We start from the raw sequence: 50849 nt of genomic DNA, 5'->3' as shown, positions 1-50849 counted from the left end.
GTCGAGCGCCGCGCCCAGCCGCGTGACGGCCGCGGGGTCCTCCACCCGGCCGAGGTCCCGGCGGCCCTGCGCGACCAGCGCCTCGGCGTCGTCGAGCCGGCCGGCGTCCAGGGCCGCCCGGGCGCGGTCCACGGTGTCCTCGATGCCGCGCACCTCGGCCTGCTGCGGGTGCAGCAGCCGGGTCAGCGACCAGAGCGGGCTGCCCGGTCCGGCGTCCCGGCTGCCGATGCCGAGCCCGGAGACCAGGGCCAGCAGCGCCACGGCGGCGGCCGCCAGCCGCAGCGTCCAGGGGCGGGGGCGGCGGGCCGCCCGCCGCACGGGCGCCTCCTCGGCGGGCGCCGGCGCGCCGGGGCGTACCGCGGTGGGCGGCTCGTCGGCGAGCTCGGCCCGCCAGAGGGCGAGCACCCCGGCGAGCGCATCGCCCTCGGGCGCGGCCTCGCCGCGACCGAGCGCGTCGAGCAGCGCGTCGTCGCGGGCGATGGTCCCCAGGTCCATCGCCTCGTCGCCGTCGCCCGGCGTCCGCCCGGTCATGCCGCCACCTCGTCCAGTGAGCCCCCGGCCAGGGTACGGAGCCGGGCCAGGGCCCGGGACTGGGCCATCCGGACCGCGGCCGCGGACATGCCGACGATGCCGCCGACCTCCTCGGCGGACAGCCCCGCCGCGACCCGCAGCAGGATGATCTCCCGCTGCACGTCGGGGAGCCGGTCGAGCAACGCGGAGAGCCGCCGGGCCAGGTCGCTCGCCACGGCCTGCTGCTCCGGGCCGGGCGCGGCGTCCGGCCGGTCGACCGGGGCGTCGGTGGGGGTGACCGCGGCGTCGCGGACGGCGGAGCGCTGCGCGTCGGCCACCTTGTGTGCGGCGATGCCGTAGACGAACGCGGCGAACGGCACGCCCTGCTCGCGGTAGCGGGGGAGGGCGCGCAGCACGGCCACGCACACCTCCTGGGCCACGTCGTCGGCCGTGGTGTACGCGCCGCCCACCCGGCCCAGCCGGGCCCGGCAGTAGCGGACCAGCCCCGGCCGTACGCCGACGAGCAGCTCCTCGACCGCCGCCGGGTCGCCCGCGGCGGCCCGGCGGACGAGCTCGGACTCGATCACTGTCGTCATGGCGTTCGTGGAACATCCTCATCGCCGGCCGGTTTCCGGCACGTTATCCACACCTCCGGGGTTTTGCATAGCTCGCCGGTCGTCCCCGGCCCGTGACGGAAAGTAGTTGTTGCGTCCGGTCGACCCCACCCGATGTCCCAGGTGAGACACGAAGGGAGGGGAACGATGGGCGTCGAGGTCGCGGTACGCGGACTGACCAAGTCCTTCGGCGGGCACCCGGTCTGGTCGGACCTCACCCTGACCCTGCCCGCCGGGGAGATCTCCGTCCTGTTGGGACCCTCCGGCACCGGCAAGTCCGTGTTCCTCAAGACGCTGGTCGGCCTGCTGAAGCCCGACCGGGGGTCCGTCCTCATCGAGGGCCGGGACCTGCCGAAGCTCTCCGAGCGCGAGCTGTACGAGGTCCGCAAGCTGTTCGGCGTGCTGTTCCAGGACGGCGCGCTGTTCGGCTCGATGACCATCTACGACAACGTGGCGTTCCCGCTGCGCGAGCACACCCGCCGGTCGGAGTCGGAGATCCGGGCCGTGGTCACCGAGAAGCTGGAGATGGTCGGCCTGGTCGGGGCCGAGCACAAGCTGCCCGGCGAGATCTCCGGCGGGATGCGCAAGCGGGCCGGCCTGGCCCGGGCGCTCGTCCTCGACCCGCAGATCATCCTCTTCGACGAGCCGGACTCCGGGCTGGACCCGGTGCGCACCGCCTACCTCAACCAGCTCATCGTCGACCTCAACCAGCGCACCGGCGCGACCTTCCTGATCGTCACCCACGACATCAACACGGCCCGGACCGTGCCGGACAACATCGGGCTCATCTACCACGGGCACCTGGCCATGTTCGGGCCGCGGGAGATGCTGCTGTCCAGCACCGAGCCGGTGGTCCGGCAGTTCCTCAACGCCCAGCGGATCGGCCCGATCGGGATGGCCGAGGAGAAGGACGCCGAGGAGCTCGCGGCCGAGGCGCAGGCCGGGGTGGAACTCCCGCCGCTGCCGCCGATCCCGCTGCAACTGCCCGCGTCGGACGGGCGGCCGCGCCAGGCCGAGCGCCCGCCGGGCCAGTGGTGCCGTGAGCACGGCGTCACGCCGCCGCCCGGGTCGTTCGAGGGCCGCTGGGCGGCCGACCCGAGCGAGGAGGTGGCCGTGTGAACGCGCCCGCCGCCGCGCTCCGGAACACCGGTGAGTTCTTCGCGTTCTGCCTGGACACGCTGCGCGGGCTGGGCCGCCGGCCGGTGCAGGTCCGCGAGTTCGTGCAGCAGGCCTGGTTCATCAGCTCGGTGTCCATCCTGCCCGCCGCGCTGGTCTCCATCCCGTTCGGCGCGGTCATCGCCCTTCAACTCGGCTCGCTGGTCCGCCAGCTCGGCGCGCAGTCGTTCACCGGCGCCGCCTCCGTGCTCGCCGTCGTCCGCGAGGCCGGCCCCATCGTCACCGCGCTGATCATCGCCGGGGCCGGCGGCTCGGCCATCTGCGCCGACCTCGGCGCCCGGAAGATCCGCGAGGAGCTGGACGCCATGCAGGTGCTCGGGATCGACCCGATCCACCGCCTCGTGGTGCCCCGGGTGCTCGCCTCGATGCTGGTCGCGGTGCTGCTCAACGGCCTGGTCAGCGTGGTCGGGGTGACCGGCGGCTACGCGTTCAACGTGGTGCTCCAGGGCGGCACGCCCGGGGCGTACCTGGCCAGCTTCCAGGCCCTCGGCCAACTGCCCGACCTGGTGGTCGGCGAGGTGAAGGCGCTGCTGTTCGGCGCCGCCGCCGCGCTGGTCGCCAGCCACCAGGGGATGAACGCCAAGGGCGGGCCGAAGGGCGTCGGCGACGCGGTCAACCGCAGCGTGGTGATCACCTTCATGCTGCTGTTCGCGCTGAACTTCGTGGTCACGGCCGTGTACTTCCAGGTCGTCCCGCAGAAGGGGAGCTGACGTGGCGGTTCTCCGGTATCTCGACGACCTGGGCGGGCAACTCGCCTTCCACCTGCGCGCCCTCGCCTGGGCGCCGCGCACCCTGCGCCGCTACCGGCGCGAGGTGGTCCGGCTGCTGGCCGAGGTCAGCTTCGGCACCGGCGCGCTCGCCGTGCTCGGCGGCACCGTCGGGGTGATCTGCTTCCTCACCTTCTTCACCGGCACCGAGGTGGGGCTCCAGGGCTACCAGGCGCTCGACCAGATCGGCAGCAGCGCCTTCACCGGCTTCGTCTCCGCGTACTTCAACACCCGGGAGATCTCGCCGCTGGTGGCCGCCCTGGCCCTGTCGGCCACCGTCGGCTGCGGGTTCACCGCCCAGCTCGGCGCCATGCGGATCTCCGAGGAGGTCGACGCGCTGGAGGTCATGGGTGTGCCCTCGCTGCCCTTCCTGGTCACCACCCGCATGATCGCCGGCTTCATCTCGGTCATCCCGCTGTACGTGGTGGGGCTGCTCGCCAGCTACCTGGCCACCCGCACCATCGCGGTCGGCTACTTCGGGCAGTCCGCCGGCACCTACGACTACTACTTCCACCTGTTCCTGCCGCCCGAGGACGTGCTCTGGTCCTTCGGCAAGGTGCTGGTGTTCAGCGTGATCGTGGTGCTCGTGCACTGCTGGTACGGCTACACCGCCCAGGGCGGGCCGGCCGCGGTCGGTGTCGCCGTCGGCCGGGCCGTGCGGACCGCGATCGTCGCGGTCAACGTCGTCGACTTCTTCCTGTCCCTGGCCATCTGGGGCGCCACCACCACCGTCCGGATCGCGGGGTGACCATGCGACACCGTCTGCTCGGCCTCGTCTTCGTCGCCCTGCTCACCGCGGCGCTGACCGCCGCCGTGCTCCAGTACCGCGGGGCGTTCACAACGGTCGACCGGGTCACCCTCCGCGCCGACCGCGCCGGCCTGCACCTCCTGGAAGGCGCCGACGTAAAGGTACGCGGGGTGGTGGTCGGCGCGGTGCGCTCGGTGCGCAGCGACGGGCACGGCGCGGAGATCGGGCTGGCTCTCGACCCGGCCACCACCGGCCGGATCCCCTCCGACGTGACCGCCCGGCTGCTGCCCAAGACCCTGTTCGGCGAGCGCTACGTGGAACTCGTCCCGCCCGCGGGCAGCACCGCCGGGCCCATCCGCGACGGCGCGGTGATCACCCAGGACCGCAGCCGCACGGCCGTCGAGCTGGAACGGGTGCTCGACGAGGCGTTGCCGCTGCTCCAGTCCGTCCGCCCCGACCAACTGGCCACGACCCTCGGCGCGATCACCACCGCCCTGGAGGGGCGCGGCGACCGGCTCGGCGCGAACCTGGCCCGGCTCGGCGCGTACCTGCGGCAACTCAACCCGCAGCTGCCGACCCTCACCGAGGACCTGCGCCAGCTCGCCACCGTGCTGGACAGCTACGACGCGGCGCTGCCCGACCTGCTCGCCCTGCTGCGCGACGTGACCGTCACGGCCCGGACCGTCAGCGACCAGCGCGACCAGCTCGCCGCGTTCCTCGCCGACACGACCGACACGGCCGACACCGCCCGCGGCTTCCTGGACCGGCACGGCGACCAGCTCATCCGGCTCGGCCAGGTCAGCCGCCCGGTGCTGGAGCTGCTCGCCGCGTACGCGCCGGAGTACCCGTGCCTCGTGCACGGGCTGGTCGACCTGCAACCCCGGGTCGAGGAGGTCTTCTCCGGCGGCCGGATGCACATCACGCTGGAGGTGACCCGCGACGGCGGCCCGTACGAGCGGGGCCGCGACGAGCCGGTCTACGCGGCCGGCGGGGGCCCGGACTGCCGCGGCCTGCCGAACCCGAAGGTGCCCGCGCCGGAAGTGGCCGTCGCCGACGGCTACGACTACGGCGGCACCCGTACCCCCAAGCCCCTGCCCGTGGGGGTGCCGGCCGGCGGGGCGCCCGCGGCGCCGCCCTCCACCGAGATGGGCCGGGCCGGCACCGGCGAGGAGCGCGCCCTCGTGAAGCCGCTCGTCGGCGGGCTCACCGGGACACCGCCCGCCGAGGTGCCGGACATCGCGGTGCTGCTGTGGGGCCCGCTGCTGCGCGGAGCGGTGGTGACCACCCGATGACCGGGAAGACGACCCCCGCGCTGGTCAAGCTGCTGGTGTTCGCGGCGATCACGCTGCTGGCCACCGGGCTGCTCGCGCAGACCCTCGGCGCGTTCCCGCCCGACGGCACCACCTACCGGGCCCGGTTCACCGACGTGACCGGCCTGCTCGCCGGCGACGACGTGCGGATCGCCGGGGTGCGGGTGGGCAAGGTGGCCGACATCCGGGTGGTCGACGACACGACCGCCGAGGTGGCCTTCACCGTCGACCGGACCGTGCCGGTGGCCGTCGGCGTGCGCGCGGCCGTCCGCTACCGCAACCTGGTCGGGCAGCGCTACCTGGCGCTGACCGAAGGCCCCGGCGACCCCCGCCCGCTGCGCCCCGACGGCCTCATCCCGCTCAGCCAGACCAAGGCGGCGCTGGACCTGACCGTGCTGTTCAACGGCTTCCGGCCGCTGTTCACCGCGCTCGACCCCGCCGAGGTCAACAAGTTGGCGTACGAGATCGTCCAGGTGCTCCAGGGCGAGGGCGGCACCGTGGCCAGCCTGCTGCGGCGCACCGCCTCGCTGACCAGCACCCTGGCCGACCGGGACGCGGTGATCGGCCGGGTGGTCACCAACCTCAACCAGGTGCTCGGCACCCTGGCCGGCCACGACCGCGAGCTGGACCAGACCGTCACCCAGCTCCAGCAGTTCGTCTCCGGGCTCTCCGCCGACCGCACCGCCATCGGCGAGGCGCTGGTCAGCCTCGGCGAGCTGACCGACACCACCGCCGGGCTGCTGCGCCAGACCCGGCCGCCGCTCGCCGCCGACGTCCGCGCCCTCGACGAGCTGGCCGGCACGCTGAACCGCAACTCCGCCGCCATCGACGCCACCCTGGGCCGGCTGCCGCAGCGCTACGAGGCGCTGACCCGGGTCGCCTCCTACGGCTCCTGGTTCAACTTCTACCTCTGCGACTTCGACGGCCGGCTCGCCGTCGACGGCCACGCGCCGCTCACCGTGCCCGGCGTCGACGCCACGGCCGCCCGCTGCGCCACCGGAGGTGCCCGGTGAGACCATTCCGCGAACGCAACCCGGTGATCGTCGGCGCGGTCGGGCTGACCGTGCTCGTCGCCGCCCTGCTCGGCGCGTTCCAGCTCGACCGGATCGCCGCGCTCACCGGCCGGTCGTACGCGGCCGCGTTCCACGACGCCAGCGGCCTGGCCACCGGCAACGAGGTCCGGGTGGCCGGCGTGCGGGTCGGGCAGGTGACCGCCGTCGAACTCGCCCGCGGGCCGCAGCCGCACGTGCGGGTCCGGTTCCGGGTCGACGACGACGGCGTACGCCTCGGCCGGGACACCGGCGCGACCATCCGGATCAAGACGGTGCTCGGGCAGAAGTACCTGGCGCTCGCCCCGGCCGGCCCGGGGAAGCTGCCCGAGCGCGGGCAGATCCCGCTGGAGCGCACGGCCGCCCCGTTCGACGTGGTGCAGGCCGTCACGGGCCTCGCCGACACCCTCGACAAGGTCGACACCGACCAGCTCGCCCGGGCGTTCACCACCCTGTCGGAGACCTTCGCCGACACCCCGCCCAGCGTGAACACCTCGCTGACCGGGCTGTCCCGGCTGTCCCGCACCGTCTCCTCCCGCGACGCCGAGCTGCGCACCCTGCTGTCCCGGGCCCGGGGCGTCACCGGCGTGCTCGCCGAACGCGACGAGGAGTTCCGCAAGCTGGTCACCGACGGGGAGAAGCTGCTCACCGAGGTCAGCCGGCGGCGGGACGCCATCCACCAGCTCCTGGTCGGCACCGACCAGCTCGCCACCCAGCTCTCCGGGCTGGTCGCCGACAACCGCACCCGGCTGGAACCGGCGCTGCGCAAGCTGCGCGACGTGGTCGCCGTGCTGCAACGCAACCGCGACGACCTGGAGCAGACCATCCGCCGGATGGGCCCGTTCGTCACGGCGTTCGCCAACGTCGTCGGCAACGGGCGCTGGTTCGACTCGTACGTGAACGGGCTGCTCCAGCCGTACCTGCCCGCCGCCACCGGAGGTCGCTGATGCCCGGTCGGATCCAGCGCTGGCGGCGACCGCTCGCCGCGGCCACCGTGCTGCTCACCGCCGTCGCCGCCGGGGCGGCCGTGTGGCGCCACCAACCACCCGACCGGCGGGTCGTCGCCTACTTCACCCGGGCCGTCGGCGTCTACGCCGGCTCCGACGTGCGGATCCTCGGCGTCCGCGTCGGCGAGGTCGAGAAGGTGGTCCCGCAGGGGCGGGTGGTCCGCGTCGAGATGCGCTACGACCCGGAGCTGCGGCTGCCGGCCGGCGCGCAGGCGCTCATCGTCCCGCCCAGCGTGGTCAGCGACCGGTACGTGCAGCTCACCCCCGCGTACACCGGCGGCGCCGAGCTCGGCGACGGCGCGCGGATCCCGGTCGACCGGACCGCCGCGCCCATGGAGATCGACGACATCTACGCCGCGCTCGACGAGTTCAACCGGACCCTCGGCCCGCGCGGCGCCAACGCCGACGGGGCCCTGTCCGACCTGGTCGCCACCGGCCGGGCCAATCTGGACGGCAACGGCGCCGACCTGCACGACACCCTCGACGGGGCCTCCCGCGCGCTGACCACCCTGTCCGCCGGGCGCGGCGACCTCTTCGGCACGGTGGCCAACCTGCAACGTTTCACCACCACCCTGGCCCGCAGCGACCAGCAGGTACGCCGCTTCCAGCAGCAGCTCGCCGACGTCGCCGAGCAGCTCGCGGGGGAGAAGGAGGAGCTGGCCCGGGCGCTGCGCAACCTGGCCGCCGCGCTCGGCGACGTGACCACCTTCGTCCGGCAGAACCGGACCGCGCTGACCTCGAACGTCACCGCGCTGACCGACATCACCCGGGTCCTGGTCCGCCAGCAGCGGGCCGTCATCCAGATCCTCGACGTGGCGCCGCTCGCCATCGGCAACCTCAACCTCGCCTACAACCCCCGCTCCGGCACCCTGGACACCCGGGACAACCCGCTCGGCCCGTACGACCCGGCCACCTTCGCCTGTTCGCTCATGGCCGACCAGCTTCCCGTCGCCGAGGTGCCGGCGATCTGCACCAAGCTCGCGCAGACCCTGCGCCAGCGCGGGCTGCCCCTCACCGACCAGCTGCGCAAGCTGCTCAAGCTGCCGCCCGGCGCCCCGGCGGGAGGCGGGTCCTCACCGGGATCCATCAGCTCCCCCGGTGCGCCGACCGCCGACGAGGCGCCGGGCGGCCCCTCCATCCCGAGCGACCCGACGCTCGGCGGCATCCTGCGAGGCCCGGCGTGAGCGCCCGGCGGACCGGCGGGCCCCTGCTGGCCGGCGTGCTGGCGGCGGCACTGCTGCCCGCGGGCTGCGGTCTGCCCGAGGTCGCCGACCTGCCGCTGCCCGGCGGCCGGCCCGCCGGACCCGGCTACACGGTCACCGCGGAGTTCGGCGACGTGCTGGACCTGGTGCCCCGGGCCGCCGTCAAGGTCGACGACGTCACGGTCGGCAGCGTCGAGAAGATCTCCCTGGACGGCTGGCACGCCCGCGTCCGGCTGCGCATCGACCGGTCCGTGCGGCTGCCGGCGAACGCTACCGCCGCCGTCCGCCAGAGCAGCCTGCTCGGCGAGAAGTACGTGGCCGTGGCCCCGCCACCGGCCGAGCCGGCCCGCGGTGACCTGGCCGACGGCGACCTCATCCCGCTGTCCCGGACCACCCGCGGCGCCGAGGTGGAGGAGGTCCTCGCCGCCCTGGGCCTGCTGCTCAACGGCGGCGGCCTGGCGCAGCTGCGCACCATCAACGCCGAGCTGAACCGGGCCCTCGCCGGCCGCGAGCCGGAGCTGCGGGACACCCTCACCCAGCTCGACACCTTCCTCGGCGGGCTGGACCGGCAGAAGGCCGACATCGTCCGCGCGATCGACGCCCTCGACCGGCTCAGCGGCCGGCTGGCCCGGCAGCGGCAGGTCGTCGGCGACGCGCTGGACTCCCTGGCCCCGGGCCTGACCGTGCTGGCCCGGCAACGAGCCCAGCTCACCAAGGCGCTCACCGCGCTGGGCCGGCTCGGCACCGTGGGCACCCGGGTGGTGGAGCGCAGCCGGGCGGACACGGTGGCCGCCGTGACCGCCCTGCAACCGATCCTGGAGCAGCTCGCCCGGGCCGGCGACGACCTGCCGAAGTCGCTGGACTTCATGCTGTCGTACCCGTTCCCGCCGAACGTCACCGGCGCGATCGTCGGGGACTTCGTGAACCTGTCGATCACCGCCGACCTGGACGCCGCCACCATCCTGGCCAACCTGGTGGCCGCCGCGCCGGCCCCGGCGCCGCGGACGTCCCGGCCGGCGACCCCGACCACGCCCCGGCCGCCCGCCGGCGGCGGCCCGAGCCGGCCCGGCACCAGGCCCGGCGGCGGCATCCTGCCCGACCTGCCCGACCTGCCGCTGCTCAAGTGCCTGCCGGACCTGAAGAACTTCCCGGCCATCTTCACCCCGCCGAAGGAGTGCGGCCTGCCGGAGGGCTGCAAGCTGCTCAAGCCGGGCTCCACCGTGCCGCTGGGTGGCCTGCTGCTGCCCAAGGGCCTCGTGCCGCGGGGCACGGCGCTCCCCGCCGGCACCGAACTGCCCGACGGCACGGTGCTCACCGCCCAGTGCGTGCTCCCGCTGACCGGCGCCGTCACCGGCCAGATCGGCGACCTGACCGACGTGCTCGGGGGAGGGCTGATCCCATGATCGGACGCACCGTGAAGCTCCAGGTGCTCGCCTTCGTACTGGTGAGCATCCTCGGCGTCGGCTACGTCGGCGTCCGCTACGTCGGCCTCGGCGAGCGGCTGTTCCACACCGGCTACGTCGTCCACGTCGACCTGGCCCGCGCCGGCGGGCTGTTCGCCAACGCCCCGGTCGCCTACCGCGGCGTGCCCGTCGGCCGGGTCACCGCGGTCGCCCTGCGCGGCGACGGGGTCCGCGCCGACCTGCGCCTCGACCGGGGCGTCCGGGTTCCCGACGCGCTGCGCGCCGTGGTGGCCCAGCGCTCCGCCGTCGGTGAGCAGTACCTCGACCTGCGGCCCGAGCGCGACGGCGGGCCGTACCTGGCCGACGGTGCGGTGATCCCGGCCGACCGGACCGGCCTCCCACTGGCCCCCGAAACCCTGCTGACCAACCTGGACGCGCTGGTCCGCTCGGTCGACCCGGAGGACCTGACCGTGCTCGTCACCGAGCTGGGCACCGCGTTCGACGGCAACGAGCAGGCCCTGGCCCGGATCCTCGACGCCGGGGACGCCCTGCTCACCGAGGCGGACCGGCGGCTGCCGGAGACCCTCGCGCTGATCCGCGACGCCCGGACCGTGCTGACCACCCAGGCCGAGTCCAGCGAGGCGCTGCGCCGCTGGTCGGCCGGGCTGGCGCAGCTCGCCGCCACCCTCCGCTCCGCCGACCCGGACCTGCGCCGGCTGCTGGCCGGCGGACCGCCCGCCGGGGTCGAGCTGCGAGCGCTGCTGCGCGGCCTGGAACCCGACGTCGGCGTGCTGCTCGGCAACCTGGTCACCGTCAACGGGATCGCCGCCCGGCGGCTGCCCGGCATCGAGCAGCTGCTGGTGGTGTACCCGATCGCGGTGGCCGGCGGGTACACCGTCACCCCCGGCGACGGCACCGCCCACCTCGGCCTGGTGGTCAACCTGGGCAACCCGCCGGCCTGCGTCTACTCCGGAGGCGCCACGGCGTGCGACGCCGGCGAGCGCGCCGCCGGGGCGAGCGTGCGCGGCGCCGGGAACGCGCCCCGGCCCGGCGGCGCCGACCCGGCACCCCCGCCCGAGGCCGACCGGGGCGGCGACCCGGGGTACGACCCGGCGACCGGCCTGGTGCTCGGCGCCGACGGCCGCCCGCTGCAGTTCGGCGGCACCGGCGGTCAGTACCGCACGGCCGGGGCCCAGTCCTGGAAACAGCTGTTGCTCGCCGGGGTGACCCCGTGACCGGCGTACCCGAGGAGGTGGCGGTGCCCAGCCGTAGGAACACCACGTTGAAGGTCATCAAGGGCGCGAAGGCCGGCGGCCCGACGGTGCCGCGCCGCCGCCTGGTCAACCGCGCGGTCCCCGCATCCGACGAGCCCATCGAGCGGGTGCTGGAACGGCTCGACCGGGAGCCGGTCGAGGACCCCGTCGAGGCCGGGGACCTCACCGTCGTCGGCGATCCGGCCGAGGTCGAGGACCTGCCCGGGCCCGATCCGGAGCCCGCCGACCCGGACGCCGACGCCGAGCCCGCCGGCACCGCCCCGCCCCGGCGGCGCCGGGCGCTCATCGCGCTGCTCGTGGTGCTGCTGGCCGCCGCCCTGGCCGGCGCCGGCGTGCAGGGCCACCGCTGGTACGTCGACCGGGCCACCGACCAGGCCCGCCGGGCGGCCGTTGCCGCCGCCCGGCAGGCCGCCGTCAACTTCGTCTCGGTCAGCGCATCCAGCGTCGACCGGGACCTGAGCCGGATCACGGCCGGCGCCACCGGGGACTTCAAGGACGAGTTCACGCGCGGCCAGGCCCAGGTCCGCGCCGCCGTGGTGGAGAACAAGGTCCAGTCGCAGGGCAGCGTGCTGCGCGCCGGGATCGTCTCCGGTGACCGGCGGCACGCGGTGGTGCTGGTGGCGGTCGACGCCACCGTCCGCAACGTCAAGTCGCCCGACGGGCGGCCGTCGCACTACCGGATCCAGCTCGACCTGGTCCGGGACCGGGACTCGGGGGACTGGCTCGTGACCAGGCTCCAGTTCGTCGGATGACCGACAGGAGGAGACCGATGCGCCTACCGACCGTCCTGCGTCGACCCCGGCTGCGGCCCGTGCCGCTGCTCGCCGTCGCGCTGCTGCTGGCCGCCGCCGTGGCGGTGGCCGGCTGGACCGCCGACCGCCGCGCCGGCCAGCGCGACCAGGCCGTACGCCAGGCCCTGGCCACCGCGCCGGCCGCCGCGAAGGCCCTCTTCTCCTACGACTACCGCACCTTCGACGACAGCGTCGCCAACGGCCGCACCTTCGCCACCGGGGCGTTCGCCGACGAGTACGCGCAGACCACCACGGCGCTCAAGGCGACCGCCACGAAACAGCAGGCCGTGGTGCTCGCCGAGGTGTCCGCCACCGGCGTGGTCGACGCCCGGCCGGATCGGGTGGAGCTGCTGCTCTACCTCAACCAGTACCGGCGCAACGTGACCACGGCGGGGGAGAAGGTGGACCAGAACCGGGTGGTGCTCACCCTGGTCCCGGTGCACGGCGAGTGGAAGGTCGTCCAGGCCACCGCCATCTGACCGGCGGGCTTGCCGGCGTCTGCTAGCAGTGGCGGTGTGTCCGTTCCCGACCATCCGCCTGCACAGGCGGAAGCACCCGTTGCGCCGATGGACTCCTGCGCCGGCGCGACCAGAATGACCAGCGAGGCGGAGGCCGACACCCGCCCCTGGAACGCCGTGGAGGCCGTCGCATGAGCGGCTGGCAGCTGTCCGGCTACACGCCGGTCCGTCGGCTCGGCGCCGGTGCGTCGGGCAGCGTCGTGCTCGCCACCCACGACGTCACCGGCACCCCGGTCGCCGTCAAGTACCTGGTGCGCGACCTCGGCGCGGACTCCTCCTTCCGGACCGCCTTCCGGGAGGAGGCCCGGCTCCTCAGCGAGATCGACGACCCGCACGTCAGCCGCCTCTACGAATACGTCGAGTCGCCGCACGGCGCCGCCATCGTCATGGAGCTGGTCGACGGGGTCTCGCTGCGCCAGATGCTGCGGGCGCACGGCCCCACCACCCCCGAGGCGGCGCTCTGCGTGCTGAAGGGCTCGCTCGCCGGCCTCGCCGCGGCCCACGCCCGCGGCGTGGTGCACCGCGACTACAAGCCGGAGAACGTGCTGGTCACCGGGGAGGGGCTGAGCAAGCTCGCCGACTTCGGCATCGCCATGCCGGTTGGCCAGGGCTCCGACACCACCGTCTCCGGCACACCCCGCTACATGGCGCCGGAGCAGTGGACGGGCGCGCCGGCCAGCCCGGCGTGCGACATCTACGCGGCCACCGCCACCTTCTTCGAGTGCCTCACCGGCCGGCCCCCGTACGAGGGGCCGGACCTGTTCTCCCTGCGGGAGCAGCACGCCTCCGCGCCGATCCCGACCGACCCGGCCCCCGCGCCGGTGCACGAGCTGCTCCGGCACGGCATGGCCAAGCGCCCCGACGAGCGGCCCCAGCCCGCCCAGGTGTTCCTGGAGATCCTCGACCGGGTGGCCGGCGCCGGATACGGCGGGGAATGGGAGGAGCGCGGGCTCCGCGAGCTGGCCCGCCGGGCCGCCCTGCTCGCCGCGCTCTGGCCGTTCCACGACGGCGCGGGCGGCGCCACCAGCCTCGCCAGCACCACGCTCGGCGCGGCGGTGCGGCGCGACGGCCGGTTCCGCCGGGGCCGCGCGCGGACCGCCCTGGCCGGCGGCGCCCTGGTCGCCGCCCTGGTCGCCGGCGGCGCCGGCTACAGCTACGCCGCCAACGACGGACCCGCCGCCGGCGACCCGACCGGCCCGGCCGTCGCCGGCCCCACGGTCACCGACCCGACCGGCACCACTCCGACCGGCACGCCGGCGCCGACCGCGACCGCCATCCCGTCCGCGTCGGCCACCCCGCCGGCGACGCCGACCGCCACCCCGAGCGGCTCCCGGTCCGCGACGCCCACCCGCTCACCGGTACGCACCAGCGCGCCCGCACCGACCCCGTCGACCAGCACCGCACCGGCGCCCCCGCCCGACGTCACGGCCCCCGCCGTCGGCGGCGTCACCGCCGACCCCGGGCAGCTCGAACCGAACGGCTGCCCGTACGGCGACAAGACCAGCACGGTCACCGCCACGGTCACCGACGACCGCAGCGGCCGGGCCGCCCTGAAGGTCACCTTCCGCTACACCCTGGAGGGCGCCACCCGCACCGGGTCGATGGCCCCCGCCGGGCGCGGCGTGTTCCGCGGCACCCTCGGCCCGCTGCCCGGGCCGAAGCAGAGCAGCCGCATCCCGATCCAGGTCACCGCCGTCGACGCCGCCGGCAACGCGACCACCTCGGCGTCCCCGGTGTACGTGACGCTCTACAACTACTGCACCCCCGGCTAGGAGTGGTGACCGTGCCCGCTGCCCAGACCCGCACCGTGACCCGGGGACGGCCGTCGTGACCCCGCCGGAGGAGCCGACCGAGGCGCTGCCCACCCGGGCGCTGCCCACCGACCCCGGCGCGACCGCCGACCTGGGCCACGGCGGCGGCCCGCACCCCACCGACGCGACCGTCCACCTCGGCGCACCCACGCGGCCCGCTCCACCCCTCAGCCCGGACGCGACCGTCCACCTCGGGCCACCCACGCGGCCCGCTCCACCCCTCAGCCCGGACGCAACCGTCCACCTCGGGCCACCACCGCCTGGCCCGCACAACAGCCCGGATGCGACAGTGCACTTCGGCTCCCCGGCCGCCGCCGCGACGGGTGCGGCCCAGCCGACCGTGCACTTCACCGCGCCGCCCCGGCAGCACCCGACAGGGCCGGCCACCGTGGCCGGGGGCGGGGCGACCTCGGGTGCGTACCGAGGGGCGACGGCGGACGCGCGGGCCGCGAGCGGCGTGCCGGCCCCCGGCGGCGTGCCGGCCCCCGGCGGGGAGCTGCGCTTCGGGCCCGGTGTCCCGGCCACCCCGCCGCCGGCCCCGGCCTGGCCGGCGATGCTTCCGGCGCGGCCGTCCCGCCCGGTCTGGCGCCGGGTCGTCTCGGTGCTGTCCACCCTGCTGACCGCGGCGCTGCTGGTGGTGGTCGGGCTCTACCTGTGGCAGCGGCTGCGCCCGCTGGAGGTCGAGGGCGTCACCGTGGCGGTGCCCCGGCCGCCCGGGGTGGCCTGCGACGTGACCGTCGACGTGGTGGCCACCGTGCGGACCAACGGGCGCGGCGGGGTCATCCGCTACCAGTGGTTCCGCTCGGACGGCCCGCCGGGCGGCCTGCTCACCGAGCGGGTCGGCCGCGGCCAGCGGACCGCGACCCTCACCCTCAAGTGGACGTTCAGCGGGGTCGGCACGACCACCGAGAGCGCCACCGTCAACCTCGTCGAACCGTCGCCGCTGCAGGCCGGCACGCAGGTCCGCTACCGCTGCCCCGGCGGCTGACCGCGTTTCCCCGCCGGCTGGTCAGGGTAGCTCCAGGCGAACCAACCCTGACCCTGTGCGTGGAGGCCCTTCGATGAGAGACAACTTCGGGGACGCGGTGGGCGACGCGTTCCGCTCGGTGATGCTGTTCCTGCCCAAGGCGGTCGCTTTCATCGCCATCCTGATCGTGGGCTGGCTGGTCGCCAAGGCCGTGCTGAAGATCGTGGACAAGGTCCTGGAGCGGGTCCACTTCGACCGGGCCGTCGAGCGCGGCGGCATCAAGACCGCCCTCGCGCGCTCGAAGTACGACGCCAGCGACATCGTCGCCAAGCTGGCCTACTACGCGGTGCTGCTGGTCACCCTTCAGCTCGCCTTCGGCATCTGGGGCCCGAACCCGATCTCCGACCTGATCGCCGGCGTCGTCGCCTGGCTGCCCCGGGCGTTCGTCGCCATCGTCATCGTGGTGGTCGCCGCGGCCATCGCCCGCGCGGTGAAGGACATCATCTCCAGCGCCCTCGGCGGCCTCTCCTACGGCCGGGTGCTCGCCAACATCGCCTCGGTGTTCATCCTGGGCCTCGGCGTCATCGCCGCGCTCAACCAGATCGGCGTCGCCACCACGGTGACCACCCCGGTGCTGATCGCCGTGCTCGCCACCGTCGGCGGCATCCTGGTCGTCGGCGTGGGCGGCGGCCTGGTCCGCCCGATGCAGAGCCGCTGGGAGAACTGGCTGGCCCGGGCCGAGGAGGAGTCGCGGACCATCGCCACCCACGCCCGGGCGTACCAGGCCGGGCGGCGGGACGTCGAGGCGCGGTTCGGCGGGACGGCCGGCCCGTACGCCGAGGCCGAGCTGACCCAGCCCGTGGCCAGCGAGACCGACGCCGACCGGACCCAGCCCGTCGCCCCGTACGGCGCGGCGGAGCCGACCCAGCCGGTGCCGGCGTACGCCGACCCGGACCGCACCCAGCCGACCACCCCGCGGCAGCCGACGGCCGAGCAGGCCGCGGACAGCGAGGCCACGATGGTCATCCCGCAGGCGGACGTGGACCGCTCCCGCCGCTGACCGACCGCGCGCCGACCGGGGTGGGGCCCTTCCGGGTCCCACCCCGGTCCGTTTGCGCGGGGCGGCGCGGGGGCCGGGCGCCCGGTTACGATCGGCGCATGCACTGGCGACATTGATGCCCTGCCGAGGGTCGAGCCCGCGGGCCACCGCGGACACCGCACGTCCGGTGTCCGTTCCGTCCCCGTGGGAAGGTCCTCATGCTCGTCGTCTCCGCGCGCGTGCCGTCCGAGCGCCGGCTCGCCGTCACGCTCTACGCCTACGCGTTCCTCACCGACCTGGTGCTGCTCTACCCGGTCTACACGCTGCTCTTCGCCGACACCGGGCTGTCGGTCGGGCAGATCTCCTCGCTGTTCGTGCTCTGGTCGGCCGCCGGCATCCTGCTGGAGGTGCCCTCGGGCGCCTGGGCCGACGCCGCCTCCCGGCGTCTCCTGCTCTGCCTCGCCCCGCTGCTGACCGCCGCGGGTTTCGCCCTCTGGGTGCTCGTGCCGTCCTACCCGGCGTTCGCCGTCGGCTTCCTGCTCTGGGGCGCGGGCGGCGCGCTGCGCTCCGGTGCTCAGGAAGCGCTGGTCTGGACCGAGCTCGACCGGCTCGGCGCGGCCGGCCTGTACGCCCGGCTGGCCGGCCGGGCCAGGACCGCGGAGCTGCTGGGGGTGGTCGGCGCCATGGGGCTGGCCGCTCCGGTGCTGGCTCTCGGCGGCTATCCGGCGGTGGGTGCGGCGAGCGTGGCGGCGTGCCTTGCGGCCGCGGCGGTCGCCACCCGGTTCCCCGAGCACCGGCCTGCGGAGCCGAGGGACCACCGCACGGACCAGCCCGGCGGGGACCAGGCCGAGACGGCCGAGCCCGGCTGGCTGGCCAGCCTGCGCGGCGGGCTGACCGAGGCGCGCGCCGACCGGTCGGTGCGGGGCGCGTTGCTGCTGGTGCCGGCGGTCGCCGCCGTGTGGGGCGGCCTGGACGAGTACACGCCGCTGCTGGCCCGGGACACCGGGATCCCGGCGGCCACCGTGCCGCTGCTGCTCCTGCTCGTCTGGGCCGGCACCACCGTGGGCGGGCTGCTGGCCCCGGCGGGGGAGCGGCTGACCGACCGCGGCTTCGCCGCGCTGCTGGCCGGCGCGGCGCTGGCCCTGGCCGCGGGCGCCCTGGTCCGCCACCCGGCCGGGTTCGTCCTGGTGGGCGTCGCGTTCGCGGCGTTCCAGCTCGCCACCGTGCTGGCCGACGTCCGGCTCCAGGCCCGGATCAGCGGGCCCGACCGGGCCACGGTCACCTCGGTGGCCGGGATGGCCACCGACCTGACGATCATCGCGGTCTACGCCGGGTACGGCGTCGTGGCGGGCGCCGCCGGCCATCCGGTCGCGTTCGCGGTGGCCGTGCTGCCGTACCTGCTGCTGGCCGGCCGGCTGGCCAGCCGCCGTCCCGCCCGCCAGATCCGGGCGAATAGGTCGTTGTCCGAAAATGCGGATGTTTCCTGACTACCGTATGGGCGGAAGTGGCCGGCGCCGGCCGTCCCCGGGGCGGCCCGGCGACCGGCGGTGGGCTGGTCGGGACGGAGGCGACGCGGCGTGACGATGGAAGCAGAGCGCACCCTGCGCGACGAGGAGCTGGCCGGGCTGGCCGACCTCGCCGCCCAGCTCCGGGTCGACTCGATCCGGTGCAGCACCCGGGCCGGCTCCGGCCACCCCACGTCGAGCCTGTCCGCGGCCGACCTGCTGGCCGTGCTGGTAGCCCGCCACCTGCGCTACGACTGGTCCTATCCGGGCAGCCGCGCCAACGACCACCTGATCTTCTCCAAGGGGCACGCCTCGCCGCTGCTGTACGCGGTCTTCCGCGCGACCGGGGCGATCAGCGAGCAGGAGCTGCTGGAGACCTACCGCCAGTTGAACTCCCGCCTCCAGGGCCACCCCACCCCGGTCCTGCCCTGGGTCGACACCGCCACCGGCTCGCTCGGCCAGGGGCTGCCGGTCGGCGTCGGCGTCGCCCTGGCCGGGCGGTACCTGGACAAGCTCCCGTTCCACGTGTGGGTGCTCTGCGGCGACAGCGAGACGGCCGAGGGCTCCATCTGGGAGGCCCTGGACAAGGCCGGCCACTACGGGCTGCGCAACCTCACCGCGATCGTGGACGTGAACCGGTTCGGCCAGCGGGGGCCGACCGAGCTGGAGTGGGACCTGGACACCTACCGCCGGCGCGTCGAGGCGTTCGGCTGCCACCCGATCGTCGTCGACGGCCACGACCTGGCCGCGATCGACGAGGCGTTCGGGCAGGCCCGGCAGGCGACCGGCCCGACGGTCGTGCTGGCCCGGACGGTCAAGGGCAAGGGCGTGCCGGAGATCGAGAACCGGCCCGACTGGCACGGCAAGGCGCTCGAAGCGGACCAGGCCGAGCGGGCCGTCCAGGCCCTCGGGGGCGTGCGGCAGATCCGGGTCACCGGGCCGCGGCCCGCCGCCGCGCCGGCGGCCCCCGCTCCCGCCGGGCCGCCACCGGAGCTGCCCCGGTACGACAAGGGGGCGAAGGTGGCCACCCGCAACGCGTACGGGGACGCGCTGCGCGCACTGGGCGTCCGGCCGGACGTGGTGGTCCTCGACGGCGAGGTCAGCGACTCGACCCGGGCGGACAAGTTCGGCGAGGCGTACCCGGACCGGTTCTTCGAGATGTTCATCGCCGAGCAGCAGCTCGTCGCCGCCGCGGTGGGCCTGCGGGTCCGCGGTTACCGGCCGTTCGCGGCCACCTTCGCCGCGTTCCTGTCCCGCGCCTACGACTTCATCCGGATGGCCGGCATCTCCCGGGCCGACATCGCCCTCGCGGGCTCGCACGCGGGCGTGGAGATCGGCCCGGACGGCCCCTCGCAGATGGGCCTGGAGGATCTCGCCGCCCTGCGCGCCGTGCACGGGTCGACCGTGCTCTACCCGAGCGACGCCGTCTCCTGCGCGGCCCTGGTCGCCGCCATGGTCGACCGGGAGGGCGTCAGCTACCTGCGCACCACGCGCGGCAAGTACCCGGTGCTCTACGACAACGGCGAGGACTTCCCGGTCGGCGGCAGCAAGCTGCTGCGCGACGGGACCGACGTGGCGCTCATCGGCGCCGGGGTGACCGTGCACAACTGCCTCGCGGCAGCCGACGAGCTGGCCCGCGAGGGGATCGACGCCCGGGTGATCGACCTCTACTCGGTGAAGCCGGTCGACCGGCAGCGGCTGCTCGACGCCGTGCGCGACACCGGTGGCCGGTTGGTGGTGGTCGAGGACCACTACCCGCAGGGCGGGCTGGGCTCCGCCGTGCTGGAGGAGCTGGCCGGCCTGGCCGAGCCGGTGCGGGTCAACCACCTGGCCGTACGCGGACTGCCCGGCTCGGGGACCCCGGCCCAGCAGATGGACCGGGCGGGCATCGGCGCGTACGCCATCGTCGGCGCGGCCCGCGCCCTCGCCTGAGGCCGCCCCGCCGCCACCCGCGTAGCCGGCGGCCCCGGGGTCAGCGCCGCAGCCGGATCTCCGCCGGATCCCGGTCGCTGCGCAGCCCCTTCCAGGAGGGGTGGCGCAGCCGGCGGTCCGGCGTCCAGGACCGGAAGGTGACGTCCCCGACCAGCACCGGGTCGACCCAGACGGCGTGCCGGGCGTGCTCGCGCGGCACCTCGGCGAAGGGCGGATCCGGCCGGGTCAGCGGCTCCAGGCGGCCCGCCAGGTCGCGCAGCACGGCCTGGGTGAAGCCGGTGCCCACCTGCCCGATGTAGTGCAGCCGGTCGTGCTCGTCGTACATGCCGAGCAGCAGGGACCCGATGGCGCCGGACCGCCGGCCGGAGCCCGGCTTCCAGCCGCCCACGATCACCTCGACGGTCTCGTTGAGCGGCACCTTGACCCACGCCGCGCCCCGGCGGCCCGGCTCGTACGGCGACCGGAGCTGCTTGGCGACCACCCCTTCCAGGCCGAGGTCGGCCGCCGCGGTGGCCAGGGCCCGGCCGGCCTCGCCGGTCCAGTAGGGCGGCGTCTCGACGGTCTCGCCGCTGAGCCCCAGCCCCTCCAGCGCCGCGCGCCGTTCCGTGTATGGCAGGGCCGTGGTGTCCCGCCCGTCGAGGTGCAGCAGGTCGAACAGGTAGTACCGGACCGGGGTGGCGGCGACCAGCGCGGCGGCCGGCGCCCGCACGTGCATCCGCCGTTGCAGCGCCGAGAAGCTGGGCCGGCCGCCGGGGTCGAGCGCCACGATCTCGCCGTCGAGCACCGCCCGCCGCCCGGCCAGGAGGTCGGCCAGCTCGCCCAGCTCCGGGTAGGCCCGGGTGACGTCCCGGTCGTTGCGGCTGAGCAGCCGCAGCCCCCGGTGGACGTACGCGACCGCGCGCACGCCGTCCCACTTGAACTCGTAGCCCCAGCCGGGCCCGGTGGGCAGCGCGCCGAGCCCGGCGAGCATCGGCGGCACGAGCGTCGGCATCCTGGCGGCCACGTCCCGATCCTGGCCGTCGCGACCTCGGCGGACGCCGGTTTCCGGTCTTTTGCCCGAACGGCGGTCGTTTGTGGTGGTCGTCGGCGGGTAGCCACCCGTCTCCGGGACGGAAGGACCGACGATGGCGGAGCTGGAGTTCGTGGCGAAGGTGGCCGAACGGGCGGGCGTCCCGGCCGACACCGCGCGATCCCTGACCGAGGCCACCCTGCGCACCCTCGCCGAGCGGATCAGCGGCGGCGAGGCGGCGGACCTGGCCGACCACGTGGCGCACGAGCTGCGCCCACTGCTGGCCCGGGCCCGCCCGGAGGAGCCGGAGGCCTTCGGGTACGACGAGTTCCTGCGCCGGGTGGCCGAGCGCGCCGGCACGGCGCCGGACGTCGCCGAGCGGGGCGCCCGGGCCGTGCTGCAGACCCTGCACCGGGTGGTGGGGCACGTCGAGTTCGAGCAGGCCCTCGCGCAGCTGCCCCGGGAGATCGGCGCGCTGGCCCAGCCGGTGCCCCGCACGCCCTGACCGCCCGGGGACGGGACGAAACGCCCACCGGCGGCTTCCCCCGGTGCCTCCGGCCGGCCACTACGGTGGGCTGATGGCCGCCCTGAGCTTCGACCGCCACCGCGCCGAGATCGTCGCCCAGAGCGACCTGCTCCGCACCCACCTCGACGGCGCCGACCTGACCACGCCCGTCTCCTCCTGTCCGGGGTGGAACGTCGGCCAGCTGGCCCGGCACCTCGGCGGCGGCCAGCGCTGGGCGGCCGAGGTGGTGCGCACGCGGGCCGAACGGCCGCCGTCGGACACCCACTTCCGGGACCTGTCGCCGTACGCGAACGAGGAGCCCGCGGTGGTCGGCCCCTGGCTGGTGGAGAGCGCCGCCGCGCTGGCCGGCGCGCTCGGTGCGGCGGGACCCGACGTGGCCACCTGGACGCCGCTGGAGGTGCCGGCCGCCGGCGTGTTCTGGGCGCGCCGGTTCGCCAACGAGACGCTGCTGCACCGGGCGGACGCCGCCCTCGCCCTGGGCGTGGACTTCGCCGTCGACCCGGCGGTGGCGGTCGACGCGCTGGACGAGTGGCTGGAGCTGGGCTCGCTGCCGCAGATGCTGGACATCTTTCCGCACCGGCGCGATCTGCTCGGTCCCGGCCGCACCCTGCACCTGCACGCCACCGACGTGCCCGCCGAGCTGGGTGCGGAGTGGCTCGTGGACCTCACCGGCGACACCCTCGCCTGGCGGCGGGCGCACGAGAAGGCGACCGTGGCGGTCCGCGGCCCGGTGAGCGAGCTGCTGCTGATGGTCTACCGGCGGCGACCGGTCGACACCACGGTCGTCGAGGTCCTCGGCGACGGGCAGCTGCTGGACTTCTGGCTGGAGCGGGTCGCGTTCGGCTGAGCGCGCGCCGGGGTCAGCTCACCGGGTCCGGCTCGGTGGTCTGCTCCCACATCGACTTCATCTCGTCGAACGCCTGCTCCATGATCTGCACCATGGCCCGGCGGGCCGCGTCGCCGTCGCGGCGCTGCAGCGCCGAGGCCACGTCGGCGTGCAGCTGCAACGCCTGCTGATCGGGGTGGTGCGGCATGAGGTGGTAGTGGTGCCGGCCGGTGAGCACCTCGGCGACCAGTTCCCGGAGCTTGCCGAACATCTCGTTGCCGGAGGCGGCGAGGATCCGCCGGTGGAACTCGATGTCCAGGCGCAGGAAGCGGTCCTCGTCCCCGGCCTGCCCGGCGGCCCACATCTTCGCCGCGATCCCGACGAGGTCGCTCGCGTCGTCGGGGGTGATCCGGCGGGCGGCCAGCCAGGCGGCGTGCGGCTCGACCGCGGTCCGCAGCTCGGTGATCGAGCGGAGCTGCGCCATCCGGCCGGCGGAGGCGAGCCGCCAGCGGATCACCTGCGGGTCGAAGACGTTCCACGCCTCGGCGGGGCGGATCAGGACGCCGACCCGGCGGCGCGTCTCGATGAGGCCCATCGACGCGAGTACCCGGAGGACCTCGCGGATCACCGACCGGGAGACCGCGTGCCGGTCGACGAGTTCGTCGATGTTGAGCACGGAGCCGGCGGCCAGTTCGCCGCCGCAGACGGCCGTGCCGAGTTCGTCGAGCACGCGGGCGTGCAGCCCGGTCTCGCCCCCGGAGGAGGAGTGATCCACGGGTCGGAGCATATCAGTTGGTGATCGACCCTTGAATAAATCAGCTTTTTCGGCCTAGCATCCCGTGGTTAAGCGGACGTTACAGCGTTGTGGCGCTCTTCCCCCGGGGCGGCGACCACGAGAAAAGGAGAGATGACGTGCGACGTCGATCGATATTCGGTACGTCTCTGGCCGTGGTCGCCACCATGGGCCTGGCCGCCTGCGGCGGCGGCGGTGGCGACGACAGCGGCGCGTCCAAGACGGTGCGCGTGACGCTGGCGAACCACGTGTGGACGGAGAACATCAAGGCGGCCCTGCCCGAGTTCGAGAAGCAGACCGGGCTCAAGGTCGAGATCACCCAGCTCGGCGAGGACCAGCTCTCCGACCAGTACAACGTCAAGCTCAACGCCGGCTCGTCCGACCTCGACGTGATGATGTACCGCCCCCTCCAGGAGGGGAAGCTCTTCGCCAAGAACAAGTACCTCGCCGACCTGTCCGACCAGGTGAAGTCCACCAAGGACTGGGACTACTCCGACTTCCAGTCCGGCCCGGTCGAGGCCACCACGTACGAGGGCAAGTCGGTGGGCGTCCCGATCATCACCGAGCAGGAGGTCCTGTACTACCGCAAGGACCTGCTGGCCAAGGCCGGCCTGAGCGCGGCGCCGAAGACCCTCGACGAGCTGAAGACGGCCGCCGCGAAGATCAAGGCCAGTGTCCCGGGCACCGCGGGCTTCGTGGCCCGGACCGGCAAGTCGCCGGCGGTCACCCAGTTCTCCAGCTTCCTCTACAGCTTCGGCGGTGACTTCGTCGACGGCAGCGGCAAGGCGACCGTCAACAGCGACGCCGCCAAGCAGGCGTACGCCTTCTACGGCGGGCTCATCAAGGACTCCGGCCCGGCCAACGTCAGCACCGACATGAGCTGGCCCGAGGCGATGGCCATCTTCACCCAGGGCAAGGCCGCCTTCTACACCGAGGCCAACTCGCTCTACAAGAACGCCACCGACCCGGCCAAGTCCAAGGTGTCGGACACCGTCGGCTTCGCGCCGTTCCCGGCCGGCCCGGCCGGCTCCAAGCCGTACAACATCCCGTCGTGGGCGCTGGGCATCAACGACGCCTCGAAGAACAAGAGCAACGCCTGGAAGTTCGTCGAGTGGGCCACCGGCAAGGAGCAGACCCTCGCGCAGCAGAAGGCCGGCGTGCCGGGCGCGCGTACCTCGGTCTGGGCCAACCCGGAGGGCACCGCGAACTACCCGAAGGACCTGGTCGAGGCCATCAACGCCAGCACGCAGGGCGGCGTCGCCCACGACCGGCCCGTGGTCGTGAAGGTCGGCCAGGCCCGCGAGCTCGTCGGCCAGCCGATCGTCGACGCGATCACCGGCAAGGACCCGGCGGCCGCGGCCGACACCGCCAACGAGGCCTTCCAGAAGTTCCTGGACGACGAGGCCAAGTAGCACGCGCGCGGGTGGTGGGGCCCCTTGCCCCACCACCCGCGTACCCCTGTCGGTCCGCCCACCCCGGAGATCCCATGGCAACCGTCACCACCACCCGCCGCGCCCCCGGCGGCGTCGGCGTCATGCCCGACACGCCCGGCTGGGCGCGCTGGGCCAACGAGCACCGCAAGTGGCTCTTCGCCGCGCCCGCGATGGTCTTCGTCGCCGCCCTGATCGTGATCCCGCTGGGCTGGACCGCCTGGCTCAGCCTCACCGACGCCGAGGGGTCCGTCCGCGCCGAGAGCGAGTTCGTGGGCTTCCAGAACTACCTCGACGTGCTGTCGGACACCGACCGGTTCTGGCCGGCCGTCGGTCGGACCGCCGCCTTCACCGTCGTCGCGCTGCTGTTCGAGGTGGTCCTCGGGATGGCCGTCGCGCTGCTGCTGTGGCGGCCGTTCAAGGGCCAGAAGTGGGTACGGGTGGCCATCCTCATGCCGCTGGTCGCCACCCCGGTCGCGGTCGGCATGATGTGGCGGCTCATCTTCGACCCGAACATCGGCCTGGCCAACCAGGTGCTCGGCTGGGTCGGCATCGGCCCGCAGCCGTGGCTCGCCGGCCAGCACTCCGCGCTGCCCACCACGATCTTCATCGACGTGTGGCAGTGGACGCCCATGGTGGTGCTGATCCTGCTCGCCGGTCTGACCTCGCTGTCGGACGAGCCGCAGGAGGCGGCCCGGATCGACGGCGCCAGCGCCTGGCAGCGGTTCCGGCACGTCACCCTGCCGCTGTTGATGCCCACGGTGATCGTCGCGATCCTGCTGCGCGGCATCGACGCGCTGAAGACCTTCGACATCCTCTACGCCACCAAGGGTCGCGGCGGCGGCTCCTTCCACGAGGTGGAGACCCTCAACGTGTACGCCTACGGGCTGAGCTTCGACTACAACGAGTACGGCGTCTCCTCCACCGTCCTCATCCTTTTCTTCCTGATCATCATCGGGGCGATGTGGGCCCTGACCGCACGGCGCAAGGGGGCCAGGCGATGAAGGCCAGTCCGTCGTACCGGGTGTTCCGGGTGGTGGCCCTCGTCGTCGTGGTGCTGTCGCTCGTCACGCCGCTGCTCTGGATGATCGCCGCGTCGTTCAAGACCAACGTCGACATCTACGACACCGGCAAGGCGCTGGTCTTCTCGCCCACCCTGGACAACTACGCGACGGTGCTCCAGCAGTCGCACTACGTCCAGTTCATCGGCAACAGCCTCTGGGTGGCGTTCGCCGCCACCGTGCTGTCGCTGATCCTCGGCGTGCCGGCCGCGTACTCGATGAGCCGGTTCAACATGAAGAAGTCGGCCCTCGTGGTGCTGATGGCCCGGGTCATCCCCGGCGTCTCGCTGCTCGTGCCCTGGTACTACGTCTTCTCGAACCTGCAGCTCGTCGGCGGCTTCACCGTGCTGATCCTCAGCCACATGTTCGTCTCGCTGCCGTTGATCGTCTACATCATGATGGGCTTCTTCGACGGCCTGCCCGAGGAGCTGGAGGAGGCGGCGCTGGTCGACGGGCTCACCCACATCGGCGCGTTCCGCCGGGTCACCCTGCCGCTGTCCGTGCCGGGCATCGCCACCGCCGGGATCCTGTCCTTCATCTTCTCCTGGAACAACTTCATGTTCGCCCTGGTCCTCTCCGGCGCGGACACCAAGACGCTGCCCGTGGCGATCTTCGACTTCGTCGGCTACGCCAGCATCGACTGGGGCGGCCTCATGGCGGCGGCCACCGTGGTCACCCTGCCGATCATGGTGATCGCCCTGTTCGTGCAGAAGTACGTGGTCTCCGGCCTGACCGCCGGCGCGACGAAGGGCTGAGCACCGTGACCACCATCGCGCGCATCGAGACCTTCCTGGTCGCGCCCCGCTGGCTCTTCGTCCGGGTGGAGACCGACTCCGGGATCGTCGGCTGGGGCGAGGCCACCTGCGAGGGCCGCTCCGAGACCGTCCGCGCCGCCGTCGACCAGCTCGCCGAACTGCTGGTCGGCCGGGACGCGCTGCGCATCGAGGACCACTGGCAGGTGCTGACCAAGGGGTCGTTCTACCGGGGCGGGCCGATCCTGGCCAGCGCCGTGGCCGGCCTCGACCAGGCGCTCTGGGACATCGCCGGCAAGCACTGGGGCGCGCCCGTGCACCAGTTGCTCGGCGGCCCGGTTCGGGACCGGATCCGGGTGTACGGCTGGGTCGGCGGCGACGAGCCCGGCGAGGTCCGCGACCAGATCGCCGCCGCCCTCGACACCGGCCTGACCGCGGTCAAGATGAACGCCTCCGGCCGGATGAGCGCGGTGGCCTCGGTGGCCGAACTCGACGCCGTGGTCCAGCGGGTGGCCGCCGCCCGCGAGGTGCTCGGTGACCACCGGGACGTCGCGGTCGACTTCCACGGCCGGTTCAGCCTGGCCAGCGCCCGCCGGGTCGCCCCGCTGCTGGAGCCCTACCGGCCGTTCTTCCTCGAGGAGCCGGTGGTGCCGGAGAACTCACACCTCATCGGCGAGTTCGTCCGCTCCACCACCACCCCGGTGTCCACGGGGGAGCGGCTCTACAGCCGGCAGGAGTTCCTGCCCGTCCTCCAGGCCGGCATCGCGGTCGCCCAGCCGGACCTCTCGCACGCCGGCGGCATCACCGAGGTGCGCAAGATCGCCGCGCTGGCCGAGGTGTACGACGTCCAGCTCGCCCCGCACTGCCCGCTCGGCCCGATCGCCCTGGCGGCCTGCCTCCAGGTGGGCTTCGCCACGCCGAACTACCTGATCCAGGAGCAGAGCATCGGCATCCACTACAACCTCGGCGCCGAGGTGCTCGACTACTGCCTCGACAAGACGCCACTGACCTTCGTGGACGGGTACGTCGAGCGGCTCACCGCGCCCGGGCTGGGTATTGAGATCGACGAGGCGGCGGTGCGCGCCGCCGACAAGCGCGGCCACGCCTGGCGCAGCCCCATGTGGCGGCACCGGGACGGCTCCTACGCGGAATGGTGACCATGATCCTCGACCTCACCGCCGAACTCGCCGCCACCCGCCTGCTGGCGGTCATCCGCGGCACCGACCCGGCCGCCGCCATCGCCACCGGCACCGCCCTGCTCGCCGAGGGCGTCCGCATGGTCGAGGTGGCCCTGACCACGCCCGGCGCGCTCGACGCCATCGCCGCGATCCGGACCGCCGCCCCGCCCGGCTCCCTGGTCGGCGCGGGCACCGTGCTCACCCCGGCCGCCGTCGCCGACGTGGCCGCGGCCGGCGCCCAGTTCGTCGTCACCCCGGCCGTCGTCGACTCGATCGGCGAGGCCGCCCGCCGCGGGCTGCCGGTGGCCGCCGGCGCGCTCACCCCGACCGAGGCGTACGCGGCGGTCCGGGCGGGAGCCGCCGCCGTGAAGCTGTTCCCGGCCTCGCTGGGCGGGCCCGCGTACCTCAAGGCGCTGCGCGACCCGTTCCCGGACATCCCGTTCGTCGCGGTCGGCGGGGTGGGGCTGGCCGAGCTGCCCGGCTACCTCGCCGCCGGGGCGATCGCCGTGGGCGTCGGCGGCCCGCTGGTCGGTGACGCCGCCTCCGGCGGCGACCTGGACGCCCTCCGCGCCCGCGCCCGCTCCTACCTGGCCGCCGTCGCATGACCGGCGCCGGACACCCCGGCGGCGCTTCCATGACCGGCCTGGACGTGCTCACCCTCGGCGAGGCGCTGGTCTCGCTGCGGTCGGCCGGGCCGCTCACGACCGGTGGCCCACTCACCCCGCACCTGGCCGGCGCCGAGGCCAACGTGGCGATCGGGCTGGCCCGGCTCGGCCACCGCGCCGCCTTCGCCGGCCGGGTCAGCGACGACGAGCTGGGCGGCTTCCTGCTGCGCCAACTCCGCGCCGAGGGCGTCGACGTGACCCACGTGGTCCGCGACCCCGAGCACCCCGCCGGGCTCATGTTCCTGGAGCGGCGCACCGCCGACCTGACCCGGGTGCTCTATCAGCGGGCCGGCTCGGCCGGGTCGGCGCTGCGCGTCGACGACCTGCGGCCCGCCCTGGCGGCCGGCGCCCGGGTGCTGCACCTGACCGGGATCACCCCGGCGCTGTCCGCGAGCGCCCGGGAGGCCGCCGGCTGGGCGGCCGGGACCGCCGCGCGGGCCGGGACGCTGGTCTGCCTGGACGTCAACCACCGGGCGAAGCTGTGGTCCCGGGACGCCGCGCGGGCCGTGCTCACCCCGCTCGCCGGGCACGCCTCGGTCGTCGTCGCCTCGGCCGACGAACTGGACCTGGTCGGCGCGCCCGGCGCGGACGAGGAGACCGTGGTCGCCGGGCTGCTGGCGCGGGGCGTGTCGACCGTGCTCGTGAAGCTCGGCGGCGACGGCGCCCGGGCGTACACCCCCGACGGCCGCCGGGACGCGGCGGCGCTGCCCGTCACGGCGGTCGACACCGTCGGCGCGGGGGACGCCTTCACGGCCGGCTACCTCTCCGGCCACCTCGACGGCCTCGACCTGGCCGGACGGCTGCGCCGCGCGGTCACCCTCGGCGCCTTCGCCGTCGCCGGAACCGGCGACTGGGAGAGCCTGCCGCGCCGGGACGAGCTGTCCCTCCTCGACTCCCGGCACACCGGCGACACCCTTCGCTGACCCACCCCGAGAAAGGCACCCCTGTGAAGATCGTCGCAGCGGACGTGATCGTCTCCAGCCCCGACCGCAACTTCGTCACCCTCCGGATCACCACCGACGAGGGGTTCACCGGGCTGGGCGACGGCACCCTCAACGGCCGGGAACTGGCCGTCGCGTCCTACCTGGCCGACCACGTCGTCCCGCTGCTGATCGGGCGCGACCCCCACCGCATCGAGGACACCTGGCAGTTCCTGTACCGGTCGGCCTACTGGCGGCGCGGGCCGGTCACCATGGCCGCCATCGCCGCCGTCGACGTGGCGCTCTGGGACATCAAGGCCAAGGCCGCCGGGATGCCGCTCTACCAGCTCCTCGGCGGCGCCTCCCGGACCGGGATCATGGCGTACGGGCACGCGTCCGGCCGGGACCTGCCCGAGCTGTTCGACTCCATCCGCGCGCACCTGGAGCTGGGCTTCCGGTCCATCCGGGTGCAGACCGCGGTGCCCGGCATCAACGCCGTGTACGGCGTCGCCGCCCAGCCCAGCGTCGACGGCAAGCGGTACGACTACGAGCCCGCACAGCGCATCCCGCTGCCCGCCGAGGAGGACTGGGACACGCGCGCGTACCTGCGCCACCTGCCCGCCGTGTTCGAGGCGGTCCGCAACGAGTTCGGCCCGGAGCTGCCGCTGCTGCACGACGGCCACCACCGGATGACCCCCATCCAGGCCGCTAAACTGGGCAAGGCGCTCGAACCGTACGACCTGTTCTGGCTGGAGGACTGCACCCCGGCGGAGAACCAGGAGGCGCTGCGGCTGGTCCGCCAGCACACCACCACCCCGCTGGCCATCGGCGAGGTCTTCAACACGGTGTGGGACTACCAGACGCTGATCCGCGAACAGCTCATCGACTACGTCCGGTCCGCGGTCACCCACACCGGGGGCATCACGGCGATGCGGCGGCTGCTCGACTACGCCGCCCAGTACCAGATCAAGTCCGGCATCCACGGCCCGACCGACATCTCGCCGGTCGGCATGGCCGCCGCGCTGCACCTGGACCTGGCCATCCACAACTTCGGCATCCAGGAGTACATGCAGCACGGTCCGCTCACCAACGAGGTGTTCCGGCAGTCGTTCAGCTTCGCCGACGGGTACCTGCACCCGGGCGACCAGCCCGGCCTCGGCGTGGAGCTGGACACCGAGGCGGCGGCCCGCTTCCCGTACCAGCCGGCGTACCTGCCGTTCAACCGGCTCAAGGACGGCACCGTCCATGACTGGTGACCGGCCGCCCACCCGGCACGTCGTGGTGATGGGCGTGTCCGGCGCGGGCAAGACGACGGTGGCCCGGGGCATCAGCGAGCTGACCGGCCTGCGGTTCGCCGAGGCCGACGAGTTCCACCCGGCCGCCAACGTGGCGCGGATGCGCGCCGGCGTACCGCTCGACGACGCGGACCGCTGGCCCTGGTTGCGCGCCCTGGCCGGGTGGATGGCGGACCGGCACGCCGAGGGGGTCTCGACCGTGCTGACCTGCTCGGCGCTGAAGCGCGCCTACCGGGACGTGCTGCGGCAGGGGCCGGCGGACGTGGAGTTCCTGCACCTGGACGGGGCCGCCGAGCTGATCCGGGACCGGCTGGACCGGCGGGTGGGGCACTACATGCCGGCCAGCCTGCTGGACTCGCAGCGGGCCATCCTGGAGCCCCTGGGGCCGGACGAGTCCGGCGTGGTGCTGGAGGTGGCGGCGCCGCCGGACGAACTGGTCCGGGCGGCGGTCACCCGGCTGGGCCTGCCGGTGCGGGCCGCGGTCGCCGGCCCCTGACGGGCGTCCGCGGGCCGGCGGGGCCGGGCCCGCCGGCTGTCGGTCAGTCGGGGAGGGCGTCCAGGTAGACCCAGCGGCCGTCCTCGCGGACGAACCGGCTGTGCTCGGCCACCGTGCCGGGCCGGCCGGCCTCCCGGTAGTGCGCCCGGAACCGGACCGTCCCCTCGGTGTCGAACAACCCGCCCCGGTCGGTGTCGAGCACCTCCAGCCGGGTCCACCGCGTCCCCGGGCCCAGCCGCAGCCGGGCCGGCCGGGTGGTGGAGTGCCAGGTACGCGACAGGTGCGCGGCGTCGCCCACCGCGAAGGCGCTGTACCGGGAGCGCATCAGCGCCTCGGCGGTCGCCGCCGCGGCGACGCCCCGGTGGACCGGGCCGCAGCAGTCGGCGTACGGCAGGCCGGAGCCGCACGGGCAGGGACCACCGGTGGGGTCGGCCGCGCTCCGGCGGTCACCGCGTTTCGCCACCCGGTCATTCTCGCCGACGGCTCACCGGCCGCTCGTCCGGGCCGCCCGCCGGTTGCCGAACGACTCCATGGTGGTCGCCTTCTTCGCCGGCGTGCGCGTCGCGGCGACCCGGCGGGCCTTGGCGCCGGCGGCGGTCTTCCTGGCGGTGGCCGCGCGGGCCGTGCCCTTGGCGGCCGGTGCCTTCTTCGCCGTGGTCCGCGTGGCCGGTGCCTTCTTCGCCGCGGCCTTCGTGGCGGGCGCCTTCTTGGCGGCGGCCTTGGTGGCCGGAGCCTTCTTCGCCGCCGTGGTGGCCTTCTTCGCGGCGACCGCCTTGGCGGTGGGCCTGCGGGTGGGCGTGGCGGTGCTGGCCGAGGTGGCCTTCTTCCGCGCCACCCGCGCGGTGGTCGGGGTCGGCTTGCCGCCGGGGGTCTTGGCGGCGGTGGCGCCGGTCGCCCGCTTGCTGGCGGTCGCGACCTTCTTCGCCGCGGCCTTGTTCGGCATCGGGGCCTTGCGGGCCCCGGTGGCCTTCCTGGCGCTGCTCGGTCTGGTGGCCGCCTGGGCCATCTGTCCTCCTCGCGGTCCGCCGCGGCCCGGACGCGTGCTGCAGTCCGACGACGCCGGGCCGGCCGGCCCGCGCGGCGCGCGTGTCTTCCCGCCGCGCCGGGTGGTCAAACCCGGGAACACGCCCGGCTGGGCAGCGGCAGCGGGGACATCGATCGGCCCAAGAACCAGGACGTGGATTGGCTCTGCTGATGGGCCATTTCGCGGCCTACCGTCGACTCGGCAACCGACACCCGCGAAGGGACCGAGACGACGATGACCACCGCCGACATGTGGTTCGACCCGCGCTGCCCGTGGGCCTGGAACGCCTCCCGCTGGCTTCTGGAGGTGGAGCGGGTCCGCGACGTCCGGCTCCGCTTCCACGTGATGAGCCTGTCCCTGCTCAACGAGGGACGCGAGGATCTGGAGGAGTGGTACCGGGAGTGGCTGAAGCCGGGCCTCGGCCCGGTCCGGGTCTGCGTCGCGGCCGCGCAGAAGTGCGGCCCGGAGGTGCTGCGCGACCTCTACACGGCGCTGGGGGAGCGGATCCACCACGAGCGCGCCCCCATCGGCCGGGAGCTGTACGCGGCCGCGCTGACCGAGGTCGGCCTGCCCGTCGACCTGGCCGACGCCGCGGACACCGCCGAGCACGACGCGGCCCTGCTGGCCAGCCACCAGGCCGGGCTGACCCCGGTCGGCGAGGATCTCGGCACGCCGACCATCCACGTCACCGGCGCCGACGGGCGGGTGAACGCGTTCTTCGGGCCGGTGGTGGCGCCCATCCCGCGCGGGGAGGACGCCGGCCGGCTCTGGGACGGGGTGCTGCTGGTCTCCGGCACCGACGGGTTCTTCGAGTTGAAGCGGGCGCGGACCCGCCCGCCGATCGAGCGCTGAGGACGGTGGCGCCTCGGCCTGACCGGCCGCGGCGGGTCGGGACACCCCACCCGCCGCGGCCGGTGTCTCAGACCCCGATCCGGCACCAGTCACCCCAGATCGCGAACGTCATGCCCCGGCTCGCCTGGATGTTGACGAACAGGGTGTGTCCGTCCGGGCTGAAGGTGGAGCCGGCGAACTCGTCGTTGGACCGGTCCGCTCCGGTGCTGCTGACCAACCGGTTCAACGCGATGTCGAACAACTCGCCGCGCGGGGTGAGGCCGCGCACGTAGTTGTCGTCCACGTTGTCCTCGCAGACCACCAGCGTGCCGCGAGGGCTGGTGGTCACGTTGTCCGGGAAGTCCAGCACATCGGGCCCGGGCGACTCGTACACCAACCGCAGCACCTGCGCCCGGCAGTCGTACGCCCACACCTGGCCGTGCCCATTGCCGTAGCCGTCGGCGACGGGGCCGGTCGACGTCTCCGCGGGGCCACCGCCCTGGGTGGCGGTGAAGTAGACGACGCCGTCGTCGTACGCCGACCCCTCCAGCCGGGAGAAGTAGGCGGCGCCCCGGTCCCAGCCCTGCCGCGACACGTACGTCAGCGCCTGGTCGTTCGTCGTCGGCGCGACCTGGCCCGGGGTGTACGGGAACCGCGGCGCCGGGTCGTCGATGTCCACCCACTGCACCGGGTACGTCGCGTGCGGCCGCTGTGCGGCGGCCAGGTCCAGATTCCGGCGGCCGCGCACCGCGAGCATCTGCAGCCGGCCCCCGTCGGCCAGCCGGCCGGACCTCATCGGGTCCATCGGGGGCGTGTACCGGTAGAACCCGGACGGGAAACCGAAGTTGTCCTCGGTCAGGTAGAGGTGCCCGCCGCGCGGGTCGTAGGCCACCGACTCGTGCGCGAACCGGCCGGCGGCGGTGATCGGCGCCCGGTCCGACTGCCCGCCCGCGGGTACCTCGTAGATGAAGCCGTGCGGCTGGGTGAGCGGCACGTTGGAGGCGCCGGTGAAGTCCGGGCCGACGTCCGGCCCGTTGACCGTCTCCTCGCAGGTGATCCAGCTGCCCCAGGGCATCCGGCCGCCGGAGCAGTTCATCATGGTGCCGTTCAGGCTGGTCCACGAGCGCCGGACCTCGCCGTGGCGGGTGACCTCGACCGTGGTGGTGCCGCCCTGCGCCATCGGGTCGTACGCCGCGGCGGCGTCGCCGAAGGCGGGGCCGGCATTGTTCACCTCGTGGTTGCGGACCAACCGGACGGTGCCGTCCGGCCCGCGGAAGGCGCCCATGCCGTCGTGCCGGCCGGGCAGCCGCGTGCCGTCGTCCAGCGTGACCGGGAACTCGGTGTCGTGGAACGAGCGGTACTGGAAGCCGTCGGGCAGGTGCAGGCGGACCTTGCCGTCGCGCAGGTCCGGCACCGGCCCCAGGGTCGGTTCGGGTGCCGGACGCCGGCCGGCCGCGCCGGCCTCGCCGCGTGCCACGAACCCGATGAACGGGCCGCCGAGGACGGCGCCGCCCGCCGCGGCGGCGGCGCCGCGCAGCAGGGTGCGCCGGTGGAGATCAGGCATCGGGGGACTCCTTTGTCGCCAGGTCCGCGTCCATCGAGGCCGGGGACCGATCCTCGAAGTAATCCTCGTCACCTGATCACCGCATGGCAACCTCCGGCACGGCCGCCGGGGCGCGGTTCAGGACCGCAGCTCGGCGCGGCCGGGCTGCTCAGGACGCCGGCAGCTCCACCGGCAGCGGCACCGGCCGCTTCGCCACCCGGTCGTCGCCGGAGGAGCGCCCGCGCAGGTGCCGGCCCAGCCAGGGCAGCAGGTGCCGGCGGGTCCAGGCCAGCTCGGCGCGGACCGCCTGGTGCCGGGGCAGGCGGGCGGCGACCGGCAGCGGGTGCGACCACGAGTCGTCGTACCCGGGCAGGCCGGCCGTGTGCGCGAGCGCCGCGGCGATCCGCTCGTGGCCGGCCGTGTTGGCGTGCAGCCGGTCGTCGCTCCACAGCCGGGGATCCGAGGCCACCGCGTGCGCGCCCAGGTCGAGCAGGGTGGCGCCGGTCTCCGCGGTGGCCGCCCGGACCGCCTCGTTGAGCGCCAGCACCCGACCGCGCAGCGGGCGGGCCAGCGGCATCACGGGCGCCGGGTCGGGCAGGGTGAAGGTGAGCACCGTGGCGCCCTGGCCAACCAGCGCCCGTTGCATGGCGCGCACGTCCTCGACCACCCGGTCGGCGTCGAACGACGGTCGCAGCACGTCGTTCATGCCGGCCACCACGGTCGCCAGGTCGGGCGCCAGCTCCAGCGCCACCGGCAGCTGCTCGCTCCGGATCAGCGCGGTGGTGCGGCCGCGGATGGCGAGGTTGGCGTATTCGAGGCCGCCCTGCGCGCGCGCCACCGCCAGGGCGAACCGGTCGGCCCAGCCCCGGTAGCCGCCCGCCCCGTCCGGGTCGTCCAGGCCCTCGGTGGTGCTGTCGCCGATCGCCACGTACCGCCGCCACATCATGCGCGCCAGCCTACGAAACCCGCGGCGGGCGGTTCCGGGGACAGCGTCGGCAGGCCGCGGCCGCTAGCGTGGTGCGGGACATGAGCCCGACCCAGCGCCGCCTCGACCCGGATCAGGTCCGGCGTTACGTGGCCGCCTCCCTCGGCTCCGCGGCCGGCGTGACCGGCTGCGGGCCGCTGACCGGCGGCGGGTTCGCGGCCGTCTGGTGGGTGCATCTGGACGACGGGCGGGCCGTGGTGCTCAAGGTCGGGCCGCCGCCGCACGTCCCGCTGCTGCGCTACGAGCGGGACATGATCGGGGCGGAGGCGCGCTACCTGCGGCTGGTCGCCGCGCGGGCGCCCGCCGTGCCCGTGCCGCCCCTGCTGCACCACGGCTGCGATCCGGTGCTCGGCGACTGGCTGCTCACCGGCCTGCTGCCCGGCCGCACCCTGTGGGACCTGACGCAGGCCGGCGCCGAGGTGGCCCCGGTCCGGGCCGAGTTCGGCCGCGCCCTCGCCGCCCTGCACGCCGTCACCGGCGACCATTTCGGCTACGACGGTGGCCGGGCCGCCGCGCCCACCTGGCGCGGCGCGTACACGGCCATGCTCGACGACCTGCTGGCCGACGCGGCCGACTGGGCGGTGCCGTTGCCCGTCCCGGCGTCCCGCATCCGCGAGCTGGTCGACCGGCACGCCGACGTCCTGGACGCGGTACGCCGCCCGGCGCTGCTGCACTTCGACGGCTGGGCCGGCAACGTCCTCGCCCTGGACGGCCCCGACGGGACACCCCGGCTCAGCGGGCTGGTCGACGGTGAGCGCCACCTCTGGGGCGACCCGCTGCTGGACCTCGTGTCGCCGCTGCTGTTCCGGCGCGCCGAGGACGAGCCGGACGACCCGCTCGTGCGCGCCTACCGGGCGGCCGCGCCGTTCCCGCTGGACGCCGGGGCGCGCCGCCGGCTCGGGCTCTACCGGCTGCACCTCTACCTGCTGATGACCGTGGAGATGCCCAGCCGGGGCATCACGGCCGAGTCCGACCCGTGGCGGGTGGCTCGCCTCGCCGAGCTTGTCGACGCCGAACTGTCCGACCTGGACGGGCCCTGATCCTCCTCAGAGCCAGCCGGAGCGCCGGAACAGCCGGTGCAGGGTGACCGCGGCCGTCGCCATGAGCAGCAGCGCCCCCGCGTAGCCGTAGCGCCAGCCCAGCTCCGGCATGTGCGCGAAGTTCATCCCGTAGACGCCGGCCACCGCGGTCTGCGTCGCGGCGATCGCCGCCCATGCCGCGATCTTGCGCATGTCGTTGTTCTGCTCGACGGCGAGCTGCGCCAGCCGGGACTGGAGGATCGAGTTGAGCAGCTCGTCGTACGAGCCGATGCGGTCCACCGCCCGGGTGAGCCGGCTCTCCACGTCGGCGAACCAGCGGTGCAGCGCCGGCGGCGGGCCCTCGCCCCGCTGCTCCAGCAGCGCGCGCAGCGGCGCCTGCAACGGCAGCACCGCCCGCTTGAACTCCACCACCTCCCGCTTGAGCTGGTAGATGTGCTGGATGTCGGCGTCCCGGTCGGGGGCGAAGACGCTCTCCTCGACGCGTTCCAGGTCCCGTTCCAGGTGCCCGGCGACCTCCAGGTAGAGGTCGACCATCCGGGCGCAGACCGCGTAGGCCACCGCCCACGGTCCCTCGGCGAGCAGCCCCGGCCGGCGCTGCACGTCCTCCCGCACCGGGGTCAGCGCGCCCGTCGCGCCGTGCCGGACGGTGACCGCGAACCGGTCGCCGAGGAACACCATCACGTCGCCGGTGTCGATCACCTCGGAGGTGGCGGTCAGCTCGGCGTGCTCCACATAGCCGGCCGTGCGCAGCACCAGCAGCGTCACGTCGCCGTGCCGCTGGACGGTGGGCCGGTGCCCGTCGGCGAGCGCCTGCGCCACGGCCAGCTCGTCCAGCCCGAAGGTCCGCCCGACCGCGGCCATCACGGCCGCGCCCGGCTCGTGCAGCCCCAGCCAGACGAACGCCCGCCGGGTGCCGCGAGCCCGGTCGTACGCGTCGGCGTAGTGCGGCCGGCCCGGCTCCCGCCGGCCGGCCACGTAGATCGCGCAGTCCACCACCGCGTCCGGGTTGGCGCGGCGCGGCGCCGGCCCGGCCGCCTCGTCGGCGCGGCCGAGCAGGCGGGTCAGGAGGCCGGGCAGCAGCCGCCCGCCCCACCGGGTCCGTGTCGCCGACCGGCCCACCGCGCACCTCCGCCCGCCGAGGAACTGACGGCCTACCGTACGGCCTGCCGGCCCCGCGGCGGTGTCCGGCCCGCGTCAGCGGGCGGCGGTGGCGAAGACCACGATGTTGTCCGGGTAGCTGCCGGTGCGCGGGTCGAACCGGCCGCCGCAGGTGATGAGCCGCAGCCGGGCCTCGGCGCCGCCGCCGTACACCCGCTCGGTGGGGAAGCGCTCCTTCGGGTACGCCCCGACGCCGTCCACGGTGAACACCGCGACCCGCCCGTCGGCCCGGGTGACCTCGACGGTGTCGCCGGGGCGCAGCCGGCCGAGGTCGAAGAAGACCGCCGGGCCGCGCAGCGAGTCGACGTGCCCGACCAGCACGGCGTTACCGGCCTCGCCGGGCGTGGGGCCGCGGCGGTACCAGCCGGCGATCTCCGGATGTTCCAGCGGCGGCACCTCCAGCGCGCCGTTGGAGTCCGTGGCGACCGGAACGATGTCGGCGTCGACGCCGATGCCGGGAATGGCGACGCGGAGCGGCTCCGAGCGGGGGAGCACCGGGCCGGCCGCCCCGGAGCGCTCGGCGGTCGGCGCGGCCGAGGCGCCCGGCTGGGGCGGCGGGTGCGAGGTGGTGCCGAGGCCGGCGGCGACCAGCCCGGCGCCGGTGGCGCCGGCGAGGGTGACGGCGGCGACGATGACGGCGGTGCGGGCTCTCGACGGTCCGCCCGTCCGGTGGCGCTGCGACGACAGGGTCCCACCTCCGTCCGGGGTGGACGCGGTGCCCGCGCCGGTCAGACCGGCGCGGGCACCCGCTCAGGGATGGTGTGGCGGGCCGTCAGGCGACGGTGGTCGCGCGCCGGCGGCGGCGCACCAGCACGTACGTCCCGCCGGCGACCGCTGCGGCGGCCAGCGCGCCGCCCGCGGCCAGCACGCCGGTGTCGCCGTCCCGGCCGCCGGCCCCGGCCTGCGCGCCGCCGATCGGGGTGACGGTGAAGGTGGCCGTGCCGCCGTTGCTGCCGTCGCCGCAGGTGGCGGTGACCGTGTACGTGCCGAGGGTGAACCCGGCGGTGAAGAGTTCGGCGCTCAGCCCGCCGCCCGCCGCGGCGGTCGTGGATCTGACGTTCTGGTCCCGGTTCGGACCGGTGACGCGGAAGAGCGCGTCGCCCGCCTTCGGGTTGCACGTCGTGGTGAGCACGACGGTCCCGCCGACCGGGGTGGTGGCCGGTGAGACGGTGGTGTCCGCGAGGGCGGCGGCCGGGAGCAGCAGTGTGCCGAGGCCCACGCCGACCGCCGCCGATCCGAGAACTGTCTTTGCCTTCATCCGCGTCTTCCCTCACTTTTCGTCCGCTGTCTGCGTGGGACGTCGTTCGGGTGGCCAACTCCGTGACTAGCACCGGTGTGGCCAACACTAGGAGGGTTGCGGCGGTCACTCGGCGTAATTGAGAAATCTTCGCTGCCGTCACGTGTTCCCGGTCGCTCCCCGGTGCGACGGACATGCCCGCCCAGCACGGGCAACCGGGCGACGCGGCTCGTCCCGGCCTGCGTGGAACGTCCCGTCCCGACGGCGCCGCCGCGTCTGTCCGGTTCGACCCCGCCTGCGGTGCTTCGGCCCGGCCTGGGGCGACGTCAGCGGGTCGGTGGCTCGGGGCGGACCAGGCCCACGTCGTAGGCGAAGACCACCGCCTGGATCCGGTCGCGCAGGCCGAGTTTGGTGAGGACGGCGGAGACGTGCGTCTTCACGGTGGCGGTGCTCAGGAACAACCGTTCGGCGATCTCCGCATTGGACAGTGCGCGCGCGGCGAGCGTCAGCACCTCCACCTCGCGGGCGGTGAGCGCGGCGAGCCGCCCCCGGTCGGCGGGCGCGCCGGGCAGCCGGTCGGCGAACCGGTCGAGCAGACGGCGGGTCACCGTGGGCGCCAGCAGCGCCTCGCCCCGGGCCACCACCCGCACCGCCTCGGCCAGATCGGCCGGGCGGGTGTCCTTGAGCAGGAAGGCGCTCGCGCCGGCGCGCAGCGCGGCGTACACGTGCTCGTCGAGGTCGAAGGTGGTGAGCATGACCACCCGCGCCGGGTTGCCGCCGGACACCAGCTCGCGGGTGGCGGCGATGCCGTCCTGCCGCGGCATCCGCACGTCCATGAGCACCACGTCGGGCCGGGTCCGGTTGGCCACCGCCACCGCCTCGACCCCGTCGGCGGCCTCGCCGACCACGGTCAGGTCGGGCCGGGCGTCGAGGACCATCGCGAGCCCGGCGCGGATCAGGTCCTGGTCGTCGGCGACGACCACGCGGACGTTCATCGCGTTGCTCCCACCGGCAGCCGGGCCGCGACGCGGAACCCGCCGGCGGGCAGCGGCCCGGCCTCCAGCGTGCCGCCCAGCAGCCGGGCCCGCTCGCGCATGCCGACGATGCCCCGGCCCCCGCCCGCGCCGGGGCGACGCGGCGGCACCGTGCCGTCGTCGACCACCGCCAGGCTCAGCACACCGTCGCCGTAGCGGACGCTGACGTCGGCCCGGGTGGCGTGGCTGTGCCGCAACGCGTTGGTCAGCGACTCCTGCACGATCCGGTACGCCGACAGCTGCACCCCGCCGGGCAGGTCCTCGGCGCCGGCGTCCCGGTCCATCGTCACCTCCAAGCCCACCGCCCGGACGGCGTCGGCGAGGGCGTCGAGCTGCGCCAGCCCGGGCTGCGGCCCGTCCGGATCAGCGCCGTCGTCGGCGGCCAGCGCGTGCAGCATCGCCCGCAACTCGGTGAGCGCGGACCGGGCCGCCGCGTTGATCGCGCCGAGCGCGGCGCGGGCCCGCTCCGGGTGCGTGTCGAAGACGTCCTCGGCCGCGGCGGCCTGCACGGCGATGACCGCCACGTGGTGGGCCACCACGTCGTGCAGCTCGCGGGAGATCCGTTCCCGCTCCCGGGTGAGCACCTCCCGCTGCCGGTCGCGGCGGCGGTGGAAGTGCCCCCGCTGCAGCTCGCCGAGGGCCCAGCCGAGACCCAGCGCGGTCACCGCGAACAGCAGGTCCCGCCAGCCCCCGGTGAGCAGCTGCCACGGCGTCGGGAGGAGCAGCAGCCCCAGCGCGACCAGCGAGAACCGGGGTGGGCGGAGCCGGGCGACATACGCCAGCGGCACGGTGACCAGGCCGAGCCAGCCGAGCGGAGGGCAGAGCGCCCACAACCCGACACCGGCGAGGGCGGCCACCGCGAGCGCGTACCCCGGTCGCCGGCGGATCCACAGCAGACAGCTGGCCTGCGTGGCGGCGAGGCCGACCGCGGCGGCGGTCCCGCCCGCCGAGGTCGGGGGGGTGCCCGGGGCGAGCAGGACGGTCAGGGCGACGGCGAGCATCACGGCGGCGATGCCGCCGTCGAGCAGCAGCAGGGAACGGGAGCGGGGCGGGCAGTTCACGCCCCGGATGCTAGGCCGCGCACCCGCTCGGAATCATCGGTCGCCAGACGGAGAACCGAGCCGGATCTGGTCCCCGGGAGGGAGGGGCGAACCGGTCCGCGGCGCGATCCGCGGGAGCCCGGTGCGGGCCTAGCGTCCCTGGTGACCGATCCCGCTGATGGAGGTACACCCATGGACACCACGACCACCCCCGCCGTCACCGCCGCCCTTCCGGCGCGCCGCCGCGACCGGGCCCTGGCGGTGCTCGCCGCCACCGCCGCCACCCTGGTGGTGTGGGTCGCCGCCGTCCCCGTTGCCGGGGTGGACCCCGTCGTAAGCAACGGCGGGACCGAGCAGTCCGTGACCGCCGTCGCGGTCGGGGCCAGCACCCTGCTCGCCGGCCTGGCGGCGTGGGCGCTGCTGGCTCTGCTGGAGCGGTTCACCGCCCGGGCGCGGGCCGTCTGGACGGGCGCGGCCGGGCTGGTGCTGCTGCTGTCGCTGCTCGGCCCGCTGGGCGGGGGAGTGGGCGCCGCCGCGACCCTGACCCTGGTCGCCCTGCACCTGGTGGCCGCCGCCGTGCTCGTGCCGCTGCTGCGGCGCACCGCCCGGCGCTGAGGTGCCGGGCCGGAGCCGCCGCCACGGGGGTGGGCGGCTCCGGCCCGCTCAGTCGGCCGCGACCGGCTCCGGCAGCGGCGCGCCGGTCTCCAGCAGGCTCTTGAGGCTGGCCAGCAGCTCCGGCCAGCCGCCGCTGCCGTCGAGCTGGCCGCTGATGGCCCGGTGCATCTCGCTGTCGGGCGAGAAGTCGTCGTGCGTCACGGTCAGCCGGACCGTCTCGCCGTGCGGGGCGAGGTCGAAGGCGACCTTCGAGCGACGCTCGCCGAGCCGGGCGGCCAACTCCTCGTCGGACCAGCCGAAGTGCGCGGCGTGCTCCGGCTGGAAGCCGTGCCAGGTGTACGCGAGCCGCCGGTAGGGCTCGGCCTCCAGCACCCGCTGCCCGAGGTCCCTGGGCTCGGCGTCGGGGGAGTCCTGCCAGAGCAGCGGCGAGCCGGGCCGCCAGTCGGAGACCAGGGTGACGCCGCCCCAGTAGCGGCGGGTGAACTCGGGCGCGGTGAGCGCCGTCCAGAGCCGCTCCGGTGTGGTGCGGATGTAGGTGGTGTAGACGAACGTCGGGCGCGTCATGGGCTGCCCCTCCAATGCTGTCTGCAGGTCGGCGAGGGCCTGTGCCCGGGCGCGGTCGTACCGGCCGATCCACCGGTCCGCGACGGCGTTGATCGGGGCGGCGTTGAGGTGGTGCAGCTTCTCCCGGCCGCGTCGCGTGGTGGTGACGAGGCCGGCCGCCTCCAGCACCGCGAGGTGCTTGCTCACCGACTGTCGGGTCATGTCGAGCCCGGCGCACAGCTCGCGCAGGCTCTGTCCGTTGCGGGCGTTGAGGCGGTCGAGCAACCGGCGCCGGCTCGTATCGGCCAGCGCCCGGAACACGTCGTCCATCCGTCGTCCTTTCCGCGACAGGCAACCGTCCGGCTGCCTGTCGTCAGAATACGCAGCCCCATGGTTGCCTGTCCAGCGCTGACCAAGGAGCTAGCCTCCTAGGACGCCCTAGAAGGTGTGCAGTGGTCGGCCGGCTACGCCGTTGCACTGACGTTGACGCATGACGTGGTGCCCGGATGCAGGGCGGGGCCCCCCGCCCGACCGGCGGTGGCGGTCGGGGAGGGGGCCCGCCATCTGGTCAGGCGACCGGTTCGGGGGCGGCGCCCGCGCCGGTCTCGGTACGGGCTGCGGGGACGAGCCGGCTGTCGCCCGCGTCGGCGTGGTAGTCGTCGGCGGTCGTGCCGTCGGTGCCGTCGGTCACCTTCGCGGCCCGGAGAATCAGCGTGCCCAGCATCGCGACCAGCAGGTTCACCAGTACGGCCACAAAGCCGACGTAGACCGCCGAGGGAGAAAGCCGAGCCGCCGAAGTGCTGCCGGCCGTTCGCACCCGGGATCTGATAGAGCATCCACATGCCCAGGCCCATCCCGGCGACCCACCCGGCGATCAGCGCGCCCCGGTGGAACCAGCGGGTGTAGAGGCCCAGCGCCACTGCGGGCAGCGTCTGCAGGATGATGACCCCGCCGATGAGCTGGAGGTCGATGGAGAACTGCGGGTCGAGGAAGACGATGCAGGCCACCGCGCCGACCTTTACCACCAGCGAGGTGATCTTCGAGACGTTCGCCTCCTGCGCCGGGGAGGCGTCGCGCCGCAGATATTCCTTGTAGATGTTGCGGGTGAACAGGTTCGCCCCCGCGATCGACATGATCGCCGCCGGCACCAGGGCGCCGATCCCGATCGCGGCGAAGGGGTTCGTGACGGGCATGGTTGATCTTTTCATCCCGACCACGACCGGGAAAATCCGGTCGGGGTGACGCTCCGGGGGCTGGTAGGTTCGCTCGCCGTGACGGGCATCGCGGGGGATCGGCTGGACGGGCGCTTCGCCCGGCTCTGGACGGCCAGCACCATGTCGGCGCTGGGCAGCGGCATGGCCACGGTGGCCGCCCCGCTCTACGTGGCCTCGCGGACCGACGATCCGCTGACCGTCTCGGCCGGCGCCGCGGTGGCCTGGCTGCCGTGGCTGCTGTTCGCGCTGCCGGGCGGGGTGCTGGTCGACCGGGTGGACCGGCGCCGGCTCATGGTGGTCATCGACTGGGTGCGCGTCGCCGTGCTGGCCGTGCTGGCCGCCGCGCTGGTCACCGATCGGGCCGGGGTGCCGCTGCTCTACGCGGTGCTGTTCGTGGTCAACACCGGTGAGGTGGTGTTCCGCACCGCCGCCCAGGCGGTCGTGCCGGCGGTGGTGCCCCGGTCCCGCCTGGAGCGGGCCAACGGCTGGCTGGGCGGGGGCACCCAGATCATGCAGAACATGGTCGCCGGGCCGCTCGGCGGCTTCCTCTTCGTGGTGGCCGCGGCCATCCCGTTCGCCGTGAACGCCGGCACGTACGCGCTCAGCGCCGTCCTCGTCGGCCTGCTCGCCGGGTCGTACCGGGGCTCGCCGGGGGCGGGCGGGCGCCGCTCGGTCCGCGCGGAGGTCGCCGAGGGCTTCCGCTGGTTGCTGTCCCACCGCCTGCTGCGCACCATGACCCTGCTCATCGGGCTGCTCAACGTCACTCTGACGGCCGCCCTGGCGGTGCTCGTGCTGCTCGCCACCGACCGGCTCGGCCTCGGCTCGGTCGGCTACGGCGCGCTGTTCACCTGCATGGCGGTGGGCGGGCTGCTCGGCTCGGCCGTCGGCGACCGGCTGGTCGCCGCCATCACGGCCACCTGGACCGTCCGGGTGGGCCTGCTGATCGAGGCGGGCCTGCACCTGGCCCTGGCGGCCTCGCGCAGCGCCGTGGTGGTCGGGGTGGCGCTGTTCGCCTTCGGGGTGCACGGCGCGCTGTGGAACATCGTGGCCAACTCGCTGCGCCAGCGACTCACCCCGCCCGCGCTGATGGGCCGGGTGGGCAGCACCACGCTGTTCATCGCGGCGGGCGGCAACTGCGTCGGCGCGTTGCTCGGCGGGGTGGTCGCCGACCGGTACGGGATCACGGCGCCCTACTGGGTGGGGCTCGTGGTCGCCGTCGGGGTGATCGCCGCGACCTGGCGGGTGTTCGACCGGGCCACGGTGGCCGCCGCCTACGCCGACCCGGCCCCGGAGGGCCGGGACACCCCGGCGACCGTCGCGTGAGGGTCCGCGCTCAGGGCAGCGGCGGCACCGGGAGGGTGACGCCCTGCGCCGCCGCCTGGTGCGCCAGCTCGATCAGCTCGACCACCCCGACCGAGTCCGCCGGGTCCACCGGCAGCGGCGCGCCGTCCCGCAATGCCGCCGCCAGCTGCGTGTAGAAGTCCTGGTAGCGGCCCGCCTCGGTGGGCACCGCCCGCAGGTCGCCGTCGGCGCCGAGCCGGCCGTACGCCTCGGGGTCGACCTCGCCCCAGCCCGGCGTGCCGGGCCGGCCGCCGTCGCGCAGCGCCGCCTCCTGCGGGTCCAGCCCGTACGTGGTGTACGCGGCCCGGTCGCCGAGCACCCGGAAGCGCGGGCCGAGCTGGGCGGTCAGCGCGCTCATCCACAGGTGGGAGTGGACGCCGTTGGTGTGGGTGAGCGCGACGAACGCGTCGTCGTCCACCTCGGCGCCCGGTCGGCGCCGGTCCACCTCGGCGTAGACCCGCCGCACCGGGCCGAACAGCCGCACCGCCTGGTCGACCAGGTGGGCGCCGAGGTCGAACAGGGCGCCACCGGCCTCGCCGGGCGCGGCGCTCTCCCGCCAGCCGGGCTTGATGGCCGGCCGCCACCGCTCGAACCGGGACTCGAAGCGGGTCACCCGGCCCAGCTCGCCGGCCTCGACGAGCCGCCGCACGGTCAGGAAGTCACCGTCCCAGCGGCGGTTCTGGAACGCGGTCAGCGGCACCCCGGCGGCGGCCGCCTCCGCGACCAGCGCCCGCCCCTCGGCGGCGGTCGGCGCGAGCGGCTTGTCCACCACCACCGGCAGCCCGGCCGCCACGGCGGCCCGGGCCATCGGCACGTGCTGCCGGTTCGGCGTGGCCACCACGATGAGGTCGACCGTGTCGCCCTGCCAGAGCTGGTCGGTGTCGTCGAGGACCCGGGCGTCCGGGTGCTCGGCCTTTACCTGCGCGCGGCGCTCCGGGTCCCGCGTCACCACCGCGTCCAGCCGTAGGCCGGGTGTGGCGGCGACCAGCGGGGCGTGGAACACCCGCCCGGCGATCCCGTACCCCAGCAACCCCACCCGCAGCGGCGCCTGCGCCATGCCGTCCCCCGTCCTCGATGATCCCCTGCGAATCTACGCGGCGCGTCCGGCCCGGGACGGCGGGTCCCGGGCGGCGGCCCACCTGCGGGTGTGGCAGCGTGGGCGGGTGCACCCAACGCCGGTCGAGGTCGACGTCGCGCTGGTCGGCGGCGGCGGCGCCGCCTCCCTGGTGCTGGCCGCCCTGGCCCGCCACGACGTGACCGGCCTGCGGGTCGCCGTGGTCGACCCGGTGCGCAAGCGCGGCCAGGACCGCACCTGGGCGTTCTGGGGCGCCCCGGGCGGCGACCTGGACCCGCTGCTGAGCGCGAGCTGGTCGCGGGTCGACGTGGTCACGCCCGCCGGCCGCCGGGTCCTGCCGCTCACCCCGCTGAGGTACGCCATGCTCCGCTCCGCCCCGGTCTACGACCGGGCTGCCGCGGCCGAGCGGCGGCTGGACGCCGTGCGGATCGGCGCGCCGGCCGGGGCGCTGGCCGACGACGGTCACCGGGTGACCGTCCACGATCCGGAGGGGCGGCCGCTGGTCCGGGCCGGTTGGGTGCTCGACTCCCGGCCCCGCCCGCCGGCCCGGCCCGGTCGGACGAGCTGGTTGCAGCACTTCCGCGGGTGGTGGCTGGCGGCCGACGGGCCCACCTTCGACCCGGGCCGGGCGGTGCTCATGGACTTCCGCACCCCGCAGCCCGCCCGCGGCGTCTCCTTCGGCTACGTGCTGCCGGTCGACGACCGGTATGCCCTGGTCGAGTACACCGAGTTCGGCCCGGCCGTGCTCACCGACGCGGGCTACGACGCGGCGCTGCGCGGGTACGCCGGCCTGCTCGGCCTGGACCTGTCCGCGCTGCGGGTGCGGGAGGTGGAGAACGGGGTGATCCCGATGACGGACGGCCCGTTCGTGCCCCGTCCCTCGCCGCGGGTGGTCCGGCTCGGCACCGCGGGCGGCGCCACCCGCCCGTCCACGGGCTTCACGTTCTCCGCGATGCTCCGGCAGGCCGAGCAGGTGGCCGGGGCCCTGGCGGCGGGCCGGCCGCCGGTGCCGGCGCCCGCCTACCCGGGGCGGCACCGGTGGATGGACGCGGTGGCGCTGCGCGCCCTGGACCGGGGGCACGTCGGCGGGGTGGCGTTCTTCGAGCGGCTGTTCGACCGGAACCCGCCGGAGCGGGTGCTGCGTTTCCTCGACGGGGCCACCTCGCCGGCCGAGGACCTGGCGGTGATGCGGTCCAGCCCGCTGCTGCCGATGACCGGCGCGGTGCTCGGCGACGCGGCCGGCCGGCTGCGCGCCCGGTGGGGCCGCGGCCCGGCCGCCACCCCCGGGCCGGCGGCCGGACCGCGGGGCGCCGGTCAGGCCGGCTCGTAGCGGCCGGCCCGCTGCCCGGCCCTGCACCCGCACACGAACGGCGACCGCCGGTGTCGACAGCGGTCAGCGGCGGAGTTCCGCGGCGACCCGGTCGCGAACCAGCACCCGCAGCCGCTCCATGGGGTCGCCGTCGCCGGCGCCGAGCCGGTTGCGCACCGCCACCACGGTCAACCCCAGCTCCGGGTACGCGAACGCCAGGCTGCCGCCGCTGCCGGCCGTGCCGAACGACCCGTCGGCGTCGACCGCGTAGCCGAGGCCGAACGTCGTCTCCTGCCCGAAGACCCACTCCTCGGCGCGGACCGCCACGGCGGAGACCTCCCGGAGGCGTTCCGGTGCGATGAGCCGGACCCCGTCGACCGGGCCGAGCAGCGCCGCGTACATCCGGGCGACCGCGCGGGCCGACATCGTGCCGACCGCGGGCACGTCGGCGCGCAGCACGTCGGGGCGGCTGCCGGTCGTGGCGTCCGGGCGGACGTGCGGTGGGGCCACCGCGTCGAAGTGGGGCAGGTTGGCGCCCGCCCAGGTCATGAGGGCGGCCAGGCCGGCGTCCTCCAGCCGGGCCAGCCGGGGCAGGTCGGCCTCCGGCACGCCGAGGAACAGCTCGCCGGTCACCCCGAGCGGCCCGGCCACCTCCTCGGCCAGCACCTGCGAGACCGGCGTGCCGGTGACCCGCCGGACCACCTCGCCGACCAGCCAGCCCCACGTCCAGGCGTGGTACGCCAGCCGTTCGCCGGGCGCCCACCGGGGCTGCGCGTCGGCGAGCAGCCCGCACATCCGGTCCCAGTCGGTGAAGTCCGCCGGGGTGATGTCGGGGGGAAGGGTGGGCAGCCCGGCGGTGTGGGTGAGGGCGTGCCGCAGCGTGATGCCGTCCTTGTCGTGCCGGGCGAACTCCGGCCACACCTCGGCGATGCGCAGGTCGTAGTCGAGCCGACCCCGCTCGGCGAGCACGTGCACGACGGTGGCGGTGAGCCCCTTGCCGGTGGACACGGCGTGCACCGGGGTGTCGGCGGTCAGCGGCCGGCCGGTGGTGGTGTCGGCCAGCCCGGCCTGCTCCTCGACGATCGGCGCGCCGGCCAGGTACGCGGCCACCTGCACGCCCGCCTCCCGCCCGGAGGTGACCAGGTCGTCGACTGCCTCGCGTACCTCGGCCCGCAGGCCGTCCCAGCGCCCGTCCATGATCAGCGACCCTGCCAGACCGCCGCGCGGGTGTCGTGCGGTTTTCCGCCGCCGGTCGGCGGCCGGCCGGCGGGTCGGGTGGTCCCGCGCCGGGACGTACCGGGTAGGTTGCCGGCATGGTGGAGGCGGCGACCGGCGGGGTCGTGGAGATCTGGACCGACGGTGCGTGCAGCGGCAACCCGGGCCCCGGCGGGTGGGGTGTGCTGCTGCGCTGGGGCGGGCACGAGCGCGAGCTGTGCGGCGGCGAGGCCACCCCGACCACCAACAACCGGATGGAGCTGACCGCCGCGATCCAGGCGCTGGAGAGCCTCACCCGCCCGGTCACCGTGCGCCTGCACACCGACAGCACGTACGTGCGCAACGGCATCACGAGCTGGCTGGCCTCCTGGAAACGCAACGGCTGGCTGACCGCCGCGAAGCAGCCGGTGAAGAACGCCGACCTGTGGCAGCGCCTGGAGGCGGCCTGCGCCCGGCACGACGTGACCTGGCTCTGGGTGAAGGGCCACAACGGGCACCCGGAGAACGAGCGTGCCGACGCGCTGGCGAACCGGGGGATGACCGAGGCGCGGGCCACGGCGGTGGCCGCCCGCTGACCCGGGCGGGTTGTGTCGACCCCGGTCGATGGGTAACGTAGCGGATCGATGCCATCACGGACAGTCGCCCTCCCGGAGGTGTCCGCGTGACCGTTGCCGCCCTCACCGACCTGCCGCTCTGGCCGCCGATCAACCTCGACCGTGATCCGCTCGTCCCGCTGGACGCGGGGGAGCGTCGGCGGTTCGCCGGTCCGGTCACCCGGGTGCGGCTTCCCACCGACGCCACGGCCTGGCTGGTGACCCGGCACGCCGACGTCAGGCAGATGCTGCGCCACCCCGGCTTCAGCGCGGACCTGACCCGGCCCGGCTTCCCGCTGCTGCGCCGGATCCCGCCCGGCGCGTTCGGCGACCGCCGGGGCGGGTTCATCCGGATGGACGGCGTCGAGCACACCCGGCTGCGCCGGATGCTCACCGCCGAATTCATGATCAGGAACGTGCGGCGGATCGAGCCGCTGATCCGGCAGACCGTCGACCGGGCGCTGGACGGCCTGCACGCCGCCGGCCCGCCCGCCGACCTGGTCACGCACGTCGCCCTGCCGGTGCCGTCGATGGTGATCTGCCACCTGCTCGGCGTCCCCTACGCCGACCACGACTTCTTCCAGGAGCGCAGCCGGACGCTCATCGACCGGGACGCCCCGCCGGAACGGGTCCAGCGACACGTGCGGGAGCTGCGCGACTACCTGCACCGGCTGGTCGAGGCGAAGGTGGCCACCGGGGAGCGCGCCGACGACCTGCTCAGCCGGCTGGCCCGGGACCGGGTCGACACCGGGGAGCTGGCCCTCGACGAACTGGTCGGCATGGCGGTGCTGCTGCTCATCGCCGGCCACGAGACGACCGCCAACATGATCGGCCTGAGCACCCTGCTGCTGCTGCGCCACCCCGCCCGGTACGCCGCGCTGCGGGACGACACCGGGCACGCCGAGGGCCTGGTCGACGAGCTGCTGCGCTACCTCAGCATCGTGCGCACCGGCCTGCCCCGCCTGGCCACCGAGGACGTCGAGATCGGCGGGCGGCTGATCCGGGCCGGGGAGGGCGCGATCGCGGTGCTGTCCCTGGCCAACCGGGATCGGACCGCCTTCGACCGGCCGGACGAGTTCGACCCCTACCGGGCGGCGCAGCAGCACGTCGCGTTCGGCTTCGGGGTGCACCAGTGCATCGGCCAGCCCCTCGCCCGCGCGGAGCTGCGGATCGCGCTCGTGGAGCTGGCCCGCCGGTTCCCGCGGCTGCGGCCGGCCGCCACCGCCGGGCGGCTGCCGACCCGGGACAGCTCGGTCGTCTACGGCCTCGACGCGCTGCCGGTGACCTGGTGAGCGGGGCCGTGCGGGTCCGGGTGGACCGGGACCGGTGTTGCGGGGCCGGCAACTGCGTGGTGACCGCGCCGGAGGTGTTCGACCAGGATGACGCGGACGGCCTCGTGCTGCTGCGCCGGGCCGAACCGCCCGCCGACGCGGCCGACCGGGTGCGCCTCGCCGTGGAGCTCTGCCCGGCCGGGGCGATCAGCGTGGCGCCCCGGCCGGTGCCGGAGCGCTCCTCGACATCGTGAGGCGCCGGTCCGCTCAGCGCTCCGGGCGGCCCTCCTCGATCTCCTCCGGCTCGTTCGCCGGGTCGGCGGTGCCGGAGACGTCGGCCACGTCGTAGCCGGCGCGGCTGACCTCCCGGGCGGAGCGACGATCCTCGGCCGGCAGGTCGGCGAAGTCGTCGCCGGTGTCGTCGGTGCTGTGCAGGGACTCGCCCGGCGGGCGCAACGACGCCTCGTACGCGGTCGCGCCGTCGGGCTCGTCGGTGGCGGCGCGGCCGAAGGACTCTTCACTCGTCATGTGGCACTCCTGCCCATCGGGGGCGGGGACAAACGCTCAGCGGGCCGCGTCCGGGTGGGTCGGCATCGAGGAGCCGCCGGAGCTGCTGCCCGACGCCCCACCGGCCACGCCGGAACCGTCGTCCTCGGTCACCTCGTCCGGTTTCGGCGCGCCCGGCTCCGGCGCCGGCACGTCGGTGTCCGCCTCCACCTGGACCAGCCGGGCCTGGCCGACCTCGTCCTCGGCGTGCGCCGGATCGACCGGCTGCCTGCCCTGCCGTGTCTCGTATTTCACCGGCCGTGTCTCGTGCTTCACCGGTCCGCCTCCCATCCGTCGCGCGGTGACGCCGCCTACCCGGGGCGGTCGCCGCGAAACCCGGCCGTGCTCTTCCGCCGCCCGCGGTGTCGTCAGCGGCGGCGCCGGCCCGCGGAGCGGCCGCCCGTCGGGCGCCCACCTCCCGACCGCCCGCCGGACGGTGGCGTGGCCCCGGGCGACCCGGCCGGGGTGACGGTCAGCGACCAGTGCGCCGGTCGGCGCAGGCCGCGCGGCAGGACCGTGCGGTGGTCGCCGCGGGCCGCGTCGAGCTGGGACTGGTGCACGAACAGGCAGTCGCCCAGGTCGGCGCCGCGCAGGTCCGCCCCGCGCAGGTCGGCCCCCGTGAGGTCGGCCGCGCCGAGGTCGGCCCCGCGCAGGTCCGCGC

Annotated in this window: 53 protein-coding genes and 1 pseudogene; 34 read left to right on the top strand and 20 right to left on the bottom strand. The window is 75.0% G+C overall.

The window, feature by feature from the left end:
* Positions 1 to 531, bottom strand: a 531-nt coding sequence (locus F8274_RS09170) for an anti-sigma-D factor RsdA (RefSeq protein WP_225853685.1), incomplete at its 3' end; no start/stop codon positions are given.
* Positions 528 to 1106, bottom strand: a complete 579-nt coding sequence (shbA, locus tag F8274_RS09165) for an RNA polymerase sigma factor ShbA (protein ID WP_151461849.1) — start codon at positions 1104 to 1106, stop codon at positions 528 to 530. The genes shbA and F8274_RS09170, both read right to left, overlap by 4 nt.
* Before the next feature lie 165 nt (positions 1107 to 1271).
* On the opposite strand from shbA, the gene F8274_RS09160 reads away from it, so the two are divergent.
* The 16 genes from F8274_RS09160 to F8274_RS09085 all read left to right on the top strand — a co-directional run bounded on the left by F8274_RS09160 (position 1272) and on the right by F8274_RS09085 (position 19623).
* Positions 1272 to 2243, top strand: a complete 972-nt coding sequence (locus F8274_RS09160) for an ABC transporter ATP-binding protein (RefSeq protein WP_151461848.1) — start codon at positions 1272 to 1274, stop codon at positions 2241 to 2243.
* A complete protein-coding gene (locus F8274_RS09155; RefSeq protein ID WP_151461847.1) occupies positions 2240 to 3010 on the top strand; it encodes an ABC transporter permease in 771 nt (256 codons plus the stop codon). The genes F8274_RS09160 and F8274_RS09155 overlap by 4 nt, the downstream gene beginning before the upstream one ends.
* 1 nt (position 3011) lies before the next feature.
* Entirely contained in the window at positions 3012 to 3815 is an 804-nt protein-coding gene (locus tag F8274_RS09150) for an ABC transporter permease (RefSeq protein ID WP_151461846.1), read from the top strand.
* A 2-nt stretch (positions 3816 to 3817) separates the two neighbouring features.
* Positions 3818 to 5107 (top strand): MCE family protein, encoded by a 1290-nt coding sequence (locus tag F8274_RS09145; protein WP_151461845.1) that lies wholly within the window; start codon positions 3818 to 3820, stop codon positions 5105 to 5107.
* Positions 5104 to 6138, top strand: coding sequence for an MCE family protein (locus F8274_RS09140; RefSeq protein WP_151461844.1), 1035 nt, complete (start codon positions 5104 to 5106; stop codon positions 6136 to 6138). The genes F8274_RS09145 and F8274_RS09140 overlap by 4 nt, the downstream gene beginning before the upstream one ends.
* The gene (locus tag F8274_RS09135) at positions 6135 to 7121 is read left to right on the top strand and encodes an MCE family protein (RefSeq protein WP_151461843.1); all 987 of its coding nucleotides are present in this window, start codon (positions 6135 to 6137) and stop codon (positions 7119 to 7121) included. The genes F8274_RS09140 and F8274_RS09135 overlap by 4 nt, the downstream gene beginning before the upstream one ends.
* The gene (locus F8274_RS09130; protein WP_151461842.1) at positions 7121 to 8365 is read left to right on the top strand and encodes an MCE family protein; all 1245 of its coding nucleotides are present in this window, start codon (positions 7121 to 7123) and stop codon (positions 8363 to 8365) included. The genes F8274_RS09135 and F8274_RS09130 overlap by 1 nt, the downstream gene beginning before the upstream one ends.
* A complete protein-coding gene (locus F8274_RS09125; RefSeq protein WP_225853684.1) occupies positions 8362 to 9786 on the top strand; it encodes an MCE family protein in 1425 nt (474 codons plus the stop codon). Before F8274_RS09130 ends, F8274_RS09125 begins: the two co-directional genes overlap by 4 nt.
* On the top strand, positions 9783 to 11021 hold the full coding sequence (locus F8274_RS09120) for an MCE family protein (RefSeq protein ID WP_151461841.1): 1239 nt from the start codon (positions 9783 to 9785) through the stop codon (positions 11019 to 11021). The genes F8274_RS09125 and F8274_RS09120 overlap by 4 nt, the downstream gene beginning before the upstream one ends.
* Positions 11018 to 11812: a hypothetical protein gene (locus tag F8274_RS09115; protein WP_151461840.1), complete on the top strand. Its 795-nt coding sequence runs from the start codon at positions 11018 to 11020 to the stop codon at positions 11810 to 11812. The genes F8274_RS09120 and F8274_RS09115 overlap by 4 nt, the downstream gene beginning before the upstream one ends.
* Positions 11813 to 11829: 17 nt before the next feature.
* Complete coding sequence (locus tag F8274_RS09110) at positions 11830 to 12330, top strand: hypothetical protein (protein ID WP_151461839.1); 501 nt, start codon at positions 11830 to 11832, stop codon at positions 12328 to 12330.
* A 170-nt stretch (positions 12331 to 12500) separates the two neighbouring features.
* On the top strand, positions 12501 to 14141 hold the full coding sequence (locus F8274_RS09105; RefSeq protein WP_151461838.1) for a serine/threonine-protein kinase: 1641 nt from the start codon (positions 12501 to 12503) through the stop codon (positions 14139 to 14141).
* A gap of 55 nt (positions 14142 to 14196) precedes the next feature.
* Complete coding sequence (locus F8274_RS09100; RefSeq protein WP_151461837.1) at positions 14197 to 15168, top strand: hypothetical protein; 972 nt, start codon at positions 14197 to 14199, stop codon at positions 15166 to 15168.
* A 73-nt stretch (positions 15169 to 15241) separates the two neighbouring features.
* Complete coding sequence (locus F8274_RS09095) at positions 15242 to 16207, top strand: hypothetical protein (RefSeq protein WP_151461836.1); 966 nt, start codon at positions 15242 to 15244, stop codon at positions 16205 to 16207.
* A gap of 197 nt (positions 16208 to 16404) precedes the next feature.
* A complete protein-coding gene (locus tag F8274_RS09090; RefSeq protein WP_151461835.1) occupies positions 16405 to 17673 on the top strand; it encodes an MFS transporter in 1269 nt (422 codons plus the stop codon).
* A 96-nt stretch (positions 17674 to 17769) separates the two neighbouring features.
* A complete protein-coding gene (locus F8274_RS09085; protein WP_151461856.1) occupies positions 17770 to 19623 on the top strand; it encodes a transketolase in 1854 nt (617 codons plus the stop codon).
* A 40-nt stretch (positions 19624 to 19663) separates the two neighbouring features.
* On the opposite strand, the gene ligD is transcribed toward F8274_RS09085, so the two are convergent.
* Positions 19664 to 20614, bottom strand: coding sequence for a non-homologous end-joining DNA ligase (ligD, locus tag F8274_RS09080; protein ID WP_225853687.1), 951 nt, complete (start codon positions 20612 to 20614; stop codon positions 19664 to 19666).
* A gap of 133 nt (positions 20615 to 20747) precedes the next feature.
* Between ligD and F8274_RS09075 the strand changes: the two genes are divergently transcribed.
* Together F8274_RS09075 and F8274_RS09070 are read left to right on the top strand one after the other, a co-directional pair.
* Positions 20748 to 21137 (top strand): DUF2267 domain-containing protein, encoded by a 390-nt coding sequence (locus F8274_RS09075; protein ID WP_151461834.1) that lies wholly within the window; start codon positions 20748 to 20750, stop codon positions 21135 to 21137.
* Positions 21138 to 21210: 73 nt separating this feature from the next.
* Complete coding sequence (locus F8274_RS09070; RefSeq protein ID WP_151461833.1) at positions 21211 to 22005, top strand: maleylpyruvate isomerase family mycothiol-dependent enzyme; 795 nt, start codon at positions 21211 to 21213, stop codon at positions 22003 to 22005.
* A gap of 13 nt (positions 22006 to 22018) precedes the next feature.
* On the opposite strand, the gene F8274_RS09065 is transcribed toward F8274_RS09070, so the two are convergent.
* Positions 22019 to 22759, bottom strand: coding sequence for a FadR/GntR family transcriptional regulator (locus tag F8274_RS09065; protein WP_225853683.1), 741 nt, complete (start codon positions 22757 to 22759; stop codon positions 22019 to 22021).
* A 137-nt stretch (positions 22760 to 22896) separates the two neighbouring features.
* On the opposite strand from F8274_RS09065, the gene F8274_RS09060 reads away from it, so the two are divergent.
* From F8274_RS09060 to F8274_RS09025, 8 genes are all read left to right on the top strand, one after another.
* The gene (locus F8274_RS09060) at positions 22897 to 24189 is read left to right on the top strand and encodes a sugar ABC transporter substrate-binding protein (protein ID WP_225853682.1); all 1293 of its coding nucleotides are present in this window, start codon (positions 22897 to 22899) and stop codon (positions 24187 to 24189) included.
* 74 nt (positions 24190 to 24263) lie between these two features.
* A complete protein-coding gene (locus F8274_RS09055) occupies positions 24264 to 25211 on the top strand; it encodes a carbohydrate ABC transporter permease (protein WP_225853681.1) in 948 nt (315 codons plus the stop codon).
* Positions 25208 to 26023 carry a carbohydrate ABC transporter permease gene (locus tag F8274_RS09050; protein WP_151461831.1) on the top strand — a complete coding sequence of 272 codons (816 nt, stop codon included), beginning with the start codon at positions 25208 to 25210 and terminating at the stop codon, positions 26021 to 26023. The genes F8274_RS09055 and F8274_RS09050 overlap by 4 nt, the downstream gene beginning before the upstream one ends.
* A gap of 5 nt (positions 26024 to 26028) precedes the next feature.
* On the top strand, positions 26029 to 27177 hold the full coding sequence (dgoD, locus tag F8274_RS09045; protein ID WP_151461830.1) for a galactonate dehydratase: 1149 nt from the start codon (positions 26029 to 26031) through the stop codon (positions 27175 to 27177).
* Positions 27171 to 27803 (top strand): bifunctional 4-hydroxy-2-oxoglutarate aldolase/2-dehydro-3-deoxy-phosphogluconate aldolase, encoded by a 633-nt coding sequence (locus F8274_RS09040; protein ID WP_151461829.1) that lies wholly within the window; start codon positions 27171 to 27173, stop codon positions 27801 to 27803. Before dgoD ends, F8274_RS09040 begins: the two co-directional genes overlap by 7 nt.
* A 29-nt stretch (positions 27804 to 27832) precedes the next feature.
* Positions 27833 to 28786: a sugar kinase gene (locus F8274_RS09035; RefSeq protein ID WP_151461828.1), complete on the top strand. Its 954-nt coding sequence runs from the start codon at positions 27833 to 27835 to the stop codon at positions 28784 to 28786.
* 23 nt (positions 28787 to 28809) lie between these two features.
* Positions 28810 to 30039: a D-mannonate dehydratase ManD gene (manD, locus tag F8274_RS09030; protein WP_151461827.1), complete on the top strand. Its 1230-nt coding sequence runs from the start codon at positions 28810 to 28812 to the stop codon at positions 30037 to 30039.
* The gene (locus F8274_RS09025) at positions 30029 to 30574 is read left to right on the top strand and encodes a gluconokinase (protein ID WP_151461826.1); all 546 of its coding nucleotides are present in this window, start codon (positions 30029 to 30031) and stop codon (positions 30572 to 30574) included. The genes manD and F8274_RS09025 overlap by 11 nt, the downstream gene beginning before the upstream one ends.
* Before the next feature lie 43 nt (positions 30575 to 30617).
* On the opposite strand, the gene F8274_RS09020 is transcribed toward F8274_RS09025, so the two are convergent.
* Together F8274_RS09020 and F8274_RS31185 are read right to left on the bottom strand one after the other, a co-directional pair.
* Positions 30618 to 31037 (bottom strand): YchJ family protein, encoded by a 420-nt coding sequence (locus F8274_RS09020; protein ID WP_151461825.1) that lies wholly within the window; start codon positions 31035 to 31037, stop codon positions 30618 to 30620.
* Positions 31038 to 31058: 21 nt separating this feature from the next.
* Positions 31059 to 31580, bottom strand: coding sequence for a histone (locus F8274_RS31185; RefSeq protein ID WP_192579760.1), 522 nt, complete (start codon positions 31578 to 31580; stop codon positions 31059 to 31061).
* Positions 31581 to 31832: 252 nt separating this feature from the next.
* On the opposite strand from F8274_RS31185, the gene F8274_RS09010 reads away from it, so the two are divergent.
* Positions 31833 to 32450, top strand: a complete 618-nt coding sequence (locus F8274_RS09010) for a DsbA family protein (RefSeq protein ID WP_151461824.1) — start codon at positions 31833 to 31835, stop codon at positions 32448 to 32450.
* 67 nt (positions 32451 to 32517) lie between these two features.
* Here the strand turns inward: F8274_RS09010 and F8274_RS09005 are convergent, their stop codons facing one another.
* Complete coding sequence (locus F8274_RS09005) at positions 32518 to 33993, bottom strand: PhoX family phosphatase (RefSeq protein ID WP_151461823.1); 1476 nt, start codon at positions 33991 to 33993, stop codon at positions 32518 to 32520.
* 148 nt (positions 33994 to 34141) lie between these two features.
* Complete coding sequence (locus F8274_RS09000; protein ID WP_151461822.1) at positions 34142 to 34918, bottom strand: SGNH/GDSL hydrolase family protein; 777 nt, start codon at positions 34916 to 34918, stop codon at positions 34142 to 34144.
* Between the two features lie 80 nt (positions 34919 to 34998).
* Here F8274_RS09000 and F8274_RS08995 point away from each other — a divergent pair, with 80 nt between their 5' ends.
* Entirely contained in the window at positions 34999 to 35997 is a 999-nt protein-coding gene (locus F8274_RS08995; RefSeq protein WP_151461821.1) for a phosphotransferase family protein, read from the top strand.
* Between the two features lie 6 nt (positions 35998 to 36003).
* Here the strand turns inward: F8274_RS08995 and F8274_RS08990 are convergent, their stop codons facing one another.
* From F8274_RS08990 to F8274_RS08970, 5 genes are all read right to left on the bottom strand, one after another.
* Positions 36004 to 37116 carry a magnesium and cobalt transport protein CorA gene (locus F8274_RS08990; RefSeq protein ID WP_151461820.1) on the bottom strand — a complete coding sequence of 371 codons (1113 nt, stop codon included), beginning with the start codon at positions 37114 to 37116 and terminating at the stop codon, positions 36004 to 36006.
* A gap of 75 nt (positions 37117 to 37191) precedes the next feature.
* The gene (locus F8274_RS08985; RefSeq protein ID WP_151461819.1) at positions 37192 to 37842 is read right to left on the bottom strand and encodes a class F sortase; all 651 of its coding nucleotides are present in this window, start codon (positions 37840 to 37842) and stop codon (positions 37192 to 37194) included.
* 85 nt (positions 37843 to 37927) lie between these two features.
* Entirely contained in the window at positions 37928 to 38413 is a 486-nt protein-coding gene (locus F8274_RS08980; RefSeq protein ID WP_151461818.1) for a hypothetical protein, read from the bottom strand.
* A 305-nt stretch (positions 38414 to 38718) separates the two neighbouring features.
* Entirely contained in the window at positions 38719 to 39387 is a 669-nt protein-coding gene (locus F8274_RS08975) for a response regulator transcription factor (RefSeq protein WP_151461817.1), read from the bottom strand.
* Positions 39384 to 40487: a sensor histidine kinase gene (locus tag F8274_RS08970; protein WP_151461816.1), complete on the bottom strand. Its 1104-nt coding sequence runs from the start codon at positions 40485 to 40487 to the stop codon at positions 39384 to 39386. Before F8274_RS08970 ends, F8274_RS08975 begins: the two co-directional genes overlap by 4 nt.
* A gap of 171 nt (positions 40488 to 40658) precedes the next feature.
* On the opposite strand from F8274_RS08970, the gene F8274_RS08965 reads away from it, so the two are divergent.
* Entirely contained in the window at positions 40659 to 41081 is a 423-nt protein-coding gene (locus F8274_RS08965) for a DUF6069 family protein (RefSeq protein WP_151461815.1), read from the top strand.
* Between the two features lie 48 nt (positions 41082 to 41129).
* Here F8274_RS08965 and F8274_RS08960 read toward each other — a convergent pair whose 3' ends face one another.
* Both F8274_RS08960 and F8274_RS08955 read right to left on the bottom strand, forming a co-directional pair.
* The gene (locus F8274_RS08960; protein WP_151461814.1) at positions 41130 to 41954 is read right to left on the bottom strand and encodes a metalloregulator ArsR/SmtB family transcription factor; all 825 of its coding nucleotides are present in this window, start codon (positions 41952 to 41954) and stop codon (positions 41130 to 41132) included.
* A 238-nt stretch (positions 41955 to 42192) separates the two neighbouring features.
* A pseudogene (locus F8274_RS08955) lies at positions 42193 to 42799 on the bottom strand (sodium:solute symporter); the annotation flags it as partial.
* 96 nt (positions 42800 to 42895) lie between these two features.
* Here F8274_RS08955 and F8274_RS08950 point away from each other — a divergent pair.
* The gene (locus F8274_RS08950) at positions 42896 to 44161 is read left to right on the top strand and encodes an MFS transporter (protein WP_225853680.1); all 1266 of its coding nucleotides are present in this window, start codon (positions 42896 to 42898) and stop codon (positions 44159 to 44161) included.
* A 10-nt stretch (positions 44162 to 44171) separates the two neighbouring features.
* On the opposite strand, the gene F8274_RS08945 is transcribed toward F8274_RS08950, so the two are convergent.
* The gene (locus tag F8274_RS08945) at positions 44172 to 45236 is read right to left on the bottom strand and encodes a Gfo/Idh/MocA family oxidoreductase (RefSeq protein ID WP_151461813.1); all 1065 of its coding nucleotides are present in this window, start codon (positions 45234 to 45236) and stop codon (positions 44172 to 44174) included.
* A gap of 88 nt (positions 45237 to 45324) precedes the next feature.
* Here F8274_RS08945 and F8274_RS08940 point away from each other — a divergent pair, with 88 nt between their 5' ends.
* Positions 45325 to 46584, top strand: a complete 1260-nt coding sequence (locus tag F8274_RS08940) for a lycopene cyclase family protein (protein ID WP_151461851.1) — start codon at positions 45325 to 45327, stop codon at positions 46582 to 46584.
* A gap of 63 nt (positions 46585 to 46647) precedes the next feature.
* Here the strand turns inward: F8274_RS08940 and F8274_RS08935 are convergent, their stop codons facing one another.
* Entirely contained in the window at positions 46648 to 47760 is a 1113-nt protein-coding gene (locus tag F8274_RS08935; protein ID WP_225853679.1) for a serine hydrolase, read from the bottom strand.
* Positions 47761 to 47876: 116 nt separating this feature from the next.
* Between F8274_RS08935 and rnhA the strand changes: the two genes are divergently transcribed.
* From rnhA to F8274_RS08920, 3 genes are all read left to right on the top strand, one after another.
* Positions 47877 to 48353 carry a ribonuclease HI gene (gene rnhA, locus F8274_RS08930; protein WP_151461811.1) on the top strand — a complete coding sequence of 159 codons (477 nt, stop codon included), beginning with the start codon at positions 47877 to 47879 and terminating at the stop codon, positions 48351 to 48353.
* Positions 48354 to 48439: 86 nt separating this feature from the next.
* Positions 48440 to 49663: a cytochrome P450 gene (locus F8274_RS08925; RefSeq protein ID WP_151461810.1), complete on the top strand. Its 1224-nt coding sequence runs from the start codon at positions 48440 to 48442 to the stop codon at positions 49661 to 49663.
* On the top strand, positions 49660 to 49896 hold the full coding sequence (locus tag F8274_RS08920; protein WP_370518207.1) for a ferredoxin: 237 nt from the start codon (positions 49660 to 49662) through the stop codon (positions 49894 to 49896). The genes F8274_RS08925 and F8274_RS08920 overlap by 4 nt, the downstream gene beginning before the upstream one ends.
* Positions 49897 to 49909: 13 nt before the next feature.
* On the opposite strand, the gene F8274_RS08915 is transcribed toward F8274_RS08920, so the two are convergent.
* From F8274_RS08915 to F8274_RS08905, 3 genes are all read right to left on the bottom strand, one after another.
* Entirely contained in the window at positions 49910 to 50170 is a 261-nt protein-coding gene (locus F8274_RS08915) for a hypothetical protein (RefSeq protein ID WP_151461809.1), read from the bottom strand.
* Between the two features lie 36 nt (positions 50171 to 50206).
* Positions 50207 to 50443, bottom strand: coding sequence for a preprotein translocase YidC (locus tag F8274_RS08910; protein ID WP_151461808.1), 237 nt, complete (start codon positions 50441 to 50443; stop codon positions 50207 to 50209).
* 113 nt (positions 50444 to 50556) lie between these two features.
* A partial coding sequence (locus F8274_RS08905; protein WP_151461807.1) for a pentapeptide repeat-containing protein occupies positions 50557 to 50849 on the bottom strand: 293 nt, incomplete at its 5' end.

Origin of the sequence: Micromonospora sp. AMSO31t, assembly GCF_008868175.1 — a bacterium.
GTDB lineage: Bacteria > Actinomycetota > Actinomycetes > Mycobacteriales > Micromonosporaceae > Micromonospora.
This window is presented reverse-complemented; position numbering and strand designations above follow the sequence as displayed.

Bases quoted from the DNA above. Each gene is read 5' to 3' on its own strand.
- F8274_RS09095 (WP_151461836.1), top strand. From the start codon at position 15,242: ATGAGAGACAACTTCGGGGACGCGGTGGGCGACGCGTTCCGCTCGGTG.
- F8274_RS08995 (WP_151461821.1), top strand. From the start codon at position 34,999: ATGAGCCCGACCCAGCGCCGCCTCGACCCGGATCAGGTCCGGCGTTAC.
- F8274_RS09085 (WP_151461856.1), top strand. From the start codon at position 17,770: ATGGAAGCAGAGCGCACCCTGCGCGACGAGGAGCTGGCCGGGCTGGCC.
- F8274_RS09025 (WP_151461826.1), top strand. From the start codon at position 30,029: ATGACTGGTGACCGGCCGCCCACCCGGCACGTCGTGGTGATGGGCGTG.
- shbA (WP_151461849.1), bottom strand. From the start codon at position 1,106: ATGACGACAGTGATCGAGTCCGAGCTCGTCCGCCGGGCCGCCGCGGGC.
- F8274_RS08980 (WP_151461818.1), bottom strand. From the start codon at position 38,413: ATGAAGGCAAAGACAGTTCTCGGATCGGCGGCGGTCGGCGTGGGCCTC.
- F8274_RS09160 (WP_151461848.1), top strand. From the start codon at position 1,272: ATGGGCGTCGAGGTCGCGGTACGCGGACTGACCAAGTCCTTCGGCGGG.
- F8274_RS09145 (WP_151461845.1), top strand. From the start codon at position 3,818: ATGCGACACCGTCTGCTCGGCCTCGTCTTCGTCGCCCTGCTCACCGCG.
- F8274_RS08915 (WP_151461809.1), bottom strand. From the start codon at position 50,170: ATGACGAGTGAAGAGTCCTTCGGCCGCGCCGCCACCGACGAGCCCGAC.
- F8274_RS09055 (WP_225853681.1), top strand. From the start codon at position 24,264: ATGGCAACCGTCACCACCACCCGCCGCGCCCCCGGCGGCGTCGGCGTC.
- F8274_RS09075 (WP_151461834.1), top strand. From the start codon at position 20,748: ATGGCGGAGCTGGAGTTCGTGGCGAAGGTGGCCGAACGGGCGGGCGTC.
- F8274_RS09005 (WP_151461823.1), bottom strand. From the start codon at position 33,993: ATGCCTGATCTCCACCGGCGCACCCTGCTGCGCGGCGCCGCCGCCGCG.
- F8274_RS09040 (WP_151461829.1), top strand. From the start codon at position 27,171: ATGGTGACCATGATCCTCGACCTCACCGCCGAACTCGCCGCCACCCGC.
- F8274_RS09010 (WP_151461824.1), top strand. From the start codon at position 31,833: ATGACCACCGCCGACATGTGGTTCGACCCGCGCTGCCCGTGGGCCTGG.
- F8274_RS08945 (WP_151461813.1), bottom strand. From the start codon at position 45,236: ATGGCGCAGGCGCCGCTGCGGGTGGGGTTGCTGGGGTACGGGATCGCC.
- F8274_RS09070 (WP_151461833.1), top strand. From the start codon at position 21,211: ATGGCCGCCCTGAGCTTCGACCGCCACCGCGCCGAGATCGTCGCCCAG.
- F8274_RS09035 (WP_151461828.1), top strand. From the start codon at position 27,833: ATGACCGGCCTGGACGTGCTCACCCTCGGCGAGGCGCTGGTCTCGCTG.
- F8274_RS09090 (WP_151461835.1), top strand. From the start codon at position 16,405: ATGCTCGTCGTCTCCGCGCGCGTGCCGTCCGAGCGCCGGCTCGCCGTC.
- F8274_RS08935 (WP_225853679.1), bottom strand. From the start codon at position 47,760: ATGGACGGGCGCTGGGACGGCCTGCGGGCCGAGGTACGCGAGGCAGTC.
- rnhA (WP_151461811.1), top strand. From the start codon at position 47,877: ATGGTGGAGGCGGCGACCGGCGGGGTCGTGGAGATCTGGACCGACGGT.
- F8274_RS08960 (WP_151461814.1), bottom strand. From the start codon at position 41,954: ATGGACGACGTGTTCCGGGCGCTGGCCGATACGAGCCGGCGCCGGTTG.
- F8274_RS09130 (WP_151461842.1), top strand. From the start codon at position 7,121: ATGCCCGGTCGGATCCAGCGCTGGCGGCGACCGCTCGCCGCGGCCACC.
- F8274_RS09120 (WP_151461841.1), top strand. From the start codon at position 9,783: ATGATCGGACGCACCGTGAAGCTCCAGGTGCTCGCCTTCGTACTGGTG.
- F8274_RS31185 (WP_192579760.1), bottom strand. From the start codon at position 31,580: ATGGCCCAGGCGGCCACCAGACCGAGCAGCGCCAGGAAGGCCACCGGG.
- ligD (WP_225853687.1), bottom strand. From the start codon at position 20,614: ATGCCGACGCTCGTGCCGCCGATGCTCGCCGGGCTCGGCGCGCTGCCC.
- F8274_RS09140 (WP_151461844.1), top strand. From the start codon at position 5,104: ATGACCGGGAAGACGACCCCCGCGCTGGTCAAGCTGCTGGTGTTCGCG.
- F8274_RS08965 (WP_151461815.1), top strand. From the start codon at position 40,659: ATGGACACCACGACCACCCCCGCCGTCACCGCCGCCCTTCCGGCGCGC.
- F8274_RS09105 (WP_151461838.1), top strand. From the start codon at position 12,501: ATGAGCGGCTGGCAGCTGTCCGGCTACACGCCGGTCCGTCGGCTCGGC.
- F8274_RS08975 (WP_151461817.1), bottom strand. From the start codon at position 39,387: ATGAACGTCCGCGTGGTCGTCGCCGACGACCAGGACCTGATCCGCGCC.
- F8274_RS09000 (WP_151461822.1), bottom strand. From the start codon at position 34,918: ATGATGTGGCGGCGGTACGTGGCGATCGGCGACAGCACCACCGAGGGC.
- F8274_RS09050 (WP_151461831.1), top strand. From the start codon at position 25,208: ATGAAGGCCAGTCCGTCGTACCGGGTGTTCCGGGTGGTGGCCCTCGTC.
- F8274_RS09110 (WP_151461839.1), top strand. From the start codon at position 11,830: ATGCGCCTACCGACCGTCCTGCGTCGACCCCGGCTGCGGCCCGTGCCG.